Consider the following 57671-nt stretch of genomic DNA (forward strand, 5'->3'; position numbering starts at 1 on the left):
TGAAGAGGCTGTATGCCTCTTTTTATTAATCAGTAAGGTATATTACGCCTAGCTTAGAAATCCTCAAAGAGAGCCAACAACGTACGTTAGTAATGTATCTATATATTGTCTGTGACCAACTATTTAGCTAGCTATATCGTGACTTTATACTCTGCAAGGTGCTATTTGGTTTATTGAGATGGACTTCTATGAAAATGAAATTGTGAAAATAATAGTTACAAAGTGCAAGCTGTGTGTACGTTTAAAACAATGAGAACATGGCCATAACGGAGGGTTAGGTTCTGGTTAGGCTGAACTTTTTGACAATAAGGAGCTCCTATCAAAGCACAAAACCAATTTATCAATAAGATGGCATAGATAACCAATATTTCATCTATTAATAATCCAATCACATGTGCCAATCATGCTTCAATTGGAGTTCTGGAAAATTGGTGTTCACTGATGAAAGGATTTTAAAACAGTTTATTGAACATTATGATTATTTTATATTGAACAATTTTATGTTGTTAAATCACAACCAGTTTAAATAGTAAGTAAGTGATAACGATTCATCACCTACTTTTAAATTGTTACGCTTTACCTTTTTCAGCAAATTGTAAAAGAGTATCACCACTCATGCGGTAACCAATCCATTCATTTTGAGGCTCTGCACCCAGTGATTCATAAAATTCACGTGATGGTGTGTTCCAATCTAAACAGCTCCATTCAAATCGACCGCAGCCTTTTTCAACAGCTATTTGTGCTAAGTGTTTTAATAGTGCAATGCCAGCGCCCTTTCCGCGATGTTCCTGTGAAATGTATAAATCTTCTAGATATAACCCAGGTTTAGCAAGCCATGTTGAATAGTTGTAGAAGAACACAGAAAAACCAATAGGTTGACCATCTAATTCACAAATAAAACCGTGCACACCAGAATGTTTAGCAAACATGGTCTCTTTTATGGTTTCAGGTGTGGCTAATACTTCATGCTCTGCCTTTTCATAAATCGCTAGCTCTTTAATGAAATATAAAATTGTGTCGACGTCGTTTACAGTTGCGTAACGGATCTTTAGGCTCATGGAGTGGTCCTGTATAAGTAAAGCTTATATCAACCCAGTATATCGCTATCAAAGATGCAAAGACATAGATGATATGAGGAGAGTCATCAGAAAGTACACTTATATACATTTCTGATGTATAAAAATATGATTTTGACTTGCATTGTTGATTGGTGAGTAATTTGCTGAGCCCTTATTTTATCGGCATGCTTGATAAAGTTATATTTCGGTTAAACTCCAGCTGTAATTTCCTCACAATTTCTCTTAAATAATGTTAGATACAGTGTGAGCATAGTGCTCTATGAATTTATCTATAGAAAGCTAAGCATAGACTGAATGAAAGAGAAGCCCGAACAATAACGTGTTGAGAATAATAGCGTTTATTATCACCATTAATTAAAAAGGCTACCTCTTTATTGTTAAAACGAGAGCAAATTCAAGATTGTCTAGTGGGAGCTGATTTCTAGACTATTTGATTTATTAAGTCAATTTAATCAATCAGTTTGATATAAATATAACGTACTCAATGTATAAATATTGAGCTTAATTATGTTTTTAAAAACCATTATAAATAGTATTTATAATGGGTATTGTTATGGTAAATCTTGCTATTGTACTTAGCATGTTACAATCGTGGAAAATAGATATATGGTGAAGTTAGCCAATTTAAAATAGGCACCTGTATATAATCAATTGCCCGTATATAAAGCGTTTAACGCAGTATTTTTTGGAAAGTTAACTTGCAGGTAATAGTAATTATTATCAATAATTTAATGGGTGTTCGATGCTTTGCTTCACCATAGTGACCACTAAGGTTATCAATTAGTATTAATTTGCTAAATTTTTTATGTTTTTTGAACTCTACAACTTCGTAGGCTAGTTTAAATCATGTAAAATAATTAGTTCATATCTTTTCAAAAACACGTCGAGAGTTTTTTATGAGTTTGTATACAGAATACATGGCGGAAATCCAAACCCGTAAAGCGGAACTTGGATTAAACCCTAAGCCAATTGATAGTGCTGAGCTACTATCTGAAATCATTGCTCAAATCAAAGATACAACAAATGAGCACCGTGAAGATTCATTAAAGTTTTTTATTTACAACACGCTTCCAGGTACAACTCCTGCTGCGGGTGTAAAAGCAGCATTCTTAAAAGAAATTATTCTTGGTGAAGAGAGCGTTGCTGAAATTACTGCTGAATTTGCGTTTGAGCTACTTTCACACATGAAAGGTGGTCCATCAATCGCTGTATTACTTGACCTAGCATTAGGTAACGATGAAGCAGTTGCAAAACAAGCTGCAGACGTACTTAAAACACAAGTATTCCTATATGATGCGGATACAACACGTTTACAAGACGCATTCAAAGCTGGTAATGCGATTGCGAAAGAAATTCTTGAAAGCTACGCAAATGCTGAGTTCTTCACAAAACTTCCTAACATTCCAGAGAAGATTGAAGTTGTAACTTACATTGCAGGTGAAGGTGATATCTCAACTGACTTACTTTCTCCAGGTAACCAAGCGCACTCACGTGCTGACCGTGAATTACACGGCCAATGTATGATTACACCTGAAGCACAACAAGAAATCGTTGCACTTAAAGAAAAGCACCCTAACGCGAAAGTAATGCTTATCGCAGAAAAAGGTACTATGGGTGTAGGTTCTTCGCGTATGTCTGGTGTGAACAACGTTGCACTTTGGGCGGGTGAGCAAGCAAGCCCTTACGTTCCTTTCATCAACATCGCACCTGTTGTTGCGGGTACTAACGGTATCGCACCTATCTTCCTTACTACTGTTGATGTAACGGGTGGTATTGGTCTTGACCTTAAAAACTGGGTTAAGAAAGTAGACGCTGATGGTAACACAGTGACTGATGAAAATGGCGACCCAGTATTAGAAGAAGCTTACTCAGTAGCAACAGGTACGGTATTAACTATCGATACCCAAGCGAAGAAACTATATAACGGTGACAAAGAGCTTGTAGATGTGTCATCTGCATTCACTCCACAGAAAGTTGAATTTATGCGCGCAGGTGGTTCTTACGCGGTAGTATTCGGTAAGAAACTTCAAACGCTAGCAGCAGAAACACTAGGCGTTACAGCACCAGCTGTTTACGCACCTTCAAAAGAGATTTCACACGAAGGTCAAGGCCTTACAGCTGTTGAGAAAATCTTTAACCGTAATGCAGTAGGTGTTCAGTCTGAAACGCCACTACACGCAGGTTCTAACGTACGTGTACGTGTTAACATCGTAGGTTCTCAAGATACAACTGGTCCTATGACGTGTCAGGAACTTGAAGCAATGGCTGCTTCAACGATTTCTCCACTTGTTGATGGTGCATATCAGTCTGGTTGTCACACGGCATCTGTTTGGGATTCAAAAGCGCAAGCGAACATTCCTAAACTAATGGCGTTCATGAACAAGTTTGGCCTTATCACTGCACGTGATCCTAAAGGCATCTACCATTCAATGACTGACGTAATCCACAAAGTATTAAACGATATTACAGTGGACGACCGTGCAATCATCATCGGTGGTGACTCACACACGCGTATGTCTAAAGGTGTAGCATTCGGTGCTGACTCAGGCACAGTGGCACTTGCTTTAGCAACAGGTGAATCGGCAATGCCTATCCCTGATTCAGTTAAAGTAACGTTTAAAGGCAACATGGCTAAGCACATGGACTTCCGTGACGTGGTACACGCAACGCAAGCACAAATGCTTAAGCAATTTGGCGGTGAGAACGTGTTTCAAGGTCGTATCATTGAAGTTCACATTGGTACGCTAATGGCTGACCAAGCGTTTACTTTCACTGACTGGACTGCAGAAATGAAAGCGAAAGCGTCAATCTGTATTTCAAACGACGAAACACTTATCAAGTCAATTGAACTTGCTAAGAGCCGTATCCAGATCATGATCAACAAGGGTATGGAAAACGAAGCGAAGACACTTCAAGGTCTTATCGACTTAGCTGACGAGCGTATCGCAGGTATTAAGTCTGGTGAACAACCAGCACTTGCACCAGATGATAACGCTAAGTACTACGCAGAAGTTGTGGTTAACCTTGACGAAATCGTTGAGCCAATGATCGCGGATCCAGACGTAAACAACGATGACGTTTCAAAGCGTTATACGCACGACGTTATCCGTCCGGTTTCTTTCTACGATGGCAAGCCAGTTGACCTTGGTTTCGTTGGTTCTTGTATGGTTCACAAAGGTGACATGCAAATCATCGCGCAAATGCTTCGTAACCTAGAAAAACAAAACGGTTCAATCGAGTTTAAAGCGCCACTTGTTGTTGCGCCACCAACGTACAACATCGTTGATGAACTTAAAGCTGAAGGCGATTGGGAAGTACTTGCTAAGTACGCAGGTTTTGAGTTTGATGATGCAAATCCAAAAACTGCAGCACGTACTAAGTACGAAAACATCCTATACCTAGAACGCCCTGGATGTAACTTATGTATGGGTAACCAAGAAAAAGCAGAACCAGGTGATACTGTTATTGCTACATCAACGCGTCTTTTCCAAGGCCGTGTTGTAGCCGATACTGCAGAGAAGAAAGGTGAATCGCTACTTGGTTCAACACCATTAGTAGTTCTTTCAACTATTCTTGGTCGCTTCCCAACAATGGCTGAATACACAGCAGCTGTTGAGGGCATTGACTTAACTGCGTTCACACCACTTGAAGAAGAACTAACGACTAAGTACGGTTCTGAGCAAGCAGTACCAGTTAAAATGGTTTAATAAACCGATTTAACGAAAAAGCGCGGTAAGTTATGCTTACCGCGCTTTTTTATTTAAATGAACCACAATTCAGATAAATACAGATTTGAATAGGTTAAAACTCTATTCGTGATACTTACGAATAACCGCTACTTTTCCATTTTCAATTTCGAGCACTTCCATCATTACATTTGAATACTCAAGCGCTTGATTGTTTTGTGGGTGAATACCCTTAGCATTCGAGGTGTAGCGGATTGCGACAGCTGAATCATTAAAAGCAAATACATTGAGTAGTTTGGAATTGTATTCAGTATGTGCACCTAAATAAAATGTCATGCCTTTTCGCATCGCTTCTTTACCGTCGGGTAAACGAGCATCATCCGTTACATATGGAAGGTGTGAGTGACCAACGTCATCGGTTAAAAACGCTAAATAAGCTTCAAGTTCTTTTGTTGTTGCGTTTGGTGCTTGAGAAGCAACCATCGCATTGTAGTAGTCTGTTGCAAATGTTTTAAGATCAAGTTGTTCAGCTTTTGCAATTACACTGGGTATGGCTAACATCGATAATAAAAAAACAATTAATAAACGCATTTTAGTTCCTGTTGATTTTATATACACCAACCAATTTAGCGATTAATTTTTTTAATGCCAAGAAAAATAAAGGCTTAGAATTATTTTGTTACATTATTCGCAAAGCAAAATAACTTACCCAATAGCAAATAAACACTGTAGATAAATGTATAAATGCTCGGATAACGAAAGCAAATTTGCTTACATTAATTTTCAATTTAGTCGATGATATAACGGCTAAACTCATCACAAAAAACAACGTTGTACAAACAAATAAAATTTTTGTTTGATTAAACTTACCGCTAAATCATGAAGTAGCCCACTGATACTAAAAGTTAAAATTAGTGCGAGAGAGTGAGGCAAAAAGTGCGTTAATGGTTTTTGAATTTTAGTTGCTAAGTAATAGCCCCAAATTAGAGTTCATTCCGGAATAAAACTGCGTGCCATTGGTTACTCCAATTACCCTGAAGATGGCACTTGGAATATTTTATAATTTGTTGGCTTTTATGTCTTTTAATTTCTTCATTTTGGTTTAACCATGTTGAAACAACAGTATCAAAATTGGATAGATCTTCATTTATCATGGGTAACTGTAAGTCTTGGAAAAGAAATCGTTGGCTTTGAATGTCGCAAACAATCGGGATTAGTCCGGTGCTCATCGCTTCCATAAGTGAAAGAGACTTCCCTTCACGATTGCTGCAGCTAATGTAAAAAGCTGAATTTTCGATCACTTTATGTAATTCCTGATGTTCAAGTGCACCATAAAATTGAATATTAGGAAATTGTCGTTTTAATGGTTCAAGTAAGCTACCATCGCCAACAATATGTAAGGAGGCAAGGTGCGCATGTTTTTGCCAATACTTGCAAAGAACGTCAACACCTTTTGATTTTTCAAGGCGCCCAAAGTAAACCACATCTTTTAATGTTGGGTCTGAGTGTATATCCAATGCTGATTCGTTCTCAATAATATGAAACGCCTTACTTGCTTGTGCAGAGAAAATGTCGCTGTTAACTAAAATTACGCGATAACAATAGCTATTAAACAGCTTGTTTAATAAAAAAATAAATTTTGGATGCTTTCCAGGTCCATGAAGCACACATATATCTTTTCTATAAAAAAATCTAAAAGCGGAAAATAGAGACGCTCTTGTATCATGGAAAATATATTGGTTAGCCGGATTTAATAAGGTGAAAAAGAAACAGATTAATTGCCACACTGATTTATCTTTCAAAGTAATAAAGGGAATAGCAAATTCTTTCTGCATTTTTCGCACATATATCTCGGCCCCACCGAAACTTTTATCACTCCAAAGAATGTTATAAATCATGTTTTAAAAGGTACTCTTTAACTTGCGTTGCATAATCTTGTTTTGTCAAGGATGCGCGCTTTTTTAATTGCTTTTGCCAAGACAAATCCTTTTGTAAGGTTAACGATGTATCATTATTAAATTGATAGTCGAGTAACCCTGAACGATATCCCGCTACGCTAGATGCGTTTTGATAAATGCAATCGACAACTTTAAACAAGTTTAGGTGTTTAAACTTATCCGTGTTTGAGCGGGGGTGTAATTTGACATAAATAGTGTCGCCAATTAACTGTTGTAGTTCAATTAACAGCGTAATTTCTTGTTGCTCAGAAATTCCCAGTGTTTGTGTCAGTGGCTCATCCACATAAAAGCAGGACACAGGAGTAGAGCATACTTTGGTGTCTGTTTTGGCACCAAAGCGGCTAACATCAGGTGAATTACACATAATGTACTCTACATTATGATTCTCAGTAAAATGTTGTTGCCACTCTTTTTTATAGGCCTCAGTAAAATAGAACAACAACACTTTTGGTTGGCGTGTTTTTTTTATCGAGTACCAGCGTGACAGTTTTAATCGCCCAATGGAAGAGAGCCAATAAATTACTTTTTTAAAGTTTTGTTTGTAATAGCTTAATGGAACCTGTTCTCTTCTGGGGTTTTTGGCGTGTTGTAGAATAATAATGGTATCAGCTGTGTTGCTAGCTAATTTAAACGCTTCGATGTCTGGTGGACGACGGCCCCAAATAAAAACCTGCTTTGCATTGTTAAATTTACACTTTCCTAATATAGACCGTTTATCTTGATGATAATAAAAGTCACATTGATTGTGTAAAATATGGCGAGCAAAACGTTGTTTCTCCAAAGCATCAATGTTTACAGAAAGTTTCATAGTTTGTCTGCTTTGTTTTGTTTAAAGATGCGATTGACTACGCACCAAAGTAGCGGATCTGTTAAAGGTATTTTGGTCAATAATAGGCAAAAACTCGGTGGGTTTTTTACACAGCAAAAAAGTAAGACAAACACCACTGGAACCGCAAGTAGACCAAATATCAATACACTAGAAATTAATGGCCCCATGTCGAATATCACTAAGTTACTTAATTGTTCTGCACTTAAACCGAGAGCGGGTGTGGTTTCGCTAAATAAAGATATGGCCTGAAAGCGAGTTACTTCAGCAAAACCTGTTGTTGCATAATGGCCAACTTTATATTGCAAGAAAGTTATGACGATATAACCTAAGTAAAATACCGCCGGTGATAACAGTAATAGCAGCGAAAGTTTCAGGTTAAAACGAATGGGCGCATAAACCAGTAGATAAGCCAGCATAAGTAATGCAACTGCTGCGGCTGCAGAAAAACTTAACAGTGCAAAAATAAGAATAATGCATTTTTGCGAAAAGTAATCTTTTGAATTTGCAATGTGTAACAAACATACTATCGCGATTAAATGATATGCATAAGTTGATGGTTCTTGATAAACACCAGAACCTCGAAAACTAATTAATTCAAATGCACCGATCTCATGACGTGATTCGCCGTATATTAATTTGGCAATGATATCATAGCCTAAGAATTGAATACTTATGATAGACAGAATAAAAAAAATAATTAGTAAATAAGCGACAGATAGCCAATGTTTTTCGTGAATGTCAAAATCGAATAATAAAAAGCTGATAGACAAAGCACAATAGACAATAATGAGAATTTTAAAAGGGTCATCTTTGTATATAAAAGCAGCAATAGAGAGCAGGAGAATGACAGAGAGAGTTTTGATGATTTTGTATAAGTCATAGGAATGTGTTGATACTAAAGCAACGAACAGTGCAATGGGGAAAAACAGTTTTAATCCTAAAAAAGGAATGGGCACAGTCGCTAAGCTAATTGAGAATGCATAGAGATAACTAGTCATTACAATGCCTTTGCAAAACATATCTGCAACTGCCATGATATAAAGCAATCGCAAGCGCGTAAAAAAGCAGTGGTAAAGCATTAGGGAAGGTTTCAACTATTGATCCAACGAGATAATACAAAATGGCTGCTGTCATTGCTGAAAATGTATTCGCCTTTAGTGCCTTTTTATGAAGACCTTTATAATTAAGTAAAATATTCATTTGACCGTATTTGAGTATAAGTGCTTCAAATAGCATAAATGCTATGAAATATAAAATGAGTTCTGGTATAAAAATATAAGTGGCAAATGCACCTAAAATAGCTAATAAAAATAATAATTTAAATTGACCTTGTTTAATTTTTTTGTAGTGGAAAATTAAAGCTTTATTATTTTCATTATCTAAGGAATGAATCCTTAGCAAAATAAGTCCACCTATGGTTCCAGATATAAAAGCACTTATCTTAATGAGTATTAAAAAATCAGTTTGTGCATTACTGCATAGCTTTACTGCTAGCAGAGTTACGAGCGGTATAAAGAATGTACTTAATGTGTCTAGAATATATATTTGTAAATTTGGAACTTGTTTCCAATTGTAGTGAAACTCATCAGGGGATATGAAAAAAAACACCACACAGGCTAGAAACAAACAAATTGCTGCAATGTGAAATTTTGCGTTTTGATAATCACCTATCAATACAAAAGTGCTGACAAGAATTAGTAAACAAAAATTTAATAAACCATTTTGTAAGAAAAAACCGTTTCGGTTACCCTGTCTGATCATGTAACTTCCCATATTAAACAACATGGCAGCGGTTACGGCGACAATTAGAATGATATACACATGACGGTTCACTAACATGAACATCTGTGCAGCAATTAACAAACTGAGTTGAAATAAAAATACATTCTCGAGATGTTTGCGTTTCAAATCGAGATTAAGGTTTTGTTGAAGATAAACAGGAACACCAAATCGGAAAAAAGGCAGTAAAAGAGGCGAATATAATAAAATATCGAGTAATACATTACGTACATTCGTGTGCTCTACTAGATCTAAGCTTTTAATAAACGCAAAAAGGATAACTGCTGGTACTAATCGATAAAGGGTGTCGAGCAGTTTGGATGATTCAAAGCTGCTTTGGTACATAGTTGTGACTACTTTCAAATTCTTATCTCCCCATGCCAAATAGCACTGTCGGGATTGTTTTAAGCATGATTTTCATGTCAAACCAAAAGCTTTGATGTTTTATGTAATGCACATCATATTTGTGCTTCCAGATTGCATCGTCAACAGAGGAGCCATATTGATAGCACACTTGAGCATGACCAGTTATGCCTGGTTTAATAGCATGTCGGAAACGGTAATATGGAATGTGTTGTTCAAGATCTTTGATAAACACTTCACGTTCAGGGCGAGGCCCTACTATTGACATATCACCATTTAATACATTGAAAAGCTGAGGTAATTCATCAATGCGAGTGGCCCTTATAAAACGACCCACCCGGGTAACGCGATTATCATTACTTTCTGCCCATTGCGGCCCATTTTTTTCTGCATCAGTGCGCATTGAACGAAATTTGTACACACTGTATTCTCGATTGTATTGTCCAACACGGAGTTGGCGGTAAAGAATAGGACCTTTACTTTCAAGACGAATGGCAAATATAGTTAGAAGAATGATCGGGAATGTTAAGGCGAGCAGCAACAATGCAATCATTTTGTCTATTAATGATTTAATAAATTGAGATTTTTTACACCACAACATCTCAATTGCTTCTTCATTAATAAAATATTGTGTGCTTAATAATGAGACTTCAGTATAACCAAGTCGTTTATCTAAAAAAGAAGTGAGTTGCTCGACACGCGCACCTTTTGATACAGCGTGTAATAAAAACTCTTTTTGTGGTGCTGGTAAATCTTCCATACAATAAAACAAAATTGTTTTACCATCGAAATTATTAAGCTGAAAATCATTAAAAATGAATTTAAAAGGCAAATTTGATGCAGTACATTTAACTTTATCAATCTGCTCTTTAGGGCAATAGATAAAGAAAGTTTTTCTTTGTTTTAATGAGTCTTTTTTGAGGTTTCTTAATTCCTGATTTGATTCAACAGTTCTTATTTTTTTTGTTATTGTATCGAATGACATACTACCTACACCACATTACTTAAATAATGACATTCCGTGACGGGTAATAACTCCTTTATGTAATTCCTTTTATTAATTCCTTTAATTGTTACTAAAGTATTAAATTTTTAAGCATCATATTTGAAACAAAATGTAACTTCCAGTAACTTTTTATTCACTATTTGTAATAATTAAATTAACAATAAATATACATGCAATGCTTTGGTATTGGTTTTTTGTTGTGTATTTTTGTAAATGTGCAAAAAAAAAATAACAATGTGTATATAAAATTGACCTAGATCAAAAGTGTTGATTTTTTGTTAATCTAGTGTATTTTGATTGGAAGTTGCTGGGATGCGTTGAGACAACCAGAGTAAGGTACCGATTACTCTAATTGCAGTAAAGAGTGTTCAATGACCGAAAAACGTCTATTTTCCCTATCACTTGCTTTGGTGTTAATGGTTCCAGCTAAATTAAGTGCAACCCAATGGCATCAATCTAAAAATGATCTCTTTGTATCGTTAACAACTCAGTTTTCAGATAACCTTTATTATCAAGATAATAATTCAGAATCTTCGTTGTCGTCATCGCTCCAAATGGATTACGACAGAGTGGCACTATTTGAAGGTTTTGCTATTCAAGTTCCATTACAATTAAGGCATAAAAAGTATTTTTTTGAGTCGTCGCTTAACCACTTTGATTACAAATTTACGCCAGCATTAAATATATTTTTATCAGAACAATCTGACATAACATTTAAAGCAAATGCCCAACAAGCGCAGAAAATTAAAGGTGAAAAGAACGCGGAATTTTTACCAGAAATAGCGGATTACGTGGAAGAAAAAGAACACTCTGCAGCATTGAATTTACGTTTAGGACGGGCTCCTGAAAAGCAGTATTTAAACCTTGAGATTGCTGCTAATCACTACCAACAAGAATTTGAAGGCTTAGCTTTGTCAAAAACAGATTCGAAAGTAGTGAGTGCACGTTATGGACATAAAATATCTGAAGACAGTTACGCTTTAGCCGATGGAACCTACAAAGATGAAAAACGAAATGATTTAACCTCTTCACTGGTTGAATTAGGCTTTGGTTTATATACGCGTTTAGGCGGGTCACATCAGTTTAATATAGTTGTTGGTTACTTTGAGCGATCGGGCGATACATCAAGTGATGGCTATTATTGGTTACTCAGTGATAAATGGCGTATATCTGAAGATGTTGAGCTATCATTACTATCAGAGCAACACTCAGAGATTTCACTTTCTCAACAATCGCTTACTCAATTAACTACCGAGAATGATATTTCGCTGCGATACCAATTAAACAGTGAACACTTCTTAAATTTATCCTTTTCACAGATTGATCAAAATTTTGATCAATCTAATGATTATCATAAACGGCTAGTTGCTGCACTCGATTGGCAATGGCGACCTTATGAAGGTTTTAATGTGGATACATCATTGGCATTAGAACGTGTCGATACGAGCTTACTTGATAAACAAGTTAACCAACAAAGCGCGCAAGTTGCATTGGAGTATTTATGGTAGTTTACAAGTTACTATTAGTATTCATTACGTCTTTACTGTTATGCGTAACATCCCATGCAAATGAGCAAATCTATCGCTTTGGCCCAGGTGATACGATCAGAGTATCCGTTTATCTTGAGAGTGACTTGTATTTTGAAGGTCAAATATCCCAACAGGGCGGTATCGATTTCCCATTATTAGGAAGTTTGACTCTAAAAGGACTGACACAACAAGAAGCAAAGCGTTACATTGAGCAGCAACTAAAAGATGGTTATTTAGTGTCTCCTAATGTATCGGTGAGAATTGTGAGTTATCGACCTTTTTTCATTTATGGTGAAGTACGAAAACCGGGCAGCTATCCGTATCAACCCAACATTACATTAGAGCAAGCAATTGTGCTAGCAGGTGGATTAAAAGATCGTGCATCGCGCGAGCAATGGACCATTCAAAGAGGAGAAAAATCCAATATTTTTAAAGCATCAGCTAACAGTATTGTGCAACCTGGTGATGTAATTAAAGTTCAAAAGAGCTTCTTTTAAATGAATAAACCTGCTGTAATTTCGCCAAATAATGTAGATACAAGTATTAATGTAGGCGATTTACTGGGCCTACTTTGGGTCAAAAAATGGGTGATCATTTTAGTGACTGGCACTGTGTTTTTATTTGGTTTGTTATTTATATCTAAATTGCCAGATATTTACAGCGCCTCTACCACCATAATGGTAAAAGGTGACCGAGCCGATAACCCGCTGAAAACACTGGTGACTGGTCAAATTGGAGCTCAGCAAGAGCTCGATACAACAATAAAACTCATCAAATCCATTCAATTTGCAAAAGTACTCATTGATAAAATTAAACAGCAATATGGTAATGGGTTTAACTATGACAAAGTACTTAACGATGAAAAAGAATTTATAAAAGTATTGAGTATCCAACCGGTTCCAAATACTCATATGCTTGAATTGTCTTTTGAACACAGCGACGCCAAGTTTACTGCTTTTGTGGTAAATTTAATTGCTTCGAGTTTTATTGATTACGAATTGTCTTTGATGCAACCGCATGCAGATAAAAGTGATGAGTGGATACGAACCAAGATCCAAGAAGTTAAAGATAAGCTCGATGAAGAAGAAAATAAGCTAAATGATTTTCGTCAGAATAATAATATTGTTGATATTGTGAGTTTTGTCAGTCTAGCAAAACAAGATATATCTCAATTACATGAGCAAAAAAGAACATTAACTTTAGAAGCTGAAAAGTTAGCTAGAGTAATTAATACATTGGCCAATCATGCAAACCCAGATAGCGCTATGGTCATTTCGCAATGGAGTGATGTAGAAACCCTGAAAATCTTATCCAAACAAAAAGCGAAACTTGAAACTGAACTTTCGCAAATCAAGCTTCGTTACCTTGATAAACATCCTAAATATAAAGCAAAAGTAACCGAGATTGAAGGGACTCGTCAGCAACTGGCTTTGGAATTTGAAAAAATATCCGATGGTCTTGAGCATAAATTAAACGAAATAAATCAATCCATTAAAAGTTTGGATTTAAATCGTATTGTTGCAGAGCAGCAATTAGAACAAGCCATTTTAAAAAACTTAGAATTCGAAAAAATTAAGCGCAGTGTTTCAGCGACAACGCAACTTTTAGAGTCAATAACGGCTAAACAAAAGGAAGTCGAGTTGTTTAAAGATATCCATCACGCAAGCAGCATTATCATTGTCGATCCTGCCATTGAGCCAGAAAAACCGGTTAGACCAAAGCGTGCTTTACTAGCAACTGTTGTATTATTTTTTGGTTTTGTCTTATCATTACTTGTTATTTTTATTGCTAAGATTCTTGGTAACAGTCATAAAAAATATTACCAGTTAGTACGTGCATATGATTTAGATGTGCTGGGTGAGCTGCCTGTTGTAAGTCGCTTTCGCCGTTATAAACGCGGGCTTATTTTTAGCAATGAAAATGAAGGAGACTATCGATTATTTGAAGAATGTATCCGTTCTATTCGAACGAGAATGTTACTCAGTGATGGCTATGAACAGGATAAAATTATTGCGATTAGTTCGCTCGAGCCTAGTGAAGGCAAATCCAATTTTGCTTTATTACTTGCAAAATCAATCTCTGAAGTGGAAGAAGTGATTGTTATCGATGCAGATCTTAGGGAGCATTCGATAACAGTGAAACTGGGTTACGAACCAAGTCATCCTGGTCTAACTAATTTTCTTGCAAAAACCCATACATTTGAACAATGCGTCATCAAAGATCCAACGCTTAAAGCAGATGTTTTTGCCAGTGGTATTTTACCTAAGAAGCCACAGTTGTTTTTATCTATGAGCCGCTTTGACAGAATGCTGAAGGCGCTAAGCAAACAGTACGATCGGATTATTTTAAATTGTCCGCCACTCTTTTTTGCCTCAGATATTATGCTGATCAGTAAGCATGTAAACACAATAAATTTAATCGTAGATGTGCAAAAACATACAGTTACAGAGCTTGAAAATGAGTTAGATCAGTTGATGTACACAAAAAGCAAAGTAAATAGTGTGATATTTAACAAAATAAAAGTAGAGCACAAAAATTATTATCGCCGTGTGAAAAATCTCAGAAAATAATTAATAAACCTGCTTTAAGATTATTTAAGCAAAAGTCCCTCTTTAATCGGCTGAAAACGACTGGCGCTGTAAATGAGTGACTGTGCAGTCAATTGTTCAACCCCATATACCCAGGTTTCTATACCATGTTTAGCTGCAACTTTTTGCAGTAGTAAATCGAAATCCCCATCGCCAGAGAGTAAACAGACCACATCAACATTAGGAGCATGCTCTAAAACATCAATGGTAATACCTACATCCCAATCACCTTTTGCTGAGCCATCAGCACGTTGGATAAACGGTTTGAGTTTTACATCAAAGCCAATGTGCTTAAGCGCTTTTTGAAATTTATGTTGTTGGTCGTCTTGGCGTGCAATTGCGTAAGCATTAGCGAGCACAATCTCGCCTTGATTTGATAATTGCTGCCATAATTCACGGTAGTTAAATTGGCGTTGATATGCTTGGCGTGTTGTGTAGTAAATATTCTGAATATCTACAAAAAGGGCGATTTTTTTCAAAATAAGTCATCGTTTTAAGTTTTGTTTACTATAGCAAGCATCGATTGAGAGTAACAGCGTAGCGATGCTGTGATATAATTAGCGTTTTGAAATTTTGAGTAATCACTTTGTCTACAGCTTCTTGTTTCTCCCAAACGGCGTTATCGCCAGCACTTTTGGAAAACTTAACCAGTTTAGGTTATACATCCATGACCGATATTCAGGCGCAAACCTTGCCGCTTATACTTGCAGGTAAAGATGTGATCGGGCAGGGCAAAACCGGTTCGGGTAAAACGGCTGCGTTTTCACTTGGCTTGTTATATAACTTAAATGTGAAACGTTTTCGTGTTCAAGCAGTGATTGTGTGTCCTACTCGTGAATTAGCCGACCAAGTAGCTGTAGAGATACGAAAGCTTGCGCGCGCTATTCATAATATTAAAGTGCTTGCGTTATGTGGTGGTGCACCAATGGGGCCACAAATAGGCTCACTTGAACATGGTGCGCACATTGTGGTGGGCACTCCAGGGCGTATTGAAGAGCATTTACGTAAAGGCCGTTTGAACTTAGACGAAGTGAATACCTTTGTGCTTGATGAAGCAGACCGAATGCTTGAAATGGGTTTTGAAGAATCCCTTAATTGTATTATTGAGCATTTACCGGCTGTTCGCCAAAACTTGCTTTTCAGTGCAACTTACCCAGCTAAAATCGAGCAGTTAGCACAGCATGTGATGTTTAATCCTGAAAAAATCATGGTAGAAGCAACACATGATCACAGCTCAATTAGCCAATATTTTTATGAAGTTGAAAATAACGAAGCACGCTTAGATGCGGTTAATCGTCTGTTACTTAAGTTTCAGCCAAAATCAGCCGTGGTGTTTTGTAATACAAAAAATGAATGCCAAAGTGTATGCGATGAATTAAGTCAGTTTGGCTTTGATAGCGCAGCGCTACACGGTGATTTAGAACAAAAAGATCGTGACCGTACTTTAGTGCGCTTTGCTAATAAAAGCCTCACAATATTGGTTGCAACAGACGTTGCTGCGCGTGGTATTGATGTCGATCATGTTGATATGGTGATTAACTATCATATTGCCCATGACCCTGAAGTGCATGTTCACCGCATTGGTCGTACAGGGCGTGCCGGTAATAAAGGCATTGCCTGTTCACTGATGAGCTATAAAGAGTCTCATAAAGTGAATGCCCTTGAAGACTATTTAAAGATTGAAGCAATGCCCACTGATTTGCCGAGCGATGATGTGTTTGCTAACCCAATTGAACGCGCACCTAATATCACACTTCAAATTGATGGCGGTAAAAAAGCAAAACTTCGTCCGGGCGATATTTTGGGTGCTCTAACTGCAAATAACGCAATTAGTGGTGATCAGATTGGCAAAATCAAAGTAACTGCAATGGCATCATTTGTTGCAGTAGATCGTAAAATGGTAAATTTAGCAGTTAAAACCATCAGTGAAGGCAAGATGAAAGGGCGTAACTTTAGAGTTCGCAAAATGACAAAATAAGGTTCAAATACTTGTGTATTAATATATGGCGATAATGATTCGCCATATAATTTAAGTTTTTTGTTTGTAGTCGTTGTCAAAAATATAACGTACCATTTTTCTCAATTTGTCTTCGCCATTCGTCACTTAGCGCATTCGCCTTATTGCGCTCGTCAGCAGTTAATTGATCAAATTGTCTATTTACAAAAAATGAATAGCGATTGTAAATATTATCATCATTGGTAAGTTCAACGATCAGTTTATTCAGTGCATAGGACTTAATATGACCATTTAAGCCATAGTTTTGTGAATGGTAATTGTTAGATAACTGCTTTAATGCGGAGATGCTGCCATGCTTAGCAGCTGATATTAATAATGCTTCTTTGTGCGCTAAAAACTTATCTCGACGGGCTATATAATCATTCCTGCTGAGACTTTTAGCTTGATGTAACTGCATGTAAAACTTCGATGTCGTGCGACCAAACTCTTCTTGCGCTGCTACAAGTCCACTCGCTGCAGCTTGCTCTAAATGTATTAAAACGCTATTTACTTCAGCTCTATCAAGCCCTTGGCAGTATTCGTATTGGGCCGTGATTTGCTCAATAGTGAGACTACTATCATCTAATTGATAAGCGTTTGCTAATTTTTGTTCAAAACGCGCTTCATCTAAAGGGGCATTGAAACAATAACGTAAATTTTTAGCATAAATATACCGAGCTTCATTATTGCCATTAGCAATCTGTAGTTTAAGTGACCTCACATGATTAGTTATACCTGTCTCAAATTTCCATTGGGGCTTTTCAATAACCATAAAGCCATTAAATTGCGACATGTTTTGTTCATTATCTGTGTCAGTATTTGGTGGTTGGTTCACAGATTCAACTTGCATTGGTGTATCGGAGCGTTGTTTAACAAGCTGATTGGTTTCATTAATTGATAAAGTACTAGATTGATTGACTGGCTGAGGGCTTAACGCAATATACGTAATTAGAAGCACACAGGTAGGTATAAGAGCCAATGCTATTTTTGAAGACATAAGTAAACTTTTATAGAGAATGAAAATACAATGAGGGGTTGTGTTAGACCCAGCTAAAAAGAGTAACGCTTATGTGTAGTAAATTTAAAATTATAAGCCATGTTTTTTGTTGTAATCGTAAAGGGCATTTCTTACTTTATCAACCAGGGATTTGTCTGTTTTTAGCCCAAATGCCATACACCCTTTAGCATCACTTGGCTTTTTAACTTCAAACACTTTCTCTACATCTGACGCAGGTCGTTTAAAATGGCGCAGATTTTCTTTCATTTCCCATTCAGTTTGAAGAACTAAATCAACGCGCTCCGCAAAAAATTTACGGGTCCCAGCATAAGGATCACCTGTCACATCTAAGTTAACACCATTAACGAAACCTTTAGATAACAAGTATTCGTGATCACTTTCACTTTTTTCTATTGACGTTACATAGTTTCGCGCATCATCGATACTTTTGATTTTAATGTCTGTGCGTTTCGATAGTTTATAAAGATTAACCTTAATCGGACCTATCAGAGGGCAAACCCATTGAAATAGATTTTCTCTTTCTTTGGTTCTAAGAATGGTATAAATCAGCGTATTTTCATCGTTAGATGTCAGGATCATTGAACGAGCCCAAGGGTAGGAGGTGATAGTGTAATCGATGTTTATGCTGTCTAAAATTGCTTTTACGCGTTGTGTTGCAATACCTGAAACTTCACCCTGTTCGTTCGTGTAATTAAACGGTCGCCACTCTTCAGTAACAACATTTAATTTTGCTACTACCAAGGTTGGTAATAGGGCCATTAAGAATAAAAAACAAAAGCGGTTTAACACAATACGAAACACACTAATCGAAACTCCTTAAGCAAATGCGGTTATGTAATTTTAGTACGTGATCGCATAAATAAATTCAAATTTAAGAACAATTTACTCCATTTTTAAGTTTCACTATATAACGTTGTATTACGTTTTTAAACTAAGAAATAAATTCTTAAAAAAGAAAGTTTTAAAAACTACATTAATTGTACGTTGTAAAAGAGGCTATGGATTGATTATAAAGTAATTTAAGTACACAGAAGCAGGCGCAAAAAAAAGGGCGTACAGCCCTTTTATAATATACTTAACTTTCAGAAGTCGCATTTTGCTCTAACGCTAACTTTTCTCGCTCAGCCTTAGATATATATTTTGGCTTATTGCTTTTATTTACTTTTTCGTTGGCTTTTTTGTCTTTCTTCTTGAGCTTTTCGTAGATTTTTTTACGACGGTTCATGATTATCTCAATAAATTTATCTTTGGTGATTTTAACACAGCAAGTTAAAAAGCAACCATATTATTCACTCGCTAAACTTAAATTGTATAAGAGCGCGGCATGATCACTCCCGTTAACGGGAAGCGTAGTAAAGCTACTAAGTTTAGCTGAATTGCTTAGTAAGCAGTGGTCTATTGTAATACCAATCAATGAATACAATGAGTTGGGTAAACTGATCGGAGTCCATGAAGAATAATGGCCTGAATTATCATAGCAGCTGCTGTATTTGGTCATTTTGGGGAAATGTGTTGAGTGCGGGTTTGTATTAAAATCGCCAAGTACAATGGTGTGTTTTAATTCAGTTTCACTTTCTAATAAGTTTTTAAGGTGTGTCAGCATCATATTGCGTTTATGCCAAAGCGTTTGTGTTCTTGGTGATGGCGGGTGAAGTGCAAATACTCTTACTTTTTTTTCACCGACAGCGAGCATAAGTTCCACAATTACACCACGTACACTGTTTTGAAAAATGTGATGTTTTTGGCGAGATAGTATTGGGTACTTCGAAATAATACCTATGCCATCCGGAAACCCCTCTAATTCAGCTGAGCCATAATCAAAGTAATCGCCTCTTAACCTAATGAACTCGGCTCTGTGGCTATCATTTACTTCAAATAGCACGGTAAGCTCCGCTCTATTTGTTCCAAGTATTTGATAGACTTTATTAATATTTGGATTGTAGTAATTTAAATTAAGTTGAAAAATACTAATAGCAGGCTGAACTTCGCTTACTGAAGATGAAAAAAGTGGCACCTTTGTAAATAGCAAACCAATAGATATAAACGTAAGCAATAAGCCAAATTTAATATTAAAACAGAGTAATAGAAATGAAATTGCGCTGGCAAATATAATCAACTGGGGTGTGATACTACTGCTCAAATCGAGCCAGTAGAGTTCGGATGCAAGGGATGAGTTTGACACTAAAACAAGCACCACAATAACACACCACATTAAAACCAGAAGATTTTTAGCCATATTTCTCATTTGTCTTTTAGTTAGTGTAATAAGTATAGGAGTTGATTAGCTATGATGATATTTTGACTTGTAATGGCGTTAGTAATGCGGCATTAGAGTTGTTTCAAATGAGTATAATCAATGACGTCTGAAAGCTACTGGCAAAATAAATAATTATTATCGCTATGCGCTAAGTCAAACTGGGCTGCTTACCCAGAATGAACATTCCTTTTTTAGAAAATGACTCTACATCAGTTTTACCTTGATAGAGGCAATGCAATCACAGTGCTTGATTATTAAACACAGTCGAACAAGCTATGCTTGCGAACCTGGTTTTATTTTTAAAAGAAATAGAAGTTCCTAAACCACTGTGCTAATCTGCGCGACCTTTTTTACTTAGGAGTTTTCTATGATTGTTGGTTTTGATTATGGTAGTTCAAACTGCGCCATGGGCGTAATGGATGAGTCATCACCTAAGTTAATTCCTTTAGAGCAAGGCAAACCCTATTTACCTTCTACTCTGTACGCGCAACACAACAGTTTGATTGTTGATTATGTCGCTAAAAATCTATCGAAAAATGCCGAGCATGAACACTATCTAGCATCACGAAAAGGCTTATTAAGTGGCATCCCTGCGCTTCGTGCTGATTTAGACTTAGCTTCACATGAAAGCGGCATTTACATTGGTAAAGAAGCAATAGAAGAATATATAGAATTCCCTGAAGAAGGTTTTTACGTCAAATCACCAAAATCGTTTTTTGGTGCAACAGGACTAAAAACAGAGCAAATTGCTTTTTTCGAAGATATTGCAACAGCCATGATTATGGCGATAAAAAAGCGTGCTGAAAGCCATTTAGGGCGTGAATTATTGCAAACGGTAATAGGGCGACCGGTAAATTTCCAAGCGGTTGGTGGCGAAGAAAGTAACCAACAAGCTGTTGAAATTTTAACAAAAGCGGCCAAGCGTGCAGGTTTTAAAGATGTGGAATTTTTGTATGAACCACTGGCTGCTGGAATCGATTTTGAAACGTCACTGAAGCAAGACAAAAAAGTACTCGTCGTTGATATTGGCGGTGGTACATCCGATTGTTCATTTGTGCAAATGGGGCCTTCATTTCGTGATAAGCATGACCGTTCTCACGATTTTCTCTCTCATAGTGGTAAGCGAATTGGCGGGAATGATCTTGATATTGCCCTTAGTTTTCATAAGTTAATGCCACAGTTTGGCTTAGGCACGCAAATGAAATCAGGGCTGCCAATGCCTCATCCACTATATTGGCAAGCCTGTAAAATAAACGATATTCATTTACAAAGTGAGTTCTACAGTGATGCAAATCACCGAGAATTAACCCGTTTGCTGCGAGAAGTAGAGCAACCAGATTTGTTAGCGAGACTGATAAAAGTATTAGAGAATAAACAATCTCATCAGCTAGTTAGGCAAGGCGAGCTTGCTAAAATAGCACTTTCTAAAGCAGCCGAACATTATGCTGATTTATCATTTATTGAAGCAGATCTAAAACAATCAATCACCAATAATGATTTGGGTGACGCGATTAATGACAGCTTAAAACAAATGATTAATTTAGCTGTTGATGCAATTAATAGTGCAGGTTGTCGACCTGATGTAGTTTACCTAACTGGTGGAAGTGCCCAGTCGCCATTATTAAAACATGCTTTACAAAATGCTTTGGGTAACATTCCAATGTTAAATGGAGATAATTTTGGTAGTGTGACTGCTGGCTTAACTAAATGGGCTAATAAATTGTTTAAATAATTTCATTATTCTTAGATTTGTTAAAATGGTCATAAAAAGACAAAAAGAATAAGCTGATCAGAGTTGTAATTGCTTGCTGTGATTGTTTATAGTTAAACGTGTTGCTAAAGGATGTAGCGCAACATACCGATATTTAACTGAATTTATGTCAAGGATGAAAATGGAATCTTCAATTCATACTCACAACGATGAAGTTGTTATAGCTGATAACTCAAATAGAACATTAGATGTTGTGTTAATTGTGATGTTAAGCGTTTTAATTATTGCAAATGGATATTTGGCCCATTACGCTTCACTAACACATTCAGCATTTGATGCTACTGAAAAGCAGGTTGCATTTGTAGTTGCAACAACATTTGGTCTCCCATTAGTTAGTCTTGTTACCAGCCTTTGTTTTCGAACAATGCGTAAATTTTCTCATCAAATTCGGTTGTTTACACTTACTTCAGCAATAGTGTTTGTATCGAACATGCCTCTTTTGGTGCTTATTTTTTAAAATATAACTGTAATCCTGCCGCCAACCCGCTAGCGGCAGGTTATTTATGGTTTATTATTACTAATAATAACGCATTCACTGTCAATTATCGCAGTTAAACTTAACGACTCAGCATTTACTAAAGTGCCAACGATAGCTGATATACTTGTATTTGCATCTGCTAAATTCATTTCACCTTGATATACGTATACCATAGTACTTAGGTTTGTTTGGTAAGTTTGACCAGCTTTCATTTTGACAATTTATATTTTAGTGGTGCTATCCAATGTATCATTTTGTAATATATCCCCGCCATAAATATGTGTTACACCAGTATCTTGAGTGGTGTAATGCTTATAACCTGCAGATCGACCTAATTCTTCAGGTAACACCCAAATCTGTATCAATCGGTTGCGGTCATTATTTGGATAAATCTCATTATGTTAAAACCCTTCACCGCCAGCACGTTGTACTTGTGCTTCGCCTGCTTTTAGAGATTAACATGTTCCAGAGAGCCCTTGTGTACAACTGTTCCCTCTAACATCACAGTAATGACATTAATCTCTTTGTGTGGATGCATTGCTGTTTCACCAAAAGGGTTAAATTTTTCATCTGCTAAGTAAACAAATTGGCCTAAACCCTCAAAGATTAGAGGGGATTTTTGACTGCCAAACAATCTGCTGTCAGTGACTAAACGATGTACTGTTAAACCTGCAAATCCAACTAATGGTAATGAGTTTTTTGTAAGAAGTTTCACTGTATCTTCCGGTAATAAATTCGTTTTTTACTGGTGTAATATTAGAATGGCTTAATGGCTTAATGGCTTAATGGCTTAATGGCTTAATGGCTTAATGGCTTAATGGCTTAATGGCTTAATGGCTTAATAGCTTAATAAATATAGATTTTGGTTTATATAAATCGATGAGTAATAAAAGTCGTGTGTTAAGTAACAACCCAATGATGAGATGGTTTTTTGGCAGATGCCGAAAAGGATAATTTCACATTGACTGCAGAGCGTTTAGCAATATCAAAAGCTTAAGTAAGCAGAAAATCGCTATGCTTGAAAATGCATTAGATATTACGTTATCAGAATGAATAACTCGTACCTAAAAATAACTAAAACCTATAGAGCTTATATAATCCATTGCAAGCGCAAAGATGATTTTAGTTTTTGCTAAAAAACCTCGGATGTTCATCACTTGGATTCTATGCTAGCCCAGATTATTTAGGAATCATGAAGTGCTAAGCTTAATCCCGAACAGTTGAAATGATATATTGGTTGGTGCTGAATAAAAGTAAGTGTTTACAGGGCATTACCATTTCAATAATGTCAAGTCGCAACAGGTGTCGTTTACAGCAAAATTAATAGATGATAATTTTAGCATAGCAAGCGACAATCTATGGTTTGCTAGTTCATTTAAAAGGGAAGCGATTGCTTCCCTTTTGAAAGCTCTAACTATATATAGTGAAAAGTTCGGCATTTAACCAAAGGTGCACTAATATACTTGCGGCATAACCAAGAGCAATCACTGGGGCCCATTTCAGATGACCGAAAAAAGTATAATAACCTCGTGCTTGACCCATTAATGCAACACCTGCCGCAGAGCCAATAGACAGCAAACTACCGCCGACACCTGCTGTTAACGTAATTAATAGCCATTGACCATGGGATAATTCTGGCGACATCGCTAACACTGCAAACATTACAGGGATGTTATCAATAACTGCAGAAATAATCCCTAAAAACACGTTTGCAGTAGTTGCAGACCAGCCACCATATAACACTTCGGACATTAATGTTAGGTAACCCAAGAATCCTAAACCTCCGACACAAACAACGATGCCGTAGAAGAACAGCAATGTATCCCATTCTGCACGTGAAACTTTAGCGAAAACATCGAATGGCACTACGCTACCGAGTGATTCCAAACGTTTCTTATCGCCTTTGCTTTCAGCAAGTGCTTTTTTGCGAGCAAGCGAGCCAGGTAATGTCATGCGCAGGAAGTAACCGAAAAATTGCAAATATCCTAAGCCCATCATCATGCCAAGAACTGGCGGTAAGTGAAGTAAGCTATGACAAAGAACAGCAGTTGCAACAGTTAAAAGGAACAAACATAAAATACGAATTGCACCGCGCTTCAACTCAACGTCTTCTTGTGCAGCCCCTGGTTGTTTACGCTCAACAAAGAAGCTCATAATGGCAGCTGGTACGATATAATTAGCTACCGCAGGCAGGAAAAGTGCAAAGAACTCAAAGAACTCAACTTTCCCAGCTTGCCACACCATTAAGGTTGTTATATCACCAAATGGGCTAAATGCACCACCAGCGTTCGCTGCAACAACAATATTAATACAACATAAGTTGATGAACTTCTTATCGCCTGCTGCAACTTTCATAACAACGGCACACATCAATAATGCAGTTGTTAAGTTATCAGCAATAGGTGATATAAAAAATGATAACCAGCCAGTTAGCCAAAAGAGGGCCGGGTAGCTAAACCCTTTACGCACCATCCAAGCACGTAATGCGTCAAATACACGGCGTTCTTCCAATGCATTTATATAGGTCATGGCAACAAGCAAAAATAACATCAACTCAGCGAATTCTAGTAAGTTATGCCTAAATGCCGCTTCGGTTACACCGGGTAAATCGTTATTAATGTAATAGCTTCCGATTAATATCCAGATAAGGCCTGCAGCGACTAAAACGGGTTTTGATTTTCGCATGTGAAGCTTTTCTTCGAGCATAACAAGTGTGTAAGCCAATACGAATATAGCAATACAGATAAACCCGATAGTACTAGTTGTTAAATCAAGTGGTTGGCTACCTACAGCAGATGCAGCCATTAATGATGGTGTAAACAGCAAGCAGCTGAATAGGAGTAAACACAAATACAGCTTATTATTCATGGTGAAGCCTTGTCCTAAATTTGCAGCGATTGTTAAAAACGGGCGAACATTAACACAAAATATTAACAATTTGCATAAGACAGAGGTCTAAATGGCTAAATCTTTTTAAATACTGATAATAGATGTAAATAATGTGCGAAAGTTAGGCTGCTGACTATGTGTTGAATATTAAAATATCCATTGAATACTGGCTGATTTATGCAGCTAAACATAAAAGCCCAGCGGTCGCTGGGCTTAAAAACACATAATTTACCAAATACGAACGCGATCTTCTGGCTTAAGGTAAAGCGCGTCGCCTTCTTTAACATCAAATGCTTTGTACCATGCATCATGGTTACGCGGTGCAAGTGCACGGAAACGACCTGGCGCATGCGTACCTGCACGAAGTTGGTTAAGCATGCTTTGTTCAGTACGCTTTTCTTTCCACACTTGAGCCCATGCTAAGAAAAAGCGCTGGTCACCAGTTAAACCGTCAATTACTTCAGCTTCTTTACCATTTAAGCTTAACTTATAAGCATGGTATGCCATAGCAAGGCCACCTACATCACCAATGTTTTCGCCAAGGCTGTTACGGCCGTTAACAAAGTTATCAGGAATTGGCTCGTACTTGCTGTATTGCTCTGCAAGTTTATCTGCTTTTGCTTCAAATGCTGCGCGATCTGCATCAGTCCACCAATTACGTTGAATACCATTGGCATCTGATTTAGAACCCTGATCATCAAAGCCGTGACCCATTTCATGGCCAATTACCGCGCCGATTGCGCCATAGTTAACCGCTGCATCAGCATTAGGATCAAAGAATGGTGGTTGTAAAATTGCTGCTGGGAAAACAATCTCGTTAAATGAACTGTTGTAGTATGCATTTACACGTTGTGGTGTCATGCCCCAACGGTTACGGTCTGTTTTTTCAAGCTCTTTAGCTGCGCTTTCAGCACGGAAAAACTGACGCGTGTTTTTAATGTTGCCCATTAAATCGTCTTTGGCTATTTTTAAGCCATCAAATTCTTGCCATACATCTGGGTAACCAATTTTAGGGTTAAATGCAGCAAGTTTTGCTTTTGCATTTACTTTGGTCTCTTCACCCATCCAATCTAAGCCTTCAATACGCTCACCCAGTGCTGTACGCAGGTTTTCAACCAGTTCAGCCATTTGTGTTTTAGATGATTCTGGGAAGTAACGATTTACGTATACTTTACCAATTGCAAAGCCAAGAGACTCAGTGCTAGACATTTCACTGATTGCACGCTTCCAACGAGGGCGAGGCTCTTGTTGACCACTTAATTCTTTACCGAAGAATTCAAAGTTGTTTGCATAAATTTCTTCAGAAAGAAGGCTGGCATTACCGCGAATTGCGTGGAAAGTTAAATAGTCTTTCCATACATTAAGGTCTTCACCGTTAATTAGCGCGATCATTGCTTTAATTGGCTCAGGTTGAGACACATTTAACTGTGGTACTTTATAGCCTGTTTGTTCGAAATATAGATCCCAGTTAAAACCAGGGTATTCTTTTGCCAAATCTGCACGTTTAATTTGATTAAGGGTCAAATCACGGTTACGACGTTTCTCACGTGGCCAGTGACCTTCTGCAATTTTAGTTTCTAATGCTAAAATTTCTTTTGCGCGTTCTTCAGTGTTTTCAACACCCGCAAATTTTAGTGCGCTGGCAATATGTGCAACATAAGCATCACGTGTTTTTGCAAAACGCTCACTGTCTTCTAAATAGTATGAGCGATCAGGTAAACCTAAACCGCCAGCACCCATTGACATCTCATATTGGTTTGGATCTAAACGGTTAAACCACATACCACCCCAAATCGGTGAAGATACACCCGTTAACCAAGCATTACCAAATAGTTTTGTTAAATCATCCGTACCTTTAACAGCACTGATCTCATCTAATAAACCTTGGATTGGTGTAATGCCTTTTTTGTTGATTGTTTCAACGTCCATATAGGCATTGTAAAAGTCAGCAATAAGCTGCTCTTCAGCATTAAGATCTTTACGGCTAATAATATCGTCGATAATTTCTTTTACTTGCTTTTCACTGCGCTCCGCAAGTGCTGTAAATGCACCAAAGCGTGTTTTGTCGGCAGGCATAATGTAATTGTCGTACCAAGTACCACTTGCATACATAAAGAAATCATCGCCTGGTTTAATTTCAAGATTACGTGCTGTTAAATCAACACCAAAGCTACCTAATTCCGCTTTGTTTTGAGTTTGATTTTCGGCAACTACTGGCGCAGCAGCTTGTTGTTTTTCTACTTTCGATGTTTCAGATTGTTGGTCACCACAACCAGCAAGAAACGCAGTTGCAAGCGCAACTGCTAGCATTGATTTTTTCATTAAGATTTCCCTTAGCGTTTATTTTTTCTATTTTGCGTTAAAAACAGCAAAACTTAGCTTGTTTTTAACCAAATTAAGACAAGATAGCAAATAGAACACGTTTAATAGCACGCTGTATTGTAAATAAATATGTCTCACCCTTTGATATTTCCTTAGAGATGTTAGGTAAACTGCATGTCGGTTTTTATAATGATTAAAAGCTGGGTCGAAAACCCATTAATAATGTCAGCTTGTTTATTTCTGATAAAAAGAAGAATGTTTAAGATAATTATTATCTTCTTAAGGTGATGGTGTACTTAATTAGCTGTTTCAGTGATTACTTTGGCATAGTAAATAACACAATTATCACATCCGTTATCCTTAGAGTGCAATTGTTTCACCCTCATTTGAGATGATAAACTGGAAGTCAGTTTTGAATTTATTTAGCATGTTTAAAAGTCTAAATAGCGATTAATGAGAACTTGATCACCCAATTGCCAACTTGCATTGCCTTAACCCCAAGGTATCGTGATTTTACATTTTAGATCATTGGCGGCGACATTTGCATCTTCAGGACGAGTATGAGCATAACGGTACCACGTTTCATGCTCTGGATGAAAATAAGAAGCGATAGGTAATAAACAGACATCTATTTCACCAAACTGTTTATTTATCTCATTAAAGTGTTCGGAATAACCGCTATCACCTGCAAAAAGAGTGTTTTATTATCTTTTACAATAAGCCAACCACCCCACAGGGCTTTATTGCTTTCGTCATAAATAAAAGGAATCCAAATGCGACTATTAAAATGTTGTGCGGATATAAAATGCATATTCGTTTAGCCAATAGATGTTGTTGTAAACCAATCCATTGCCGTAATGGTTTTCATCAAAATAGGCAGCAAAGCCTAAGGATCCAAGTTTATGCGTCTCATTACCAATAAGGTTGGCATCATGTTTGTTAAACTGGTCACAATGTAAGTGCGAATACATAACCACAGTAATTGGTTTTTTGGGTGAGGGTGAATACTTGGATGCTTTTCTTTCAAAGTCATTGACTAATTCAAAAGCAATATTTGCAGGACAGTTAGAGTGGTTAAATACCGGGTCAATTAAAAGCCGCTTACCGGAATGCGTATTAACTTCAAAGCTTGCAGGACCCAACCAATTTATCGTAAAACCACTGTTACTAGTAATTAATACATTTTTGCCTTCAAACTGTCAGTTTTCCATCTCAGTTTCACATTTGATTCTTGCGCTAGCTGAGTAACAATTGTCTTAGCAACTGAAGGGGTAAGTTTTTGTACCAGGCTAACGATTTATGTAGCGACCTTCTGTTAATAGCACAGTAATTAGTTTGTCTGAGGCGAACTGTTGGTGTTGATTTGTTTGACAACTAGTCACCAAACTAAATGAGATAAAATACCAAAACAGTCGAAGTATATTCATTAATTTATGGTATTTTCAGTATGTTTTGGGCCACCACTATAGTAGGTTAAAGTGATTTTTCGCAGAGTGTAAATGACAAAACAAATTCCTGCTAAAACTGAGGTGTAAATAATTGCACTGAGTGTACCAAAAATAAAACTTAAACCTAGAGTAAACCCAAGCATGCACTCTGCTCGATAGATCTTTATCAACGGCGCAATAAACACAACAACGAAAAACAAGAGATTTGCATAATTTAAAAAGCCTAGATAAACACAACCTGAGATTGATGCTCCATAGTTAAAAGAAAGTACAAATCCAATCAAAGTCAGCGTAGTTTGGGCACGCTTATATGTGTATCTGTTAAACTCCATTTTCATTATTAAAAGAGCAACGCAGACAAAAGAAGGTATTAATATCATCGACAACCAATCGGGCAATGGAAAAACTAACGAGTTGGGAGAGAAAGTATAAATTGTTAAGGTGAAGTGTTTGGTATCTAGGTTAATGAGTCCGAATTGCAATATGCCCATCAGGGCAGTTAGAGTCCATATCAATTTATTTTTTAACATTGCTGATGCCACTTTGTCGTTTTTATACAAATAAAGCAAAACTCGAACCAAAAATAAAATGTATATAAACCTGTATGTTACATCTTAACTTTTTATTAATGTGGAGATTTTGGTTAGATTTTAGCGAAAGGGACTTGTAAATTGGTCTTTTTCACAACGTTCAATGATATAATTTTAGAACTTTGCGCTTAATTATTTTCACTATGGTATTTTCAGATTTTCGTTTAAACAAAACGCTTTTAACCACACTTCAACAATTAAATTATTTAGAGCCTACACCAATACAGCAAATGGCGATTCCTGAGGTATTGAAGGGAGCAGATTTAATAGCCCATGCGCAAACAGGCACAGGCAAAACAGCGGCATTTATGTTGCCAATTATTCATCATATTTTAGAGCAAGATAAAACGTCATCCTTGCAAAAAAATCAAGTAAGCGCACTTGTTTTAGTGCCGACAAGAGAGCTCGCTCAGCAAGTTGCTAAGGCTTCAGAAACCTATAGTCAAAACAGTCAAATTAGCGTTGCGTGTTTATATGGTGGGGCAAATATTGGCCCGCAAGAAAAACAGCTCGCAAAAGGTGTACAGGTTGTGGTTGCCACGCCAGGGCGGTTGCTCGACCATTTAATTAAGGGCACTGTCGATTTATCCCATCTAACTCATTTAGTGTTTGACGAAGCCGATCGCATGTTAGATATGGGGTTTATCGGAGAAATAAAACGTATCATGCGACGTGTTCCTGAAAAAAGGCAAACATTATTGTTCTCAGCTACGGTTGATGAACATGTAATTAAGAATGTAAGTCAATGGCTAAACGACCCACAACGAGTTGGAGTCGATGCGCCAAATACGGCTGCAACAAAAGTTGAACAATTATTTTATGCTGTAGATGAAGAACGCAAACGCGAATTAATTGCTTACACCATAGGTAAAAATAATTGGCATCAAGTGCTAGTATTTACCCGTACCAAAAATTATGCCGATGAATTGGCTAAAGAACTTAATAAAGACGGACTAAAGGCACAGGCAATTCATGGTGATAAGTCACAAGGAGCGAGAAATAAAGCATTAGAGCAATTTCGAGATGGTGAACTGCGTGTGTTAGTTGCAACCGATGTTGCTGCGCGAGGCATTGATATTCCATCGTTAGATTTCGTTATAAATGCTGAATTACCTTATGTGGCAGAAGATTATGTGCATCGAATTGGTCGAACAGGGCGAGCGGGTAAAGCAGGCACTGCAATTTCACTTGTTAGCTTAGATGAAAACTGGCTACTTGAAGAAATAGAAGTACTACTTGATGAACGTCTTACCCCGCAATGGTTAGCCGGCTTTGAGCCAGACCTGACACGTGAACCAAAAGACAACCGAAAGAACACGGCAAAATCACGAAAACAGCGTGATAAAAAGCGTATTTTAGGTCAGCGCAATCATAGGCGAAAAAAGAATAAATAGTGATATTACTGATTGCTTTTTCACAATAGAGGAACACATCACGCTGAGAGGTAGTATATCTATTAATTAATGTATTAAGTTATGTTTTTCATAAAGTTATCTTGAATCAAAATAAAATGTAATGTTCAGATTCAATTTTATTAGAAACTCAGTAACTACACATAATTGAATAACTCACACGTTAAACTTGTGATCATAGTAAGGCCACTTAAAGATAATAAGGCTGAGAGTGACATTTTATTTGCGCTTCTACATTAATTAGAATTTAAGTTAAGAAGCGCATTACAAGGAAATATATTAAAAACCGTAACTATCAAAGCTAAAATACAAAGCTAAAATAAAAATTTTTTACTTTATAAAATAGCCAATTGTTTGCCAATTGCTGTCAATAAACACCATAGATAAGGTTTCAATGCTTTGCGATTTATTTTCGTATTGTGTGTTAAATTGGAAAACTTTATAGCGACCATCAGGCATACCAGGTAGTTTTGTGTGTTCGGTCACCTCTACTAAGGTTCGATTTATTAATTTGCCAAGAGGAAATCGAACCTGCTCCAAAGCTGTTTGCCATTGTTTTTCATTTACAAGTTTTTGAAATCGTTCACTGGTGCCTTGCCAAGATGTTGCGTACTCGCCTTTATCAATGAGGGTTAGCCACTCATTTGCAGATGGTTCTATTTTAAGTTGGCTTGCAAATAGATTAGCCGAAAATAACAGTAAAAAAATTAAATACTTCATAGTTTAGTGTGTCCTTTTAAGTTGTTTTTGTTGGTATTTTTTAACTACCATTTTCTTTATATTTTTCTTTATTTCTCGCGCCTATTTTGTATAGCAGCGGGCGCAGTGCACGTCGTAATTTTGGGAAAAGATAAGCAAGTGTGGTGAGTTTGCCACTAAACCATGGCATTGCTATTTCTTCTTTTTCATTAATGGTTAGTGCAACAATAGCACTCGCAACATCAATTGCACTACTCATAGGTTGTGAATAGACTATATCTTCCACTTCGTCTATTTCGTCCATTATAAAACCGGTATTAATCGGACCCGGTGATACAACAGCCACTTTTAGATTGTATTGTGTTAATTCATCGAACAATGAATAGGTAAATGCTCTTAATCCTGCTTTGGTTGCAGCATAAACTGCGGCGCCTTGCAGTGGTGCACGACCCGCAAGTGAGCCCACCATGACGATTGCACCATTATTTGATTTTTTAAGATAAGGTAAACACAAGCTGGTTAAGGTAAGTGGTGCTGTTAAATTGACCTGAACCATATTAGTCACTTGTAAGGGGGACAGACCTTGAAATTCCCCTCGATGATGCAGACCTGCATTATTCACAAGGACATCTATTGAACCAAAGGTGTTAATTACGTCATCAACGAGCGTAGCAAGGTTATTAATATCACCAATATCACAAAGGAATATTTCGGCATGAGCATATTGGTTAATTTGTTCAGCAAGTTCTTTTAGTGGGCCTTCGTGCCTTGCAACTAGCGCGATATTCGCTCCTAGTTTTGCAAATTGTTTCGCTGTCTCAGCGCCGACACCTTTAGAAGCACCTGTTATTAAAACCGTTTTATTTTTATAATTATTCATTTCAATAGCCATTCAAGGTACATTAAAGCAAGATTGATGTTTAATTTATCTGAAAATGTATGGAAACACTATTAGCACTTATTGGTTTGTTAATCACATTATTTATCTTAGGCGGTGTGATCGTAGCATGGATCAGCTTTGCCAAAATACGAAGTGCAGATGAAAAAATAAAGGAACTGACACTTGCAGTGCTTCATTTAAAGTCGCTGGTAAAAAAATTAAGTGATAATGTTACTGAAAACCAATTGAGCCAATCTCCGCCCACTGAATTTGAAAATGAATCTCAACCGGCACAACAATCTTCGAAACCCATCTTGCACGAAGGTTCACCAGAATATCAAGCAAGAGAAACAGAGAATCTAAAAGCCACAGCTACGAATAAACCGCCTATTGAGCAAGAAAATAAAACAAAAGTAAGCTTGGCAGAGCGCTTAGAAATGTTTCTAGCTAACAATGGGTTACTTTGGATTGGTGGTGTAATTCTCGCCCTTGGTGGTGTGTTCCTTGCAAAGTATTCAATTGAATCTGGGCTTATTTCAATTACTGTAAGGTTAATCATTGGTGGCGTTTTTGCCACTTCACTTGTTGTACTGGCAGAGTATCTCTATCGAAAGCATCAAGGAAATGCAGAGTATATTACTACCTGTGCGGCGCTAGCGAGTGGTGGGGTGATCACAGGCTTTGCCCTCGTGCTCGTTACCTTTAGTTACTATCAGTTTATTTCACCTTTTATTGCGTTTGCGGGACTTGGTGTAATATCGCTTTTAGCCACAGCGTTAGCGCTGCGGTTTGGTCCATTACTCGCGGTAATAGGCATTATTGGCGCTTATGCGGTACCTGCATTAGTGAGCACAGGCAGTAATAATGTGTTTGCTCTTCTATTATATGTAAATTTTGTTTCACTGGCTGCTATTTGGGTGGTTCACAAGGTAGCTAAGCAATGGCTATGGTGGCAAAGTTTTGTCGGCCATTTTTTATGGTTGAGTATAAGTGTTTTTATCGCGGATAATGCCGATATTTGGATAATTTTAGCGACAATTTTCGTTGGCTTGTACTTGTATGTAGTTTCAAGTGTTTTGGGCTGGCGATTGACTCGTATTAATGCAGAAGCACTGCCAATAAAAATCTTATTAATGCCAAGAAAAGAACAGTTAGCAATTGTGCTAAGTGTTTTATTACTTTCTTTATTTTATATATTACACAGCTTTAATAGCAGCTTAATTATTGTCACCATACTATTAAGCTGCTTATGTTTGTACTTACCACTTAGGCACAGTGCTTTTGATTTATGGCCATTTGTGTCATTACTTTTTAATTGTTTTGTCATTCTAAACTACCCACCGCCAATTGAATTAACTGACTCAATGCTTACTTTTTCAGGCATGTTTTTATTTGCTCAGGTGATGGCGATTAGTTACTTCGTGTATGCAGTTGTTTTTCAAAAGGTACACAATGAGCGGCCAAGTTTTAGCTTGCTGTTAGCAACAGGCCCCGTATTACTGTTTGCTCTTTCGTATATTGTTGCTCCGAACGAAGTTGAAACAGCGTTGTATTCACTTTGGACGCTATATTTGGTGATGATAGCCGGCTACGCATTATGGCAAACAACTAGATCTAATCATGTAATGGCTAAAATTACTTTCTGGATTCTGGCAAATACTAATTTGGCTTTAGTAGCATCCATGTGGCTAAATGCGAGCACATTAACCTTAGCAATCTGTAGTCAGCTTGTACTTATCGCCTATGGTCAAAAGCGCTTTAGTATAGATCTGCCATTGTGGTTAAGCAAAATTGCACTAACACTTGTGATGACTCGAATTACGCTTTCGCCATGGACTGCAAAGTACAGTAATGAAACAATTGTTGGTGTACATTGGAGCTTAATTGTTTTACCAATAATAACAGCCTTAGTGTACTTTGCTTATAGACTGCATACCAACCTAGCGCTAAAAAAATGGTATGAAGGTGCTTTAGTTCATTTAGTTGCGTTGTTTGTAACAACTGAAACAAGTTATTTTTTAGTTGGGCGTTATCCTGATTTTAATAATCTTAATTTTGCTGAACTTGCTGTTTTATCGATGAACTGGCTACTGCTTGCGGCTGTGTATTGTTGGCGATATAAATTAAATGAGCGAAAGCTTTACTTATATGCTGCGTTAGGCATTACAATTGCAAGTGCTTTGGCGCATGTTGTGATTAATACACACTATAACCCGTTTTTAACGTCTATTGCAGTTGGTGAATACTTCTTTTTAAATTGGTTACTAGTAATTTGGGCAGCACCTGCAATAGTACTTGGCGTTGTTTATCACTTTAATCTTCAGCCAAGCATTTTAAAAATTAGTAAACAAAAATTACTATTGCCCTTAATTGCAGTCTTTGGTTTTTTATTTATAAACGGTGTGATACGTGACTATTTTCAAGTTAATCAAATTTGGCTCAAGCTTTCGACCAGTCAGGCTGAAATTTACGCCTATTCAGTGGTTTGGTTAATGATTGCTGCTGGCTTTATACTTTTAGGGCAACAAAGGAACAAAGCAGTACTTTATCAATCCGGATTTGTTATATTGCTGGTTGTAATATTAAAAGCATTTTTATTTGATATGGCGCATTTTGATGGGCTTTATCGAGCTATTTCGTTTATTGGTTTAGGATTATCGTTAGTTGCTTTAGGCTGGTTATTTACTCGTTTCAAGTTGTCTAACAAAGAGGATGTTAAATGATCGTTCTGATCATCATTTGTTTTATTATGTGGCTTTTTATGATGTGGCTGACATATTCAAAAAAGTTAAACAGTGTTAACCACTTAATCACGAAATCTGAGGGTGTCTTATATGTTCGAGATACACCTATTGCGCGATTAATAAAAGGTTTGTCGGTATCGATAGCAATAGATGAAATAAGGCAAATCGAAGCAACGAATACGCATGTGATCCTGCGTACTGCAAAGAGCTCGGTTGATCTCTTTATCAACCATCGTTTTATTAATAATGTACTTGATTATCTCAAAGAGGAATTGGACGAAATCGAGATAAAAGATTTGCGCCCAATTGGTAAGTAAAGCGCTATTTACTTAGCGCTTGCTTTAATTTACTGCCTGCTTTAAAACTGACTTTATTTTGCCCTGCAATCGTTATTTGTTCACCAGTTTGTGGGTTTCGCCCTTGTTTTTCTGGGTGATAGCTCAATGAAAAGCTGCCAAAGCCAGGTAATTGCACTAAGTCACCTTCAGATAAAGAACGAATAATAGTATTCATTAGGCTTTCTACAATCAGTTTTGATTTTGCTTTTGTAATGTCATTTTGTTTTGCAATTTCATCTATTAGTTGGGATTTATTCATAATAGCGCCCTTAAAAAGCGGCAAAGGCTAATCGTCTGTTGTCTAGGAGTCAAGTACTCTGGTGTTTGTAGCGGACTTTCTTAGCAAAAAAGTGTGATAGGAAAATGTGATCGGGTTTTAGTTCAATTGCGTAAATTACAGATGACAGAGTTAATTGCGTTGTTAGAGAAATTTATGGAATTATTAGTTTCTGTATTAGCCTATCAAAAAGCCCGTGACGAAGGCAGAAAAGATCCCATTGAGCGAGATTTTGAGTGGGCAGAGCTAAACTTAAGTTATTTTGAAAGTCATAAATGTGAATTCGGTTTATGCGATAACATTGAAAGCACAGCTTCTCCTTTGGATTAACTATTTTTTGTAAGGGAACTCAAACACGTTTTACTAATAAATCATTCAATAGCTCTTTTAATGGTGTTTATTAAATAAACAGATGTTCACACATCTTTATTTTTTCTGACCGTTCGAAATCAATTTTAACCGTTTATCATTTTTAGTTTTTCAAAATGTTTCACATTGTTATGGTTTGTGTATCAAAACAACTAAAACGGGTAACACTATGAAATCAGAAAATGCTATTAGCGCAATTGGCGATACTTTTTTAGCGCCAACAAAAGCGTTTAACGGATTAAAAGAAGCAAAAGGCTGGTCTTGGCTGGCAATCATCTTAATTTTTATTTTTGGCGTTTCGTCGCAAGTCATTTATTTCAACTCAGTTGATCAAGCTTTCTTTGTTGAGCAACAAGTGGCACAAATGGAACAAAGTGGCGATTATAACCCCGCACAACTAGAACAAGCTGAGGCGATGACCGCACAGCAGTTCCCAATGATGTGGATTTTCTCTGCAATTGGTGTGTTGATTGGTGTACCAACCATTTTTTGTATCTTTGCGCTTTATTACTACTTGATTGGCAAACAAGATATGGATTGTCATATGAGTTATGGCGATTGGTTTGGATTTACTGCATTCACCAGTTTACCAACTATTTTCGCTGCAATGGGTACTATTGTCTTGGTGTTAACAGCCTCAACTGGTGATATTCCGATGAGTGTCTTAACATTCGCTTCACTTAACCAATTAGTATTTGGCTTTGAAGCAAACCACGCGTTTGCAGGGCTATTAGAAAGTATCAATATTTTTTCAATTTGGTCGTTGGTACTAACTTATGTTGGCTTAAAATCTTGGACGAACTTTAGCAATAACAAAGCATTACTATTTGCATTACTACCAAGCCTGTTAATTTACGGTATTTGGGCAATCATCGCAGCACTTTAATGTGCTGCTTTTTTTCAGGGGTTGAAAATGAAAAAACTTGTAATTGTAATTGTTGCTATCGCCGCATTTGTTGCACTGATTGTCAGTCAGCAAATCAAAGGAGACAGTAAAGTACCTGAAGTTAAAGTGACGGTTGCAGAAAAAGGTAAAATCAAAGATTCCATCTTGGCATCAGGTACACTGGTGTTTAACACACAAGTACAACTTCGCTCTGAAGTCACAGGGCGAGTAGAGCGCGTATTTGTTGAGGAAGGGCAACGTGTTGAAAAAGGCGATATGCTAATGCAACTCGACACAGAAGCCTTTGAAGCTGAAGTTGACCGTTATAAAGCGCTAGTAAGACAAAGCGAAATTGATATTGAACGTGCACAAACACAACTCAAAAACTTTGCATCACAGTTAAAGCGTCAAAAAGAATTATATGATGTTGGGCTTTCGCAGCAAGAAATTTATGACAATGTAAAAAATGCTAAAGAGCTTGCTGAAATTGATGTGGAAGCGCGTAAAGAATCTCTTAATCAAGCAAAAGCATCACTGTCTATTGCAGAAGATCGTTTAAGTAAAAGTGTTTTTAGAGCAACAATGAGTGGTTTGCTTGCATCGGTAGATATTAAAGAAGGCGAGACGGTTATTGCCGGTACCACCAATATTGTCGGTTCAGATCTGATGTTACTTGCTGATCCGAGTAAAATATTAGCGGAGCTTAAAGTAGATGAAACGGATATAGCAAACATTAAGCTAAATCAAGAAGCTGAAATCTACGCTGCTGCCTACCCTAATAAACCGTTTATTGGTCAAGTAATTCATATTGGCACTTCGGCAAAACAGTTTGCTGGCTCACAAGGGCGTTCATTTAAAGTAAAAGTATTATTGAATACTGATGAGCGTACACTTTATGCCGGTATGAGTTGTCGCGCTGAAATTGCTACAGCAATAGGCGAAGATGCAATTAAGTTACCTATTGAAGCGGTGCAAAATGAAAAAGACAAACATTATGTTTGGTTGTTAAATGATGACAACACAGTAACAAAGAAATCAGTTGAATTAGGGGTTTCATCAGATATTGAACAAGCTATTGAAGAGGGCGTAAGTGCAGAGCAGAAAGTTGTTGTAGGCCCAGCTCGAGCAATTAGCAAATTAAAAGAAGGCGAAAAAGTTAAAATAAAAGCGGATGAAAAGGACACAAAAGATGTCAGTGATCGCGCTTAATAACATTCGTAAAGAATATAATATGGGTGAGCAAACATTTCGAGCACTTGATGATGTTAGTTTAACCATAGATGAAAATGAATATTTGGCGATTATCGGTCCTTCTGGTTCAGGTAAATCAACGCTTATGAATATTATCGGCTGCTTAGATGTTGCCACCAGTGGTGAGTATGTATTACAGGGTAGACCTGTAAAAAAAATGACAGAAACGGAACTTGCTGGTCAACGTAACAAAAGTGTGGGGTTTATTTTTCAAAGTTTTAATCTTATTCCCCGTGCAAGTGCATTAAGTAATGTAATGCAGCCGCTTATTTATCGCTTTATTTCAGCTAAAGAGAGGCAAAAATTAGCGACAGAAGCCCTAGAAAAAGTGGGACTTGGCGACAAGCTCAATCATTTACCATCACAATTATCAGGCGGTCAAAGACAGCGTGTAGCAATTGCAAGGGCGTTGGTAACTAAACCTGATATTTTATTAGGGGACGAACCTACCGGTAACTTGGATAGTAAAACAACTCATGAAATCATGATGTTATTTGATGAATTACACCGTGAAGGGCACACAATAATTCTGGTTACTCACGAGCAAGAAATTGCGGAACACTGTCACCGAGTGATCCGATTAGTCGATGGTAACGTGGTATCCGATACCCGAAATAGCGAGGAAAAAGCATATGTTTAAATCATTTCTTGCGATTATTGAAGGTACAAAGGCTGCTCTACAAGCAATTCGTGCAAATGCTATGCGAAGTGCGCTCACCTGTTTAGGCATAATTATAGGTGTTGCGGCGGTTATTACTGTGGTTGCAGTAATGCAAGGTTTTACTAAACAAATTAACGACCAACTTGCTGATATGGCACCCGATGTGACAACCATTAAGCCCTATACAACACCACAGCAAGAAATGCTTGGCAAGCGCTCATACCTGACAGTGAATGATTTTGAAACACTCAAAGGGAAAGTTGATGGGTTTGATACGATAACAGCACAAATGATGGCATTTCGTTTTCAAGGAGCAGTGGAGTACAAGGGTGAAAGCCATAATACGCGAGTAGTGGGTACAGAGTCGAATTACCAAAAAGCGTATCGCATTTACCCTGAATCGGGTCGTTATATTCGTCCTCAAGATGATGAAAAACGTCGTCGTGTGGCGTTTATTGGGGAAAGTTTAATTGAAAAATTAAAGTTACCTAAAAACCCTGTTGGTGAATATATAAAACTTGGTGGAGAGTGGTTCCGTATTATTGGTGTTGCTGAAAAGCAAGGTAGCTTTTTAGGGTTTGATCAAGATGATTACATTAATATTCCAATTAGTACCATGCAGTTACTTGAAGGGAATCAACGCAAACCATATTTCCAAATTATGTTTCGTTTAAAACCTGATGTTGATGAAGCCAAAACATTAGCGCAAATGAAACGAATCTTAAGGCAAAATCATAAGCTGACAAAAGATCAACATGATGATTTTGAATTTGAAACAGCTGAAAAGGCCCGAGAAAACATTGATAAATTTACTGGTAGTGCAACGGCCATTACTGCAGGCATTGTTGGCATTAGCTTGATTGTCGGTGGTATTGGCGTGATGAATATTATGCTAGTTTCAGTCACGGAGCGTACGCGTATTATAGGCACACTAAAAGCGTTAGGTGCAACACCAGGCTTTATCATGCTGCAATTTTTGGTTGAAGCCGTGGTTTTAAGTCTCTTTGGTGGCATTATTGGATTAATGACTGGTTATGGCGCCGCTGCTGCAATCTCAGCAATTGTACCAGGTATGCCAGATGCGTACATTCCAATGTGGGCAATTTTGTTGTCGTTTGGTTTCACTTCTGCAATCGGTGTTATCTTTGGATTGGTGCCTGCAATTAAAGCCGCAAGACTCAACCCTATTGATGCGTTAAGATACGAATAACAAGTGGGCATTAAGGAGCTTAAAATGAAAAAATGGTTTTTCGCCTTACTGGTAAGTACATTTTTAGTTGGTTGTGACTCAAATGAAGTGGGTGATGTATCACTAGGTATGTTTACAACTAAAGATATAAAACTCAATCATTTTAAAGACCCAATAATTACCGGTGTGGCATGTCACGTTGCTTCTATTGAAGCCAATTTGAGCCTATCCGACCCAAGTGATAGCTCAATTGCTTGCAGACAAACAGGCCCAATTACCAAAGAGATGATTGCAAAAATAGATATGTCGGATTCAGGTGAAGTGATATTTAAAAAATCTAAAAGTGTATTATTCAAATCGATGAAAATTAGACGCGTTTTAGATAAAGAAAACCAAACCTTGATGTATCTTGCTTATTCTACAAAAGAAACTTCTGGTAGTTTTAAACACAGTTTATCGACGGTACCACTGTGGGGAACTAAAGCGTATAATTTCCAAAGCATAGAAAATTAACTTTAAATTCAGCTTTGCTATGTTAATTTGTGAATTCTGAATAAAAAACCAAATAGGAGATTTTGATGATTGTTTTAAACCCAACCGGGTGTAATGCATAAATAATTTCACCCGGTAACAATTACCGGGGTTAAAAGCCCCTTTTTTAAAATATTTAAGGGCATAAAATGATAAATATTAACAAATTAAACTTTATTGGCTGGCAGCCATTCTTTCAACAACAATTAAGTATGGAAGAGTGGTCAGATACGATACCAGTACGTGTAATTGAGCAGCATCGTAGTCAATTAGTTGTTGATAATACAGAGCAGCTACTAACGTTGCCAATAACAATGACAACATCAAAGTGTGTTGTTGGTGATTGGCTGTTACTTGATGAAGCGCATCAATTTACTAGGTTACTTGAGCGTAAAAGCTTATTTTCACGAAAATCAGTAGGCTCACAGCGTGAAGTGCAACACATTGCTTCGAATATAGACGTTGCATTTATTATGTGTTCGCTTAACGATGATTTTAATTTGAATCGGATTGAGCGCTATTTAGCATTAGTGAATGTGGCTGATTGTGAAGCTGTTATTATTTTAACAAAAGCGGATTTAGTTGATGATTGCGAGCAAAAGCAAGCATTAGTCCAAGCGTTAGATCCTCTATTAAGCGTTGAAGTAATTAATTGTTGTGATGATAAAGCGAATGAACAACTAGCACCTTGGCTTAAACCGCAAACGAGTATTGTATTGCTTGGTTCATCAGGTGTTGGTAAGTCAACTTTAAGCAACACGCTTTTAGGTGGACGTGTGCAATCTACGGGCGCAATCCGTGAACAAGATAGTAAAGGGAGACACACAACTATCAGTCGTCATTTACTTATGCTTGAAAGTGGTGCGGTCATTATAGACACTCCTGGTATGCGTGAATTGCAGTTAGCCGATGTAACTGACGGCATTGATGCGACATTTAAAGATATAGAATCGTTATCAAATAACTGTAAGTTTGCGGATTGTAGTCATACAGCTGAACCTGCTTGTGCAGTGAGAGCAGCAATTGAATTGGGAGAATTATCAGAACGTCGATTTTTGAACTATCAAAAATTACGTAAAGAAAACCAATTTAATACAGCTTCTTTACAAGAGCGGCGGGCACACGATAAGTCGCTGAGTAAATATTACAAACGTACTCAGAGCCAAGCGACAAAAATTAAACGAATGCAATAAAAAAGGGAGCGTGTGCTCCCTTTTCTTTAGTTTCTTTGAGCGTATAATTAATGCTCAAAAAGTGCTGAAATTGACTCTTCGTTGCTTACGCGACGAATTGTCTCAGCAAGCATATCTGCAAGTGTAAGCACTTTAATCTTATCGATTGCTTTAAGCTCATCAGTCAGTGGTACTGAGTCAGTAACAATCACTTCGTCAATTACTGAGTTTTTGATGTTTTCAGCGGCTGCACCAGATAATACTGGATGTGTAGCGTATGCAAATACACGGCGTGCACCATGTTCTTTTAATGCTTCAGCGGCTTTACATAATGTGCCACCAGTATCGATCATGTCGTCAACAATGATACAGTCACGACCTTCAACATCACCGATAATGTGCATTACTTGCGATACGTTAGCGCGTGGGCGACGCTTATCGATAATCGCAAGATCTGTGTCGTCGAGTAATTTTGCAATCGCACGTGCGCGAACAACACCACCAATGTCTGGTGATACCACAACAACATCTTCAAACTTTTTCGCTTTCATATCTTCAAGAAGAATTGGGCTACCGAAAACATTATCAACAGGTACGTCGAAGAAACCTTGAATTTGCTCAGCGTGTAAATCAACCGTAAGAACACGGTCTACACCAACGCTTGAAAGGAAATCTGCAACTACTTTCGCGGTGATTGGAACACGAGCACTACGCACGCGACGATCTTGGCGAGAATAACCGAAATATGGGATAACCGCAGTAATACGACCAGCTGATGCACGACGTAGTGCGTCAACCATTACGATTAATTCCATTAAGTTATCATTAGTAGGTGCACAAGTAGATTGCACGATGAAAACGTCAGAACCACGTACGTTTTCGTTAATTTGAACGCTAATTTCACCGTCACTAAAACGACCAACTTCAGCGTCACCAAGATCAATGTATAAGCGTTTTGCAACTTTTTGAGCTAACTCAGGCGTTGCGTTACCAGCGAAGAGCTTCATGTCTGGCACGGTAGGTTTCCTCAGGCACTTTTTTGGGTAACGTTAGTTACCAATAATTAATTTAGTTTAGTACGTAGCTCCGAATGTGCTGGAGATATGTTCGTACTTCTTGCTACAAAGCCTTGCCAAGTGTCAGGGAGCATATTTAACGCTGCTTGGGCTGCGTGTTGTGTTTCAAAACTGACAAAACAACATGCGCCGGTACCTGTCATTCTCGACGGAGCGTATTTTAACAACCAGTTAAGGGTCTTTTCAACCTCAGGATAGCGCTTTTTCACTAACTCTTCGCAGTCATTGCGATGTTTAACGCTTTGCCAATGGCTTGATAATTTGGGTGTATTACGAGGTAAGTCAGGATCGTTGAAGATTAATCCTGTACTAATATGCACATTTGGGTGAACTACTAAGTACCATTTTTCGGGTATCTTAACGTCTTCAAGTTGTTCACCGATACCATGGGCAATTGCCGCGCGACCATTAATAAATACAGGCACATCGGCACCAAGTTGCACACCAATATTAGCAAGCTCTTGCAGTGATAAATTTAATTGCCAAAGTGCGTTAAGTGCAAGTAGTGTAGTTGCAGCATCGGAAGATCCACCACCAACCCCGCCACCACTTGGCAAACGTTTATCAAAAGATATTTCAGCGCCTAATTTACAACCAGTCGCTTTTTTTAAGGATATTGCTGCTTTATAAATTAAATTATCGTTGTCATTGAGCCCTGAAATTTGGGTATTTAAAACAATTCTGTCGCTTGTGTTTGTTTTAAAATGAAGAGTGTCACCATAGTCTAAGAACACAAACAGCGTTTCCAGTTCATGATAACCATTATCTAAACGGCCATTTATATGAAGAAATAAATTGAGTTTTGCTGGTGCAATTAAAGAAAGTTCGTTTAAATCTGCCATGAATATACTTTTAATTTAAGTTTTACACTGCTGTGGGTAAGCGAAATTGAATAAGGAAGCCAATAACCACCGTGTTTTTTATAATCGTTGTACGAAATTTGCCACTGCTCACCTTTAGAATCAGTTAACGTAGCTTGGTTAACACGATTTAGCTCATCGGCAAGATAATGTGTGGTGTTTGGTAAGCCCTTTAGCCAATTAGGATCATCTAAAAAAGGCAAGTTCATACCTGTTAACCAATAAACTAATTGTTGCGCATTCTTTCCGGTATGCGTTTCGCCATCAAGTTCAAGAGTTGCTTGGTTTTGCGTTTTTTCGAGTGCTAAAACAGACGTACCGACAAAACTGGTGAGATTTAAATTATCTTTTAGCGGAGTAGTGGACCAAAATAAATTCGCGCTTTGTCGTTTTTTTGGTTGAATAATCGCAAGTTTTCCTTGGACTTGCCAAGTATCTTGTTGAAGTAATTGTCTTTGCCAATTTTCTTTTACTGTCGCATTATCGAAGTATTGACTTGCACAGCCACTCAAAAAGACCAAAAATATGACAAATATCATGCGTAATTGCATCAAATCTTAAATCCTTACTTTTTTTATTGACTTGATTTACGTAAAATTAATCGCTTTAAAACGTGCTAAAAACAAATTGTAGACATAATGACCATAGTTGCTTTAGGCATTAATCATAAAACAGCATCAGTAGAGCTGAGAGAACGCGTGGCGTTTTCACCCGAGCAAATTGATGTTGCCCTTTCTCAGCTTTGCCAACAATCTGGTGTAAATGAAGCCGTTGTTGTGTCTACCTGTAATCGAACAGAACTCTATTGTATCCTTGAAAATCAACATCCCCAAGTGCTTATTAAGTGGTTAGCGCAATTTCACAAAATTGGTGAGAATGAACTGGCTGAGCATATCTATCAGCATCAAGACTTTGCGGCTATCCAACATTTAATGCGAGTATCGGTCGGGTTAGATTCATTGGTACTAGGTGAGCCACAAATTCTTGGTCAGATAAAACAGTCCTATGCTAAAGCTAAACAAGCTGGGGTTGTAAATGCATTACTTGAACGCTTATTTCAGAAATGTTTTTCAGTAGCGAAACAGGTGCGTACCGAAACAGATATCGGAGCAAGTGCCGTTTCTGTTGCTTATGCTGCGGTAAATTTAGCAAAACACATATATGGTAATTTAGAACCAACCAAAGTGCTTCTGATCGGTGCAGGCGAAACAATAGAGCTGGTAGCACGACATTTATACCAAAATGGCTGTCAGCATATGACGGTTGCAAACCGTACTTTATCCAGAGCGGAAAATTTAGCAGAAGAATTTAATGCAAAAGTAGTGCCTTTAGCACGTGTGCCGGAAAGTTTAATTGAAGCTGATATTGTGATCAGCTCCACAGCAAGTACCTTACCGATTATTGGTAAGGGAATGGTTGAACAAGCTCTTAAAGCGCGTCGGTATAAGCCGATGCTTTTAGTAGATATTGCTGTGCCGCGCGATATTGAAGCGCAAGTGGCAGAACTTGATGACGCATACCTGTATTCAGTTGACGATTTACAAGAGATTGTTAATCAGAATATAGAATCCCGTGAGCGTGCTGCGTCTGAAGCTGAAGAAATTATCGTTAACAAGGCCAACGAATTTGTAACTTGGTTAAATGCGCTTGATTCCGTCGATATTATCCGCAGTTATCGCGAAAATATTGAACAAATAAAATTAGAGTTAGTACAAAAGGCGCAAGGTCAGTTAAAATCAGGTAAAGATCCAGAGAAAGTATTAAATGAGCTTGCTAACAAATTAGCAAATCGCATTATACATTCACCTACAAAAGCGATTAAGCAAGCGGCAGAACAAGATGATATTGCCAAGCTTGCACAAATCAAAAAAGTTTTAGATTTAGATAATTAATAGGCGTCAAGCTTAAATGAAAGAATCCGTTTATAGAAAATTAGAAACGCTGGTTGAGCGTTACGAAGAAGTACAAGCACTATTAAGTGACCCTGAAGTTATTTCAGACCAAGACCGTTTCCGTTCGTTATCAAAAGAGTACTCAGAACTTGAAGAAGTAACAAAAGCATTCAATGCGTATCGACAAGCTGAAGAAGACGTTGCAACAGCAGAAGAAATGCTAAAAGACAACGATCCTGATATGCGCGAGATGGCACAAGAAGAATTTAAAGAAGCCAAAGCCAATATTGAAGCGTTAGAAGATGAACTTCAAGTGCTTATGCTACCAAAAGATCCACGCGATAATAACAACGTATTCTTAGAAGTACGTGCAGGTACGGGTGGTGACGAAGCTGCTATTTTCGCGGGTGATTTATTCCGTATGTATAGCCGTTACGCTGAAACACAAAAGTGGAAAGTTGAAATTGTGAGCACTAATGAAGGTGAGCACGGTGGTTTTAAAGAAGTGATCGCCAATATTTCAGGTGATGGTGTTTACGGAAAACTTAAATTTGAATCAGGCGCACACCGTGTTCAACGTGTTCCTGAAACAGAATCTCAAGGGCGTGTTCACACCTCGGCATGTACCGTAGCGGTAATGGCGGAAGTACCTGAAGCTGAAGCAATTGAAATTAACCCGTCAGATTTAAAAATCGATACCTTCCGTGCATCTGGTGCAGGTGGTCAGCACGTAAACAAAACTGACTCGGCAATTCGTATTACGCACTTACCAACAGGCGTGGTTGTTGAATGTCAGGATGAGCGTTCGCAACATAAGAATAAAGCCAAAGCACTAAGTGTACTTGCATCTCGCTTACAACAAGCAGAAGATGAAAAACGAATGGCTGCTGAAGCAAGTGAACGTCGCAACCTAGTTGGTAGTGGTGACCGTTCAGAACGTATTCGTACTTATAACTATCCGCAAGGTCGTGTAACAGATCACCGTATTAATTTAACGCTTTATAAGTTAAATGAAATTGTTGAAGGTGACTTAGGTGCAATCGTTGATCCGCTTGTACTTGAGCATCAAGCTGATCTACTCGCAGCGATGGGCGATGAGTAATTATTCGCTTGAACAAGCACTTGCGTTTGGCGCAAGTGCTTTAATCTATACCTCAGAGTCCGCAAAATTAGACGCTGAAGTACTTCTTCTCGCAACAATAAATCAATCGCGTACCTACCTTTTTACCTGGCCAGATAAAATACTTACAGATGAGCAGCAGTCACAATTTATTGCTGCGATTGAAAAACGTAAGTTAGGTGAGCCTGTGGCCCACATTACACAATACAGAGAGTTCTGGAGCTTAAATTTTAAAGTAAGTCCCGCGACATTAATTCCCCGTCCAGATACCGAAACGCTAGTTGAACTTGCACTAACCAAAGCCACAGAAAATACAGGCAAATTACTTGATTTAGGCACGGGCACGGGTGCGATTGCGTTATCGCTTGCCAGTGAACTACCGAATTGGCAAGTAACTGCTGTTGATTTTAAACCGGAAGCAGTTGAACTCGCTAAGCAAAACAAACACTCACTGCAAATTGAAAATGCTGAAATTTTACAAAGTGATTGGTTTACTGCGTTGAGTGACTCACAGTTCGATATTATTGTATCAAATCCACCTTATATAGCCGGTCAAGACCCTCATTTACAACAAGGAGACGTTCGTTTTGAGCCACTTTCTGCATTAGTTGCTAAAAAGCAGGGCATGGCAGATATTGAGCATATAATAAAAACAAGCCGCAAATATTTGAAAGCAAAAGGCTGGTTATTGATTGAGCATGGTTATGATCAGGGGCAGTTAGTACGTGATTTTTTTGCAAAAATGGCATATAAAGTTATATCAACAGAGAAAGATTTAGGCGGCAATGACCGTGTAACCTTAGCCAAATGGGATCCTATTTAGTTTATTGAGTCGGTGCGTTAGCTAAGTCGTCATGAGGGGTATGGATAAAGTGGCAAGTGATTTTTTATTTTCAGAAGAGTCAGATCAAACTACTGAGCAAGAGCATAATCTTGGTGCTTGGAAGGTCTTGATTGTTGATGATGAACCAGAAGTCCATGCAGTAACCAAACTTGCATTAAGTGATTTTACATTTCAAGGTAAGCGATTGGAGTTTATCAGCGCATTCTCAGGAAAAGAAGCTGAGAAAATGATTCTAGCGAATCCAGATGCTGCGATTGTATTACTTGATGTGGTTATGGAAACAGATGATGCAGGCCTTAAAGTAGCGCAATACATTCGCGAAGATGCTAAAAATAATCACGTGCGAATAATCCTTCGTACTGGTCAGCCGGGGCAAGCACCTGAACGTCATGTGATTGTCAATTACGACATTAATGATTACAAATCAAAAACAGAGCTCACTGCTCAAAAACTGTTTACTGTGGTAATGTCTAGTCTACGTTCTTATCGTGATATTTTATCTATTGAGCAATCTCGACAAGGGCTTGAGAAAATTATTATGGCGTCTCGCGATATATTTTCTGCGCACTCGATGGACACATTTATTCATGGTGTGATGCAACAACTTACCTCTATTTTAGGATCTGTTGATGAAGCCATGTATGCCACTTCTTTTGTTGCAAGTAACCCCAATGATAAAGAACATGAGTTGATTGTGTTTGCAGGTCAAGGGGAGTTTGAAAAAAGTGAAGGTAAGCCTGTAAATCAGGTGTTAACTGGCAATCAGTTGAGTGCATGCCAAGAAGCGCTGAAAAACAAAAGCATCGTTTATAAAGATGATTATTTATTTGCGTTTTGTTCAAGCCGCTTTAATCATAATTCAATGTTGTATGTCTCTGGCATACCCAAAAATTTAACGCAAACTCACAAAGATTTAATAGAAATATTTTCACAAAATGTTCAAATTGCTTATGAGAATGTGCAATTACAATCTGAAATTGAAGATACACAGCGTGAAATTGTTTATCGTTTGAGTGAAGCGGTTGAGCAACGTTCATCTGAAACAGGTAACCATGTTAAGCGCGTATCATTGATTAGCTATGAGTTAGCAAAAGGCTATGGTTTACCGAATAAGGAATCTGAAATTTTACGATATGCAGCGCCACTCCATGATGTAGGTAAAGTAGGCATTCCGGATACTATTTTGCACAAGCCCGGTGCTTTGGATGATGAAGAATGGACAATCATGAAATCTCATGCTGTAAAAGGTTTTGAAATATTAACTGGCTCTCGTCGCGATATAATTAAAGCCGGTGCAGTATTGGCTCGTGACCATCATGAGAAATGGGACGGTTCGGGTTATCCTGCGGGAAAAAAAGAAGAGGAAATTCATATATATGGGCGTATTGTTGCGTTAGCGGATGTGTATGATGCATTGCGCCATAAACGTTGTTACAAAGAGGCTTGGACGTTAGAGCAAGTTACTGCAGAATTGACAAATCAACGAGGTAAACATTTTGAACCTAAATTGGTTGATATCCTTTTGAGCAACATAAACTTATATGAACAGATTTTAAGTAATTATCCAGAGTAATAAAAATGGAATATACAGCGTTAAAACATACCCATATTTTATTGGCATTAATCAGTGTTGTGCTTTTTTATACCCGTGCGTTTGCGAGAATAAAGCAGCTGCAATTAGCTAAAAACAAATTACTTTTTATTAGTAGTCACAGTGTTGATACATTGTTGCTGGTTTCAGCTGTTGCACTTGCAATGACTTTAGGTATGAGTCCGCATAACCAACCGTGGTTACTAGAAAAGATAATTTTAGTTGTCGCATTTATTACAGTGGGTATTCTAATGTCAAGGCAAAAACACATAAAAGGTCAGCTTTCTTTATTGTTACTTGCTACAACGGTTATTTTTGCTATTTTCTATCTAGCAAGATTTAAAACACCATTTCTTTTTTAAAGGCTGATTTTTCAGCCTTTTCTTTTATCTTTTAAACAATTCTATTTTCACAAAGTTAAAAAGCTTTAAAGTCTTTTTGAGCTAAAGCATAAAGTTAGTGTCTATTCTTTATCTATTCTACGGTGAACGTTGGTATTCATAGTAAAACGCGATAAACTGACAGCAATTTTTAGTAACTATGAGACCGAAGGGTATTGATGTTTGATATCTCTGAGGAAGAATATACTTCTACTGTTGAAGCGCCAGTGTTTACCTGTCTAAATCATGAGTCTTCTTGGTTAAGCAAGTTCGATTACTTTGCTTGTAAAGATAAACTTTCCGAACTTGTTTTATTGGCAGTAAAAACACAAAAGGCGGAATATACCGTTGAACAAAATTTAAATTCATTATTGGATTCTTTTTTTACTGATTGGGCATTCAGTGGCACCAGTCAAAAAGTCCCCATGAGTTTATTAAACAGTGTTGCTTACACCTTACATTATCGCACTGGGAGTACAATTTCTCTTGGTATGATTTTAACGTATGTAATGGAGCAACTCGGGTTTGATGTGGAAATGCTAGTATTTGAAAATGATATCCAAGTATTACTTGAAGTAAGTCAAGGTGAGGGTTATTTAATCGACCCTTGTTCAGGCTCACAACGCTGGTATATTAAGCCTGAAAACGATGCGGAAAACAGCCTTGATAATGCGTTTCAACAGCTGTTTGAAGAAGACGTTGAAAAACTATTTTTAGCGCATCAAAAATGGGCATTTATTAGTGAAAAACGTTACGGTGAAGCGTTTAAATGTGTTGAAAAGCTCATGGTGTTAACGGACGACGATCCCTATGAACTTCGTGATCGCGGCTATTTATTGCAAAATCTAAACTGCGACGAATTAGCTAAGAAAGATTTTGAAAAGTTTATTGAAGAATGCCCTGATGATCCCTCAATTGAGCTTTTACAAAATCAAATTGAAGAAATGGATAAACATCTTCGCACCATTCATTAATCAAAAAATAAAAATACAGGAAACGAACTAATGGACTCTCACTCGGTTATGTTCACCAATGACGCTGTCGTTATGGGCATGTTAGCCATTATTTTAGGATTTGTTTTTTATACATCTAATCTTAAAAGTGGTTTTTGGGCAAAATTTTATAAATATGTGCCAGCACTTTTAATGTGCTATTTCTTACCGTCATTACTCAATACATTCGGCATAGTGGATGGTGAAGGGAACAAAGTATACAGTGTTGCTAAATATTATCTTTTACCTGCGTGTTTAGTGTTATTAACACTAAGTATTGATTTAAAGGCAGTTGCAGCGCTTGGACCTAAAGCAGTTATTATGTTTTTAACAGGTACGGTAGGGGTTGTGATCGGTGGTCCAATTGCGCTTTTAGTGGCTGCGACCTTTATGCCAGAATTGTTAGGTGTAGATGGTGCAGGCGAATTATGGCGAGGTATGGCGGCACTTGCTGGCAGTTGGATTGGCGGTGGCGCTAACATGGTTGCGATGAAAGAAATTTACCAAGCCAATGGTGATATCTTCACAATTATGGTGACAGTAGACATTGTTGTCGCCAATATTTGGATGGCGGGCCTGTTGTATCTTGCGGCACGCCACAAAGAAATTGATAAGCATACCGGTGCTGATACCAGCTCTATTGATAAACTAATTGATACAGTAACCCATTTTGAGAAGCAGAATTCACGTAAACCAGAACTCCGAGATTTAATGCTATTAGTCGCTTTTGGTTTTGGAGCAACAGGTTTTGCGCATCTAATTGCAGACACTGCAGTGCCTTTTTTCCAAGCGAATTATCCTGAACTAGAAAAGTTTTCACTGCATTCAAAATTATTCTGGATCATCTTTGTTGTAACAACAATAGGCCTTAGCTTGTCATTTACCAAAGCACGCAATTTTGAAGCAGTAGGTGCATCTAAAGTGGGCGGTGCATTTTTATATATTCTTGTTGCCACTATTGGTCTTCATATGGATATTGGTAAAGTTTTTGAAGCACCGAAATACGTTATTATTGGTTTAATCTGGATGGCTGTGCATGTCATTTTATTATTTGTTGTTGCTAAGCTAATTAAAGCGCCTGTGTTTTATGTTGCAGTAGGCAGTAAAGCAAATATTGGTGGTGCAGCCTCAGCACCTGTTGTGGCTTCCGCGTTTCATCCGGCATTAGCACCTGTTGGGGTACTTTTAGCTGTGTTAGGTTACGCTTTAGGCACTTATGCGGCTTGGTTCTGTGGACAGGTTTTACAACTCGTTGGAAGTTAATAATTCAGTTAGGAATTTGAATGAATACACAAATTATCAAAGTAGGTAACTGCGACGTTGCCAACGACAAGCCATTTGTTTTATTTGGCGGTATGAACGTGCTTGAATCACGTGACTTGGCAATGCAAATTGCTGAGCATTATGTAGAAGTAACATCAAAGCTTAATATTCCATATGTGTTTAAAGCATCATTCGATAAAGCGAATCGCTCATCAATAAACTCGTATCGCGGTCCTGGTTTAGATGAGGGTCTTAAGATATTTGAAGAAATCAAAAAGACCTTTAATGTACCAGTGATTACGGATGTACACGAACCATATCAAGCAGCACCAGTTGCTGAAGTTGTTGATGTAATTCAGTTACCTGCTTTTTTAGCTCGTCAAACAGATCTTGTTGTTGCGATGGCTAAAACGGGTGCCGTGATTAATGTTAAAAAACCACAGTTTTTAGCACCTCATGAAATGCGTCATATTATTAAAAAAATTAACGAAGCAGGAAACGACCAAGTAATTTTGTGTGAACGTGGTTCGAGTTTTGGCTACAACAATCTTGTTGTTGATATGTTAGGTATGGATGATATGAAACTCCAAGCACCTGTAATTTTTGATGCAACTCACGCATTACAACGCCCTGGTGGACGCGCTGATTCAGCGGATGGTCGTCGTGCGCAAGCTGCAGAGCTTGCTAGAAGTGGAATGGCTTTAGGATTAGCTGGATTATTTATTGAAGCACACCCTGATCCAAATATTGCAAAATGTGACGGTCCGTGCGCACTGCCGCTTACAAAGCTTGAAGGCTATTTAAGTCAAATGAAAGCGGTAGATGAGCTTGTGAAAAGCTTTGAAGCATTAGATACCTCTGCAAGTTAATTAATAAAAAACACCGGCGAATGCCGGTGTTTTTTATTAATTTAAAATTCAAATTAAGTATCTTAAATCCAAGGCTATAAAAACATTATTTTAATCAAAAGAAATACAAATAAACGCGTAAATTGTAACTAACCCTCACTAGTTTAGATGCAGCAGCTAACTGCTTGTCTGTATTGGATGAGTAATTTCTTACTTTTATATGGTAAATCAAAATTGAGATACCATTCTTGTACGCTCACTTTAACTGAAGCTGCGGGTATACTCTCAACATCTATTATTAAAAGGAAGAAATAATTTATGCTGCAGTAGTACTGGTATCCTACTATTTAACCAAATATGTTAGATTGGTATGTTGCTAAAAAAGAGTGAAATATTAGAAAGCATTTTTACCCAGTTAAATAAGTGTAGCCAATGGCTACACTTTTTATAATGTTAATAGTAACGTAACTCGTCAACTTTGCCCCAAAACACCCTGTAAGAAAAAGCCGTATACGCTAAAATTGTTGGCACAACAATTAATGCTCCCCACAGTAAAAAGTTAAGCGATTCAGGCGCTGCAACAGCTTGCCAAATAGTTAACTGCCCTGGAACGATTTCAGGGAAAAAGCTAAATGCTAAGCCAAAGAATGACAGTGAAAATATCAACAAAGCAAAAATAAAAGGCAGGCTAGCCCCAATATTAGGCTTGCTATCTAAACGCTTTAATACAAACCAACATAAAATGAAAAAGCTCGCGCAAATAAGCGGAATTGGAATTAAGATCAACGCATAAGGGAAGGTAAACCACTTTAAATATATTTCAGGTGAAATAAAGAGATTCACTAATGACACAGCAAAAATACCCAGAAAAGTGATAATAACGGTAGATTTACAAACAGATATTGCCTTTTTCTGCAGCGCACCTTCAGTTTTCATTACAAGCCATGCACTACCAATAAATGCATACGCTGCGGTTACGCCAATTGCACTTAATACTGCAAAACCATGGGCTTCAAAACTATTATTAAATCCCATTACATATAAACCAAGCATATAACCTTGAGCAAGTGACGCAAGCAGTGAACCTAATTTGAACACGGTATCCCAACTTCGTTTATGGGCTACAATGGCTTTAGCTCTAAAATCAAATGCAACACCTCGCATAATTAACCCAATTAACATGAAAGTGCAGGGAATATAAAGTGCTTGCAATACAATGCTGTGCGCTGTAGGAAAAGCAATTAATAGCAAACCAATTGCAAGCACAAGCCAGGTTTCATTGGCATCCCAGAAAGGGCCAATAGAAGCAATCATGGTATCTGCATCTGTTTCATTATCTAAAGGCAATAAAATACCGACACCCAAATCATAACCATCTAAAACAGCATACATTAAGGTAGCTAAGCCCATCAGGGATACAAAAATCACAGCAAGTGTATTTTGATCAAACATATGCATTCTTTCCATTTTGTGAAATTGTTTTGATCGGTTGTTGTGCCATATCAAACTCTTCAATTTCTACTGCACGGCGTGCCATTAAAAACACAGTGTGTAGGTAAGCGACTAGTAATATGGCATAAACACTTAGATACATTGCTAAGCTAAAGCCAACATTTGCTGGGGCAATTTGAGTTGCAGCGTCCGATACTTTTAATACACCGCTGACAAGATAAGGTTGTCTGCCAATTTCTGTTACATACCAACCTGCGAGGGTTGCAAACCAGCCTGAAAAGGTAAGTAATACAAAGCTACGCATTAACCAATTTGGCAATTTATTTCGCTTTTTAAGCTGATAAACACCAAACCAAGACGCCGCAATCATCAATAAACCAAGGCCAACCATAATTCTAAAACCGAAAAAGACAGGCTTTACGGGAGGGTGCTCGCCAATAAATTCATTAAGCCCTTTTATTTCACCTTCCCAGTCATGGGTAAGAATAAAACTGGCCATGTTTGGAATACCTATCTCGAAGTGATTAGTGCGGCTTTCTTCATTTGGTATGGCAAATAGCAATAATGGAGCGCCTTTTTCGCTATGCCAAACACCTTCCATTGCAGCAATTTTTTGCGGCTGATGTTTGAGCGTATTTAAACCATGCAAATCACCTACAAATGCTTGAAGTGGAGCAAGCACTGCGGCAACAATTAATGCGACTTTTAGTGTTAGTTTTGGGGCTTGTTTGTCATCACCTTTTAATAATCGATAACAACTAATACCAATAATTAAAAAACTTGCAGTTAAACCAGATGCAAGCAGCATATGAGCTAAACGGTACGGAAAACTCGGGTTAAAAATGATCGCAAACCAATCTGTTGGATAAGCAACCCCATCTCGCATCTCAAAGCCTGTTGGTGTTTGCATCCATGAATTTAGGCTCAAAATCCAAAAAGCTGATAGTGTAGTACCAAGTGCAACTATAAAGCATGCAAGGGTATGGACTTTCGGTGGCACGCGTTTAATACCAAAAAGCATAATGCCTAAAAAAGTTGCTTCTAAGAAAAATGCCGTTAGCACTTCATAACCGAGAAGAGGGCCTGCAATATTACCGACCTTTTCCATAAAACCTGGCCAATTTGTGCCAAATTGGAATGACATCGTAATGCCGCTTACCACACCTAAAGCGAAGGATAAAGCGAAAATTTTCACCCAAAATCGATATGCACGCATCCAAACTGGATTATCCGTCATATCAAATCTGACTTTAAAAAATACCAAAAACCAACACAAAGCGATGGTAATAGTGGGAAACAAAATATGAAAACTAATGTTGGCCGCAAACTGTATGCGTGAAAGCATTAATGTATCCAACATAAACAACCCCCAAAAATGAGGCTATCAATACTTATTCCATTAAAAAATGTATTGAATAGCACGACGACAAAAAACACCTTATTTGGTGCACAAAAAAAGCGGTATGGTTATTTACCATTACCGCTTTTTAAAACTTTATCTTTAAAGTCGAGTACTTTAACCACACCAGAGCCAAGCTTCATTAATGTGGTTAATTTCTCTGGGCTCATACTTTGTAATTCACTTGCCCAGACTGTGATTGTTTCAAGTAAATCATGGATTTCAGCCATTTTATCTTGTGCATATGCTTCTTCGGCATTCGCTGGCTCGTCGATAATAGAAGCGCGCAAGAGAGATAGGGTTGGGTCCATCTCTCTTTTTCTGCGCTCTTCGAAAACTCGGTTTGCTAATTCCCAAATATCACCAGCGGGTGCGTAATAGTCCTTTCGGTCACCTGGTTTATGGATAACAGATACTAAACGCCATGACTGCAGCTCTTTAATTGCCATGCTAACATTGCCGCGAGAGATATTAAGTGTCTCTGACAAATCAACGGCACTAAGGGGCTGTTCACTCATGAGTAACAATCCCATGATTTGGCCAATTGTACGGTTAAATCCCCAACGACTGCCCATTTCACCACAGTGCATCACAAAACTTTCGATTTTTGGTGTTAATAACATTCTTAACTTTCAATAATTTCTGAAACTTTTAAATAATGGTAATTGTATACTTGATGTAGATCAATCTTTTTATTGAATTAACAGGAATTAAATTAAAGCGCTTTTAGTATTACTGATGTAATGAGTATTTTTGCTTGGAACCATGTTGCATTCATTTGCTTAAAGATTAGGCAAATGAATTGTCTGTTTGCAATTGTGTCATCCATCAACACCTAACTAAAACGCTCACATAAAAGGTCTTCTTAATACACTAAGTGGCCAAAGTATTTAACGCTTGAAAGGGCAGCAAGCTGGGATGAGCACGAGCTATTAACGCAATTTGACATCTTATATTGTTAACTATAAACACTTTAGACAATTTTAATTAGATATGGATATATATAACGAACAAATAGTGTTTGAATTAAGTCGCAATAGCAATATCTCAAACATAGAACTCGCCGAGCGCATCGGATTATCACCGTCGGCTTGTTTAAGGCGTGTTCAGGATCTAGAGCGCAAAAAGGTGATAATAGGCTACAAAGCGACGATTGATGCTGAGCATCTAGGTATAGGGTTTAAAGCAATGTGACAGTAGGTTTATCAGTGAGTATAAAAGTCGCTTAAACACAATTTGAGCAAGCAATTACATTATCAAAAGAAGTACTGTATTGTCATAACGTTACCGGTGCTTTTGAATGTATTTTGCGTGTAGAAACAGCGGATCTTCAAAGTTACAAGCAATTTCATACCGATGTATTGGGGGTTATTGAGCAAGTAGCGACGATTACAACGCATGTTGTAATAGCGTAGGTAAAGGATTCTTGATTAATCATAGCGAAATTTAATTTCAGTTCTACAAAACTAGCAAATTGGAATCTAGTTAGCCTGATGCTGTTTCTAGGTACATGGCTGAAATGTTCGTGAAAAATGTTTTATTGAGAACAGATTTATTTAGTCACCAAAAAAATAATGAGAAAGTTTTTAAATATCTGAATTTTGATTAATTAATACCATTGCAGGCAATGACTATATTATTTAGTTATCTAAAGTATTTTTTCTGACATAAATCTGTAATAACAAAAGTGCTATTTATACCAATTGTTAATAAACTGTAAAAATATATTGTAAATGTACCTAAATTGGTTATTTTGTGATCGGAGGTCACTCCTCTGATCACAAAATAATAATTAGGAACACACAGTATGAAAATAATTAAAATAATAGCTTATGCGGTGATGTTGTACGCAAGCAATAGCTTATTTGCTAATCAAGGACTCGCCTTTATTCATGGCACTGGAAATCAAACGGATGCTTACAATGATTACTGGACGGGCGACTTTGTAAACTCGGTTAA

The 57671-nt window shown here is 37.6% G+C and carries 55 protein-coding genes (1 of these 55 running past the window's edge); 28 read left to right on the forward strand and 27 right to left on the reverse strand.

The annotated features are described in order from the left end of the window. Positions 1–569: 569 nt before the first annotated feature. Positions 570–1058, reverse strand: coding sequence for an N-acetyltransferase family protein (locus ABYD77_RS01010; RefSeq protein WP_372766122.1), 489 nt, complete (start codon positions 1056–1058; stop codon positions 570–572). A 917-nt stretch (positions 1059–1975) separates the two neighbouring features. Here ABYD77_RS01010 and ABYD77_RS01015 point away from each other — a divergent pair. Next, positions 1976–4786, forward strand: coding sequence for a bifunctional aconitate hydratase 2/2-methylisocitrate dehydratase (locus ABYD77_RS01015; protein WP_372766124.1), 2811 nt, complete (start codon positions 1976–1978; stop codon positions 4784–4786). Between the two features lie 102 nt (positions 4787–4888). Here ABYD77_RS01015 and ABYD77_RS01020 read toward each other — a convergent pair whose 3' ends face one another. From ABYD77_RS01020 to ABYD77_RS01045, 6 genes are all read right to left on the reverse strand, one after another. Continuing rightward, positions 4889–5356 (reverse strand): nuclear transport factor 2 family protein, encoded by a 468-nt coding sequence (locus ABYD77_RS01020; protein WP_372766126.1) that lies wholly within the window; start codon positions 5354–5356, stop codon positions 4889–4891. 392 nt (positions 5357–5748) lie between these two features. Next, entirely contained in the window at positions 5749–6663 is a 915-nt protein-coding gene (locus ABYD77_RS01025; RefSeq protein ID WP_372766128.1) for a glycosyltransferase, read from the reverse strand. After that, positions 6653–7531 carry a polysialyltransferase family glycosyltransferase gene (locus tag ABYD77_RS01030; RefSeq protein WP_372766130.1) on the reverse strand — a complete coding sequence of 293 codons (879 nt, stop codon included), beginning with the start codon at positions 7529–7531 and terminating at the stop codon, positions 6653–6655. Before ABYD77_RS01030 ends, ABYD77_RS01025 begins: the two co-directional genes overlap by 11 nt. After that, a complete protein-coding gene (locus ABYD77_RS01035) occupies positions 7528–8550 on the reverse strand; it encodes a hypothetical protein (RefSeq protein ID WP_372766132.1) in 1023 nt (340 codons plus the stop codon). Before ABYD77_RS01035 ends, ABYD77_RS01030 begins: the two co-directional genes overlap by 4 nt. Continuing rightward, the gene (locus ABYD77_RS01040) at positions 8543–9694 is read right to left on the reverse strand and encodes a hypothetical protein (RefSeq protein ID WP_372766134.1); all 1152 of its coding nucleotides are present in this window, start codon (positions 9692–9694) and stop codon (positions 8543–8545) included. Before ABYD77_RS01040 ends, ABYD77_RS01035 begins: the two co-directional genes overlap by 8 nt. A gap of 4 nt (positions 9695–9698) precedes the next feature. Further along, complete coding sequence (locus ABYD77_RS01045) at positions 9699–10679, reverse strand: exopolysaccharide biosynthesis polyprenyl glycosylphosphotransferase (RefSeq protein ID WP_372766136.1); 981 nt, start codon at positions 10677–10679, stop codon at positions 9699–9701. 392 nt (positions 10680–11071) lie between these two features. Here ABYD77_RS01045 and ABYD77_RS01050 point away from each other — a divergent pair, with 392 nt between their 5' ends. Genes ABYD77_RS01050 through ABYD77_RS01060 form a run of 3 tightly spaced genes read left to right on the forward strand, consistent with a single transcriptional unit; the run spans position 11072 to position 14799 of the window. Further along, a complete protein-coding gene (locus ABYD77_RS01050) occupies positions 11072–12208 on the forward strand; it encodes a hypothetical protein (RefSeq protein WP_372766138.1) in 1137 nt (378 codons plus the stop codon). Next, entirely contained in the window at positions 12202–12726 is a 525-nt protein-coding gene (locus ABYD77_RS01055) for a polysaccharide biosynthesis/export family protein (RefSeq protein WP_372766140.1), read from the forward strand. Before ABYD77_RS01050 ends, ABYD77_RS01055 begins: the two co-directional genes overlap by 7 nt. Further along, entirely contained in the window at positions 12727–14799 is a 2073-nt protein-coding gene (locus ABYD77_RS01060; protein WP_372766142.1) for a GumC family protein, read from the forward strand. Between the two features lie 20 nt (positions 14800–14819). Here ABYD77_RS01060 and ABYD77_RS01065 read toward each other — a convergent pair whose 3' ends face one another. After that, entirely contained in the window at positions 14820–15296 is a 477-nt protein-coding gene (locus tag ABYD77_RS01065) for an NYN domain-containing protein (protein WP_372766144.1), read from the reverse strand. A gap of 107 nt (positions 15297–15403) precedes the next feature. On the opposite strand from ABYD77_RS01065, the gene dbpA reads away from it, so the two are divergent. Then, on the forward strand, positions 15404–16795 hold the full coding sequence (dbpA, locus tag ABYD77_RS01070) for an ATP-dependent RNA helicase DbpA (protein WP_372766146.1): 1392 nt from the start codon (positions 15404–15406) through the stop codon (positions 16793–16795). A 76-nt stretch (positions 16796–16871) separates the two neighbouring features. On the opposite strand, the gene ABYD77_RS01075 is transcribed toward dbpA, so the two are convergent. The 4 genes from ABYD77_RS01075 to ABYD77_RS01090 form a co-directional block, all read right to left on the reverse strand. Further along, positions 16872–17810 (reverse strand): hypothetical protein, encoded by a 939-nt coding sequence (locus ABYD77_RS01075; RefSeq protein ID WP_372766148.1) that lies wholly within the window; start codon positions 17808–17810, stop codon positions 16872–16874. Positions 17811–17900: 90 nt separating this feature from the next. Continuing rightward, positions 17901–18632: a substrate-binding periplasmic protein gene (locus ABYD77_RS01080; RefSeq protein WP_372766150.1), complete on the reverse strand. Its 732-nt coding sequence runs from the start codon at positions 18630–18632 to the stop codon at positions 17901–17903. 274 nt (positions 18633–18906) lie between these two features. Next, positions 18907–19056: a DUF2986 domain-containing protein gene (locus ABYD77_RS01085; RefSeq protein ID WP_372766152.1), complete on the reverse strand. Its 150-nt coding sequence runs from the start codon at positions 19054–19056 to the stop codon at positions 18907–18909. 60 nt (positions 19057–19116) lie between these two features. Next, on the reverse strand, positions 19117–20067 hold the full coding sequence (locus tag ABYD77_RS01090; protein WP_372766154.1) for an endonuclease/exonuclease/phosphatase family protein: 951 nt from the start codon (positions 20065–20067) through the stop codon (positions 19117–19119). Between the two features lie 388 nt (positions 20068–20455). Here ABYD77_RS01090 and yegD point away from each other — a divergent pair, with 388 nt between their 5' ends. Continuing rightward, entirely contained in the window at positions 20456–21820 is a 1365-nt protein-coding gene (gene yegD / locus ABYD77_RS01095; RefSeq protein WP_372766156.1) for a molecular chaperone, read from the forward strand. A 160-nt stretch (positions 21821–21980) separates the two neighbouring features. Beyond that, on the forward strand, positions 21981–22316 hold the full coding sequence (locus ABYD77_RS01100) for a hypothetical protein (RefSeq protein ID WP_372766158.1): 336 nt from the start codon (positions 21981–21983) through the stop codon (positions 22314–22316). A 44-nt stretch (positions 22317–22360) separates the two neighbouring features. On the opposite strand, the gene ABYD77_RS01105 is transcribed toward ABYD77_RS01100, so the two are convergent. The 6 genes from ABYD77_RS01105 to ABYD77_RS01130 form a co-directional block, all read right to left on the reverse strand. After that, complete coding sequence (locus tag ABYD77_RS01105; RefSeq protein ID WP_372766160.1) at positions 22361–22549, reverse strand: hypothetical protein; 189 nt, start codon at positions 22547–22549, stop codon at positions 22361–22363. 236 nt (positions 22550–22785) lie between these two features. Continuing rightward, the gene (locus ABYD77_RS01110) at positions 22786–23052 is read right to left on the reverse strand and encodes a hypothetical protein (RefSeq protein ID WP_372766162.1); all 267 of its coding nucleotides are present in this window, start codon (positions 23050–23052) and stop codon (positions 22786–22788) included. Positions 23053–23747: 695 nt separating this feature from the next. Then, positions 23748–25205 carry a sodium:proton antiporter NhaD gene (gene nhaD / locus ABYD77_RS01115; RefSeq protein WP_372766164.1) on the reverse strand — a complete coding sequence of 486 codons (1458 nt, stop codon included), beginning with the start codon at positions 25203–25205 and terminating at the stop codon, positions 23748–23750. Positions 25206–25454: 249 nt separating this feature from the next. Then, positions 25455–27548: a M13 family metallopeptidase gene (locus ABYD77_RS01120; RefSeq protein ID WP_372766166.1), complete on the reverse strand. Its 2094-nt coding sequence runs from the start codon at positions 27546–27548 to the stop codon at positions 25455–25457. A gap of 782 nt (positions 27549–28330) precedes the next feature. After that, positions 28331–28690 (reverse strand): hypothetical protein, encoded by a 360-nt coding sequence (locus ABYD77_RS01125; protein WP_372766168.1) that lies wholly within the window; start codon positions 28688–28690, stop codon positions 28331–28333. Between the two features lie 284 nt (positions 28691–28974). Continuing rightward, complete coding sequence (locus ABYD77_RS01130; protein ID WP_372766170.1) at positions 28975–29526, reverse strand: hypothetical protein; 552 nt, start codon at positions 29524–29526, stop codon at positions 28975–28977. A 203-nt stretch (positions 29527–29729) separates the two neighbouring features. On the opposite strand from ABYD77_RS01130, the gene ABYD77_RS01135 reads away from it, so the two are divergent. Next, positions 29730–30980: a DEAD/DEAH box helicase gene (locus tag ABYD77_RS01135; RefSeq protein ID WP_372766228.1), complete on the forward strand. Its 1251-nt coding sequence runs from the start codon at positions 29730–29732 to the stop codon at positions 30978–30980. A gap of 348 nt (positions 30981–31328) precedes the next feature. On the opposite strand, the gene ABYD77_RS01140 is transcribed toward ABYD77_RS01135, so the two are convergent. Together ABYD77_RS01140 and ABYD77_RS01145 are read right to left on the reverse strand one after the other, a co-directional pair. Continuing rightward, positions 31329–31718: a DUF4019 domain-containing protein gene (locus ABYD77_RS01140; protein WP_372766172.1), complete on the reverse strand. Its 390-nt coding sequence runs from the start codon at positions 31716–31718 to the stop codon at positions 31329–31331. 40 nt (positions 31719–31758) lie between these two features. Then, entirely contained in the window at positions 31759–32577 is an 819-nt protein-coding gene (locus ABYD77_RS01145; RefSeq protein WP_372766174.1) for an SDR family NAD(P)-dependent oxidoreductase, read from the reverse strand. A 59-nt stretch (positions 32578–32636) separates the two neighbouring features. On the opposite strand from ABYD77_RS01145, the gene ABYD77_RS01150 reads away from it, so the two are divergent. Then, positions 32637–35300 carry a DUF2339 domain-containing protein gene (locus tag ABYD77_RS01150; RefSeq protein ID WP_372766176.1) on the forward strand — a complete coding sequence of 888 codons (2664 nt, stop codon included), beginning with the start codon at positions 32637–32639 and terminating at the stop codon, positions 35298–35300. After that, positions 35297–35638 (forward strand): hypothetical protein, encoded by a 342-nt coding sequence (locus tag ABYD77_RS01155; RefSeq protein WP_372766178.1) that lies wholly within the window; start codon positions 35297–35299, stop codon positions 35636–35638. Before ABYD77_RS01150 ends, ABYD77_RS01155 begins: the two co-directional genes overlap by 4 nt. Positions 35639–35642: 4 nt before the next feature. Here the strand turns inward: ABYD77_RS01155 and ABYD77_RS01160 are convergent, their stop codons facing one another. Beyond that, a complete protein-coding gene (locus ABYD77_RS01160; RefSeq protein ID WP_372766180.1) occupies positions 35643–35918 on the reverse strand; it encodes an HU family DNA-binding protein in 276 nt (91 codons plus the stop codon). A gap of 174 nt (positions 35919–36092) precedes the next feature. Between ABYD77_RS01160 and ABYD77_RS01165 the strand changes: the two genes are divergently transcribed. The 7 genes from ABYD77_RS01165 to rsgA all read left to right on the forward strand — a co-directional run bounded on the left by ABYD77_RS01165 (position 36093) and on the right by rsgA (position 42016). Next, complete coding sequence (locus ABYD77_RS01165) at positions 36093–36266, forward strand: hypothetical protein (protein WP_372766182.1); 174 nt, start codon at positions 36093–36095, stop codon at positions 36264–36266. Between the two features lie 208 nt (positions 36267–36474). After that, on the forward strand, positions 36475–37191 hold the full coding sequence (locus tag ABYD77_RS01170) for a YIP1 family protein (protein WP_372766184.1): 717 nt from the start codon (positions 36475–36477) through the stop codon (positions 37189–37191). 27 nt (positions 37192–37218) lie between these two features. After that, positions 37219–38400 (forward strand): efflux RND transporter periplasmic adaptor subunit, encoded by a 1182-nt coding sequence (locus ABYD77_RS01175; RefSeq protein WP_372766186.1) that lies wholly within the window; start codon positions 37219–37221, stop codon positions 38398–38400. Next, positions 38381–39082 carry an ABC transporter ATP-binding protein gene (locus ABYD77_RS01180; protein WP_372766188.1) on the forward strand — a complete coding sequence of 234 codons (702 nt, stop codon included), beginning with the start codon at positions 38381–38383 and terminating at the stop codon, positions 39080–39082. Before ABYD77_RS01175 ends, ABYD77_RS01180 begins: the two co-directional genes overlap by 20 nt. Beyond that, positions 39075–40313, forward strand: coding sequence for an ABC transporter permease (locus ABYD77_RS01185; RefSeq protein WP_372766190.1), 1239 nt, complete (start codon positions 39075–39077; stop codon positions 40311–40313). The genes ABYD77_RS01180 and ABYD77_RS01185 overlap by 8 nt, the downstream gene beginning before the upstream one ends. A gap of 24 nt (positions 40314–40337) precedes the next feature. Continuing rightward, complete coding sequence (locus tag ABYD77_RS01190) at positions 40338–40805, forward strand: CreA family protein (RefSeq protein ID WP_372766192.1); 468 nt, start codon at positions 40338–40340, stop codon at positions 40803–40805. A gap of 167 nt (positions 40806–40972) precedes the next feature. Continuing rightward, a complete protein-coding gene (rsgA, locus tag ABYD77_RS01195) occupies positions 40973–42016 on the forward strand; it encodes a ribosome small subunit-dependent GTPase A (RefSeq protein WP_372766194.1) in 1044 nt (347 codons plus the stop codon). Between the two features lie 47 nt (positions 42017–42063). Here the strand turns inward: rsgA and ABYD77_RS01200 are convergent, their stop codons facing one another. Genes ABYD77_RS01200 through lolB form a run of 3 tightly spaced genes read right to left on the reverse strand, consistent with a single transcriptional unit; the run spans position 42064 to position 44482 of the window. Then, the gene (locus ABYD77_RS01200; protein ID WP_274759943.1) at positions 42064–43011 is read right to left on the reverse strand and encodes a ribose-phosphate pyrophosphokinase; all 948 of its coding nucleotides are present in this window, start codon (positions 43009–43011) and stop codon (positions 42064–42066) included. A gap of 47 nt (positions 43012–43058) precedes the next feature. Next, positions 43059–43913, reverse strand: a complete 855-nt coding sequence (gene ispE / locus ABYD77_RS01205) for a 4-(cytidine 5'-diphospho)-2-C-methyl-D-erythritol kinase (RefSeq protein ID WP_372766197.1) — start codon at positions 43911–43913, stop codon at positions 43059–43061. After that, complete coding sequence (gene lolB, locus ABYD77_RS01210; RefSeq protein WP_372766230.1) at positions 43901–44482, reverse strand: lipoprotein insertase outer membrane protein LolB; 582 nt, start codon at positions 44480–44482, stop codon at positions 43901–43903. The genes ispE and lolB overlap by 13 nt, the downstream gene beginning before the upstream one ends. Positions 44483–44569: 87 nt before the next feature. Here lolB and hemA point away from each other — a divergent pair, with 87 nt between their 5' ends. From hemA to kdsA, 8 genes are all read left to right on the forward strand, one after another. Beyond that, positions 44570–45823, forward strand: coding sequence for a glutamyl-tRNA reductase (gene hemA / locus ABYD77_RS01215; protein WP_372766199.1), 1254 nt, complete (start codon positions 44570–44572; stop codon positions 45821–45823). A gap of 16 nt (positions 45824–45839) precedes the next feature. Beyond that, on the forward strand, positions 45840–46925 hold the full coding sequence (gene prfA, locus ABYD77_RS01220; protein ID WP_372766201.1) for a peptide chain release factor 1: 1086 nt from the start codon (positions 45840–45842) through the stop codon (positions 46923–46925). Then, positions 46918–47766, forward strand: a complete 849-nt coding sequence (gene prmC, locus ABYD77_RS01225) for a peptide chain release factor N(5)-glutamine methyltransferase (RefSeq protein WP_372766203.1) — start codon at positions 46918–46920, stop codon at positions 47764–47766. The genes prfA and prmC overlap by 8 nt, the downstream gene beginning before the upstream one ends. A 49-nt stretch (positions 47767–47815) precedes the next feature. After that, on the forward strand, positions 47816–49360 hold the full coding sequence (locus ABYD77_RS01230) for a DUF3369 domain-containing protein (protein WP_372766232.1): 1545 nt from the start codon (positions 47816–47818) through the stop codon (positions 49358–49360). Positions 49361–49365: 5 nt separating this feature from the next. After that, complete coding sequence (locus ABYD77_RS01235) at positions 49366–49740, forward strand: SirB2 family protein (protein WP_372766205.1); 375 nt, start codon at positions 49366–49368, stop codon at positions 49738–49740. 197 nt (positions 49741–49937) lie between these two features. Continuing rightward, positions 49938–50732 (forward strand): tetratricopeptide repeat protein, encoded by a 795-nt coding sequence (locus ABYD77_RS01240; RefSeq protein ID WP_372766207.1) that lies wholly within the window; start codon positions 49938–49940, stop codon positions 50730–50732. Between the two features lie 30 nt (positions 50733–50762). Beyond that, entirely contained in the window at positions 50763–52013 is a 1251-nt protein-coding gene (locus ABYD77_RS01245; RefSeq protein WP_372766209.1) for a DUF819 domain-containing protein, read from the forward strand. Between the two features lie 20 nt (positions 52014–52033). Further along, a complete protein-coding gene (gene kdsA, locus ABYD77_RS01250; protein WP_372766211.1) occupies positions 52034–52882 on the forward strand; it encodes a 3-deoxy-8-phosphooctulonate synthase in 849 nt (282 codons plus the stop codon). A 432-nt stretch (positions 52883–53314) separates the two neighbouring features. Here the strand turns inward: kdsA and ABYD77_RS01255 are convergent, their stop codons facing one another. The 3 genes from ABYD77_RS01255 to ABYD77_RS01265 all read right to left on the reverse strand — a co-directional run bounded on the left by ABYD77_RS01255 (position 53315) and on the right by ABYD77_RS01265 (position 56335). Further along, positions 53315–54313, reverse strand: coding sequence for a cytochrome d ubiquinol oxidase subunit II (locus ABYD77_RS01255; protein WP_372766213.1), 999 nt, complete (start codon positions 54311–54313; stop codon positions 53315–53317). Next, positions 54306–55673, reverse strand: a complete 1368-nt coding sequence (locus ABYD77_RS01260) for a cytochrome ubiquinol oxidase subunit I (RefSeq protein ID WP_372766215.1) — start codon at positions 55671–55673, stop codon at positions 54306–54308. The genes ABYD77_RS01255 and ABYD77_RS01260 overlap by 8 nt, the downstream gene beginning before the upstream one ends. 107 nt (positions 55674–55780) lie before the next feature. Then, positions 55781–56335, reverse strand: a complete 555-nt coding sequence (locus tag ABYD77_RS01265; RefSeq protein WP_372766217.1) for a GbsR/MarR family transcriptional regulator — start codon at positions 56333–56335, stop codon at positions 55781–55783. Between the two features lie 370 nt (positions 56336–56705). On the opposite strand from ABYD77_RS01265, the gene ABYD77_RS01270 reads away from it, so the two are divergent. The 3 genes from ABYD77_RS01270 to ABYD77_RS01280 form a co-directional block, all read left to right on the forward strand. Further along, on the forward strand, positions 56706–56906 hold the full coding sequence (locus tag ABYD77_RS01270; protein WP_372766219.1) for an Lrp/AsnC family transcriptional regulator: 201 nt from the start codon (positions 56706–56708) through the stop codon (positions 56904–56906). Positions 56907–56980: 74 nt separating this feature from the next. Then, on the forward strand, positions 56981–57127 hold the full coding sequence (locus ABYD77_RS01275; protein WP_372766234.1) for an Lrp/AsnC ligand binding domain-containing protein: 147 nt from the start codon (positions 56981–56983) through the stop codon (positions 57125–57127). A 392-nt stretch (positions 57128–57519) separates the two neighbouring features. Next, on the forward strand, positions 57520–57671 hold the 5' portion of the coding sequence (locus tag ABYD77_RS01280) for a hypothetical protein (RefSeq protein ID WP_372766222.1). It continues 706 nt past the right edge of the window; only the first 152 of its 858 coding nucleotides appear in the window; its start codon is at positions 57520–57522; its stop codon lies off the right edge, out of view.

This window comes from Pseudoalteromonas sp., assembly GCF_041629635.1.
In the GTDB taxonomy this organism is placed as follows: Bacteria; Pseudomonadota; Gammaproteobacteria; order Enterobacterales; family Alteromonadaceae; genus Pseudoalteromonas.

Coding starts and splice junctions, on each gene's coding strand:
- ABYD77_RS01010 (WP_372766122.1), bottom strand. CDS start 1,058: ATGAGCCTAAAGATCCGTTACGCAACTGTAAACGACGTCGACACAATT.
- ABYD77_RS01015 (WP_372766124.1), top strand. CDS start 1,976: ATGAGTTTGTATACAGAATACATGGCGGAAATCCAAACCCGTAAAGCG.
- ABYD77_RS01020 (WP_372766126.1), bottom strand. CDS start 5,356: ATGCGTTTATTAATTGTTTTTTTATTATCGATGTTAGCCATACCCAGT.
- ABYD77_RS01025 (WP_372766128.1), bottom strand. CDS start 6,663: ATGATTTATAACATTCTTTGGAGTGATAAAAGTTTCGGTGGGGCCGAG.
- ABYD77_RS01030 (WP_372766130.1), bottom strand. CDS start 7,531: ATGAAACTTTCTGTAAACATTGATGCTTTGGAGAAACAACGTTTTGCT.
- ABYD77_RS01035 (WP_372766132.1), bottom strand. CDS start 8,550: ATGACTAGTTATCTCTATGCATTCTCAATTAGCTTAGCGACTGTGCCC.
- ABYD77_RS01045 (WP_372766136.1), bottom strand. CDS start 10,679: ATGTCATTCGATACAATAACAAAAAAAATAAGAACTGTTGAATCAAAT.
- ABYD77_RS01050 (WP_372766138.1), top strand. CDS start 11,072: ATGACCGAAAAACGTCTATTTTCCCTATCACTTGCTTTGGTGTTAATG.
- ABYD77_RS01055 (WP_372766140.1), top strand. CDS start 12,202: ATGGTAGTTTACAAGTTACTATTAGTATTCATTACGTCTTTACTGTTA.
- ABYD77_RS01060 (WP_372766142.1), top strand. CDS start 12,727: ATGAATAAACCTGCTGTAATTTCGCCAAATAATGTAGATACAAGTATT.
- ABYD77_RS01075 (WP_372766148.1), bottom strand. CDS start 17,810: ATGTCTTCAAAAATAGCATTGGCTCTTATACCTACCTGTGTGCTTCTA.
- ABYD77_RS01085 (WP_372766152.1), bottom strand. CDS start 19,056: ATGAACCGTCGTAAAAAAATCTACGAAAAGCTCAAGAAGAAAGACAAA.
- ABYD77_RS01090 (WP_372766154.1), bottom strand. CDS start 20,067: ATGGCTAAAAATCTTCTGGTTTTAATGTGGTGTGTTATTGTGGTGCTT.
- yegD (WP_372766156.1), top strand. CDS start 20,456: ATGATTGTTGGTTTTGATTATGGTAGTTCAAACTGCGCCATGGGCGTA.
- ABYD77_RS01100 (WP_372766158.1), top strand. CDS start 21,981: ATGGAATCTTCAATTCATACTCACAACGATGAAGTTGTTATAGCTGAT.
- ABYD77_RS01105 (WP_372766160.1), bottom strand. CDS start 22,549: ATGAAAGCTGGTCAAACTTACCAAACAAACCTAAGTACTATGGTATAC.
- nhaD (WP_372766164.1), bottom strand. CDS start 25,205: ATGAATAATAAGCTGTATTTGTGTTTACTCCTATTCAGCTGCTTGCTG.
- ABYD77_RS01120 (WP_372766166.1), bottom strand. CDS start 27,548: ATGAAAAAATCAATGCTAGCAGTTGCGCTTGCAACTGCGTTTCTTGCT.
- ABYD77_RS01130 (WP_372766170.1), bottom strand. CDS start 29,526: ATGTTAAAAAATAAATTGATATGGACTCTAACTGCCCTGATGGGCATA.
- ABYD77_RS01135 (WP_372766228.1), top strand. CDS start 29,730: ATGGTATTTTCAGATTTTCGTTTAAACAAAACGCTTTTAACCACACTT.
- ABYD77_RS01140 (WP_372766172.1), bottom strand. CDS start 31,718: ATGAAGTATTTAATTTTTTTACTGTTATTTTCGGCTAATCTATTTGCA.
- ABYD77_RS01145 (WP_372766174.1), bottom strand. CDS start 32,577: ATGAATAATTATAAAAATAAAACGGTTTTAATAACAGGTGCTTCTAAA.
- ABYD77_RS01150 (WP_372766176.1), top strand. CDS start 32,637: ATGGAAACACTATTAGCACTTATTGGTTTGTTAATCACATTATTTATC.
- ABYD77_RS01155 (WP_372766178.1), top strand. CDS start 35,297: ATGATCGTTCTGATCATCATTTGTTTTATTATGTGGCTTTTTATGATG.
- ABYD77_RS01160 (WP_372766180.1), bottom strand. CDS start 35,918: ATGAATAAATCCCAACTAATAGATGAAATTGCAAAACAAAATGACATT.
- ABYD77_RS01165 (WP_372766182.1), top strand. CDS start 36,093: ATGGAATTATTAGTTTCTGTATTAGCCTATCAAAAAGCCCGTGACGAA.
- ABYD77_RS01170 (WP_372766184.1), top strand. CDS start 36,475: ATGAAATCAGAAAATGCTATTAGCGCAATTGGCGATACTTTTTTAGCG.
- ABYD77_RS01175 (WP_372766186.1), top strand. CDS start 37,219: ATGAAAAAACTTGTAATTGTAATTGTTGCTATCGCCGCATTTGTTGCA.
- ABYD77_RS01180 (WP_372766188.1), top strand. CDS start 38,381: ATGTCAGTGATCGCGCTTAATAACATTCGTAAAGAATATAATATGGGT.
- ABYD77_RS01185 (WP_372766190.1), top strand. CDS start 39,075: ATGTTTAAATCATTTCTTGCGATTATTGAAGGTACAAAGGCTGCTCTA.
- ABYD77_RS01190 (WP_372766192.1), top strand. CDS start 40,338: ATGAAAAAATGGTTTTTCGCCTTACTGGTAAGTACATTTTTAGTTGGT.
- rsgA (WP_372766194.1), top strand. CDS start 40,973: ATGATAAATATTAACAAATTAAACTTTATTGGCTGGCAGCCATTCTTT.
- ispE (WP_372766197.1), bottom strand. CDS start 43,913: ATGGCAGATTTAAACGAACTTTCTTTAATTGCACCAGCAAAACTCAAT.
- lolB (WP_372766230.1), bottom strand. CDS start 44,482: ATGCAATTACGCATGATATTTGTCATATTTTTGGTCTTTTTGAGTGGC.
- hemA (WP_372766199.1), top strand. CDS start 44,570: ATGACCATAGTTGCTTTAGGCATTAATCATAAAACAGCATCAGTAGAG.
- prfA (WP_372766201.1), top strand. CDS start 45,840: ATGAAAGAATCCGTTTATAGAAAATTAGAAACGCTGGTTGAGCGTTAC.
- prmC (WP_372766203.1), top strand. CDS start 46,918: ATGAGTAATTATTCGCTTGAACAAGCACTTGCGTTTGGCGCAAGTGCT.
- ABYD77_RS01235 (WP_372766205.1), top strand. CDS start 49,366: ATGGAATATACAGCGTTAAAACATACCCATATTTTATTGGCATTAATC.
- ABYD77_RS01240 (WP_372766207.1), top strand. CDS start 49,938: ATGTTTGATATCTCTGAGGAAGAATATACTTCTACTGTTGAAGCGCCA.
- ABYD77_RS01245 (WP_372766209.1), top strand. CDS start 50,763: ATGGACTCTCACTCGGTTATGTTCACCAATGACGCTGTCGTTATGGGC.
- kdsA (WP_372766211.1), top strand. CDS start 52,034: ATGAATACACAAATTATCAAAGTAGGTAACTGCGACGTTGCCAACGAC.
- ABYD77_RS01255 (WP_372766213.1), bottom strand. CDS start 54,313: ATGTTTGATCAAAATACACTTGCTGTGATTTTTGTATCCCTGATGGGC.
- ABYD77_RS01260 (WP_372766215.1), bottom strand. CDS start 55,673: ATGTTGGATACATTAATGCTTTCACGCATACAGTTTGCGGCCAACATT.
- ABYD77_RS01265 (WP_372766217.1), bottom strand. CDS start 56,335: ATGTTATTAACACCAAAAATCGAAAGTTTTGTGATGCACTGTGGTGAA.
- ABYD77_RS01270 (WP_372766219.1), top strand. CDS start 56,706: ATGGATATATATAACGAACAAATAGTGTTTGAATTAAGTCGCAATAGC.